Raw genomic sequence first — 57,671 nt, 5'->3', positions numbered from 1 at the left:
GCCAGACGCAAAGCATTTTGAATAATTACGTTCGTATTAAATGATTCTTCCAATACTACAATAGCGTTCAAAATGGTGACACCGCTTCGCAAAAGGGTAGAAAGCGTGGTCAACATACGCGAATAGTAAATATTCCGCACAAACCCGCCGAAAATAGGCATCGTAATCATAAACGTATGCCAGCGTTTTTTGCCCTGCGGTGTTTTGATATAGAAACGGAAACCCAGCGCTAGCATAATCAGCACCACGATAATTAAAATACCGTGATTAATCAAAAAGCTGGATACCGCCAGCACCGTCACTGTCAACATAGGCAAATCAATATTAAAATCTTTAAAGATTTGCGCAAACGTCGGAACGATACCCAAAATAAAGTAAATTAATACGCCCACGGAGGCCACACACAGAATGGCCGGATACGTAATAGCGGTAATAATTTTACTTTTCATCGTTTCTTGCGTCTTAATATATTGGGAAATTTGATACAAAGTATCTGCCAAATTTCCGCCTACTTCCCCGGCTTCCACCAACGACAACCAAATGTTGTTAAATGTTTTCGGGTGTCGTGATAAAGCTGTATGCAAAGAGTTTCCGCCCACGATGTCTTTGGCCACTTGATTTAATACCATTCCCAGTTTCGGACTGGAAGAATATTCACTCAGTAGTGCAATGGCACGAGCCAACGGCACACCGCCGGCAATCAGGGTAGACAACTGCTCTGCAAAGAAGGCTAATACGTGCCCGGATACTTTTCCACCGACTTTCTTGGCACCCGCCGTTTTGCCGAATAAAGGAGCAGATCCTTCTTTAACTTCCAAAATAATAAAACCTTTGTTTTGCAAGGCGAAGATGACACGGTCCCGGCTCTCTGCATTGATGCTCCCTTTGCGAGTTTTACCAGTACTGTCCTTCACCACGTAACTATACTTTTGCATACGGCTTATTCCTCCGTAGTGATATTCAAAATTTCTTCTACTGTGGTTAGTCCTCTTACCACTTTGCGCCAACCGTTTCCGCGCAAGTTTAACACACCGCTTTCTTTTATTACTTTACGCATTTCAATTAAATCTTGCGTCTTGTAAATAATGTTGCGTAACTGTTCCGTGATACGGTACACTTCGTAAATAGCACGTCGACCCAGATACCCGGTGCCAACGCATTTGGGGCATCCGACTGCTTTATAAAAAGTCCACGTATTTACTTCCGTCGGATTAAAATGTCCTTCATTAATAATCTTGGCAATGGTAGATGGATCCGGTTGATACTGCATTTTACAATGTGGGCACAACATACGCACCAAGCGCTGAGCAGCCACCAATTCCAAAGAACTTGACAATAAGAATGGTTCCATTCCCATATCAATCAAACGGGGAATAGCTCCCAAAGCATCATTGGTGTGCAAAGTAGACAGCACCAAGTGACCTGTCAAAGCGGCTTTCAGACAAGCCTCAGCCGTTTCATTATCGCGGACCTCCCCTACCAGAATTACGTCCGGGTCCTGACGCAAGAAAGAACGCAGCCCCGCGGCAAATGTTAATCCGATTTGCGGCTTTACCTGCACCTGGCTGATACCGGCCAGTTTATATTCCACCGGGTCTTCCAACGTCATAAAGTTTAGTTCCGGCGTACGAATGGTCGTCAATACTGCATTTAACGTGGTAGATTTACCAGAACCGGTAGGACCGGTCAAGAAAATTAGTCCGTGTGGCAAGTTAGCAGCTTCCAAGAAGGCTTTTTTCTGCTCCGGTTCAAAGCCCAAGCGATCTACGTTCATCTCACTCGTACCACGGTCTAAGATACGAAGCACGAGTTTTTCTCCATACACTGCCGGACACACAGAGACACGGACCTCAATGGTACGGTTCTGAAATCTTATTCCGAAACTACCGTCCTGAGGCAAACGTTTTTCCGCGATATCCAGTTTAGATAAAATTTTAATACGGGAAATAATAGCTGCTACAGAATCTTTGGTTGGCGGCGTACGTTCGTACAAGGAACCGTCAATACGGAAACGCAAACTAACCCGTTCATCAAACAATTCCAAATGAATATCTGAAGTGCGTTCCGTGATGGCTTGTTTGAGCATCGCGTTTACTAATTTAATGTACTGAGAGGAATTTGCCGAATCTTTATCCAAATCCAAGTATCCGGCATCGATTTGCACGTCTTCGTCAGAGGCCGTAGAGGCAGTGCCTCCTTCGGACTCATTAACCACTTCTTCTAATAAATTTTTATGTCCGTAAAAAGAATCGATGACTGCTAAAATCTGGCTTTTACTGGCAATAAAAGGCTGTACTTCTTTTCCCGCCATCATGCGGATATTGTCTACTAAGAACAAGTTAGAAGGATCAAAAAACGCAGCTGCCAACTCATTATCTTCGATAAATAAAGGAACTACTAAGTTTTCCCGGGCGAACTTTTCGGGAATCAATTTTTGCAAATCTTGATCCCGTTCCGGAATTAAAATACCATTCTCTTTGCTTGCATAGGGAAGAGAAAAATGTTTGGCCAGCGCAGCGGTCACCTGTTCCTCGGTAGCAAATCCGAAACGGATAATCGCTTCCTGTACGGTCGTATTATTCTGCTTGGCATACAACTGGGAACGTTTGAGCTGTTCGGCGTCAATCAATCCTTGTCCAATTAAAATATCACTTAATTCATTTGCCATTTTATCTTCCCTTTATCAAAAAATCACCCTACTTATGGTAACCGCTTGCCCCCTTTGCAAGCAACAGAGGGCAAGCGAATGAAATAGACCGATTACTCGCTTATTCAGCCAAAATAGTCGGAGTAATAAAGATGACCAAATCAGTAGTGCTCTTAGAAGTACTGCGACTGGTGAACAACCATCCCAATATGGGAATATCACCGAGCAAGGGCACTTTGCGGGTTTGATCCGTTTCACGGGATGTTAACAACCCACCGATTACTACCGTCTGACCATTCTTTACACGCACCAGCGTAGAAGCTGCGCGGGTAGTGGTATCCTTCGTTCCGTCAAATCCAGAGCTGACTAAATCGGAATAAGAAGGTTGTACGTATAAGGTTACATAGCCTTCGCGGTTCACTTGCGGTGTAACTTGTAAAGTCAAACCGACCCGTTTTCTTTCGGCAGAGGATGTGGTCGCCACATCGGATTGATAACCACCCGTTGTGGTAAAACCAACCGTCGCATCGGTAGAAGTGGTAATGGTAGCTGTTTTATTGTTCAAGGTTACCACTTTCGGTTTTCCTAAATATTTTGCTTCACCGCGGGTCAGCAATGTTCTCAACACAATTTGGAAGGAGGAGAAATCTAATACACCACCTTGGCTTTCACTACCCGTACCGGATCCGCTACTACTGCTACTGGAACTGCCACCGGAGGAAGAGTTGTTGTTCGTAAGCGGGAAAATCCAGTCCCATCCGTGCATTTTAACTAAGTTTCCGTCTTTGTCTTCCATTTTACCGCGCATGTAATTGGAGTCAACAGTGCGTTTAGGACCTTTGAAGGAAACTAAGGTACCATCGGAACCACCATATTCGAAACCTAAGGTTAAACCGCTGGTTTTGCTTACTTCTACAATTTGCGCTTCAATTAAAATTTGGGGCGGTTTAATATCCAATTCAGCCAAAATGTTTTCCACTTGCGGGAATACTTCGGCCACGTCCGTAATAATTAATTTATTGGTGCGGGCATCAATGGCAATACGTCCCACCGGAGAAAGCATACTCTTAACAATACCAATAATCTCAGCAGAACCGCTATAAGCGTCTCCTCCTTGGGAGCTCCCGCCTCCTACAGACATTCCGCCTCCCATGTCACCGGAAGAGGTGGAAGATCCATAAATGCTTGAGCTGGACACATCCTGCGGCATAATGCTAGACAATTCGCTAGACGGAGAGCCGATAGACTGTAAAGAAATATAGCTCAGAGTATAAATCTTGGTAATTGTATCCGGGGCATCACTGGAACGTTTGGTAACTACGTAGCTATCACTTTTTCCAATACGTTGATAGGTTAACCCATGAACACGCAACAAAGTATCAAGCGCTTCACGCACCGTTACTTTTGTCAACGAAGCCGTTACTTTTTTATTAGCGAACTCTTCGCTCATGATAAAGTTAATCTGGGCTTGGGTGGTAATACTATTAAGAAATGCTGAAATAGGTACATTAGACACCCGAATAGAGACCTTGCGGTCTAACGGAGATCCGACTTCTGCTTCTTTATACAAATCAGATTCTCCGGATAACTTTACCGTTTCCTCAGCGGATACAGCGGTGGCTTCATCGGCAGCGGTTTGTGCTGCAACGCTAACCGGATACATACCGGCTGCAAACAATAAAGCCAAAAGAACTCCTAAGCGATTTTTCATCTATCCTCCTATAATTTTTTACAAATAATTTTACTTCAACTGCACTTTCTTAGTAAATTTTTGTCCTTTATACAAGAACACTACTCCATCAGGCTGTACGCTGATAATTTTAGCACCTAACACCGTACCACCTACCGAGTACACCTTATTACCAATAAAAACTTCTTCTCCGATAATACCATTAATTCGGATTTTTCCGCGAATTTCCTTAGAAGGATCTCGCAACCGTTCCAATTCCAGTTGGCGCAATCTTTCTATTTCCGCTAAGCGTTGTCTCTCTGCTTCCGACTTACGTTGTTTTTCCATTTCGATAGCACGCAAGCGATCTGCTTCGCGGCGTTTAATAGTGGCGATATCGGCAGGAGAGAGCGTCGGATCTCTGTCTGTAGACGGAGCATACGTCACTTTCACGGCCTTTTTGGCAACTGCAGGCGTTGTGGTTTCAGGTGCAGGTACCAAATCTTCTTTTGCAGTTTCCGGTACTACAGCGTCTGCTCCTTCCGCAACCGGTGCTGCTTCTTCCTTTGGTGCAACCACTTTCGCAGGGGCCTCAATGGGCTTTGCAGGAGCATTTTCTTTCAGTTTGTCAGCAAAAGTTTTCTTTGCTGCTTGAGACGGACGAGCCGCTTTTTTAGCCGGTGCTTTTTTAGGCGCAGCAACCGGAGGCGGCGCAGGAATTTCTTCCACCGCTACGGGCTCTTCTGGCGGCAGAGGAGCAGCAGTCTCCTCGCTGGGTAAATTTAAATCAGGTACTGCTGGGGCGAAATCGGCCGCCCAGCCCATAACCGCTCCACTCAAACAAAGACTTAAAATCACATAAAATCGGCGGTATATCATTTTTTACCCTCCGCTTTTTTGGTCTCTTCCTTAAACATGGTCTTAGCAATCTTTTCCTTTGGGAAAATGGTGTTAATTTGCATTTTAATATTATTAGAACCCAACGAATTTTCTTGCTTGTCAATGAAAAATTCAGAGACACGTAACATTTCATCTTTATTTTCAATACTGGCTAACAACTTGCCAAAATCGTGATAAGAAGCCTCAATGCTCACCGGCAAAGAAACAACCGTATATCCATTGTTACTGGTATTTTCCGATTGGGAAGAGCCAATAGACGGCTGAATAGGAGAGTCCTTAAAAATAGCCACCACTTGGCGCAATAACCAATCGTTTTTTGTTTCCAAATCCGGAAAGCGAGGTTCCAATTCCAACAATTTTTTCTTGTTTGTCAAATAAGCTTGTTCATTATTTTGTTGGGCATGGACTGCTTCAATTTGGCTGGCAATTCCGTTCTGCTGTTCGTGAAACATTGTATTCACGTAACGATAGGCAAAAATTAGCACAATAATCACAACCAGCTGTTTGAGGAATAACTTATAATTTCCTTCCTCTAATACCAGCTTAATATCTTTTAACCCTTTTTTTACAGAGTCCAGTAGTTTTACTGATTTTTTACCCTTTTTCATCTGGAAGCTCCTTTTTTATCACAGGTAAATATATAGGAGGTTTCTTTTTTAGCAGATTCAACATGCTTTCCGGCCGGTTTATCACCTGTCAATGCTAAATCACGATACTTGATCTCTCCCTGCGTTCCGCAGATATCTTTAATGGAAGATTTCTGCATCAAACGATCATAAAACTGTTTTCCTACCGTTAAATCTTGTTCCGAATTTCCGGTCTGGATACCGCCTTCTATTACAAGAGAACGGCCATCTCCCTTTTTGGCTGGAAATTCTTCTTTATAGGTCAATTTGGTAATCCATACCGCATTAGGAATGGACGAGGCGACATCAGACAAAATCGGCGTTAAATACTTCTGAGGAAGCACGCCTTCCAAGTTGGAATTTTGTGTCTTGATGCGAGACAAATTGCTTTGAATTTGTTGCGCCGTTAATCCTTGGAAATCCGCAATGGCTACTTTATTCTGTTTTTTCAAATCAGCCAATTTATTGTTTTCGGAATGCACTTCCCACCAGGTTTTTCCCAACAACCCCAATAAAACCAAGGCCACAAGTACTGTAATTTTCCAAAAAGTCAAGGATGCGCTGAATTCATAGTCACTCAAACGATTGCGTTTGATGAAATCCAAATCAGGCTCTTTGGAGTAGTAAAACTTGGTACTGGCCCCGATTGCAGCCATCTCTCCGGCAGATTTTGTTTCTACGCCATATACTTCACGCAAATCCCACCGCCGAACCGGTTTTTTAGAATCCGCCTCCAACAAAGCCACCCAGTTATCAATATCCGCCCCCATGATAACTGCTTCGTCAAAGGGATCCTTCTCTAGTTGCTTGCTAATAAATTCTGTACAGTTAGTAATTTCAAAACGACGCCGTTCTACCGGTGACATTCCTCCTATTTCCACTTCACGGAATAGGACGGGTGCATGTTGGTTGGTAAAGACAAAACTGGCCATATCGGTGCCGAAAAACGAATAAATACGACCTGAATCATCCACCGCTTCCTTATCATTCTCTGCAAAAGCACGACTCAATGACAAAGGAGCCGGTTCGATAGCAATAGGATCCAGTCCCACACTGCGCAAACCTTTCTCCAATTTTTCAATGGTAGATTTCGGAGTCATTGTAAAAATAACTCCTAAACGTTTTTGTTTACTAGCTGCGGTTTCCAGCTCATAAACATGGTAAGAATATAAGGTTTTTTCAAACGGAAAATGGATGTACTTACGAGCTTGCAAGGGAATTGCTTCTTTCCAATGTTTTCGCTCAATCACGGCGGGAACCACAAAGTGCCGCAACAAAGCAAAAGAAGCTGATAACGAGACCACTACTTTTGTATTATTCCATCGTTTTTTGGCAGCCACTTTAGTCAGTGGTTCTAACCAATTTTTTTCAGCAAAGAATCCGTCATTAAGTTCCAACGGTTTCAATTTGCTACGGTCTACTTCCGGTATAGGAATACGCAACAACGACTCCAGCACAGCTCCTCCCTCTTTCTGAGCGGTCTGTGCCAGATACATTTCATCCAAGCCTATGTACAATCCCAAGGCTTCGGGATGAGCCTTCATATTTTTTCCTATCAGCATTTCTGCAAAATTCATAAGCAAAATCCTTACTTATTTAGTTGCCATATTCATCATACGGCATATCATATGGGTTAGCGACCCCTTGAGCAGGAACATTTGCCTGCGTGTTGGCAGGCGCCGGTTGAGCCGCGTTATTAGTTCCACCATAGTTATTATAATCCACAGCAGCAGGAGCGGCTTGCGCATTATCGGTTGCAAACGGATCTACCGCTTCCGGTTCTGCGGCCGGTTCAGCTTCCGGTTCTGCAACTGCCGCACCCTTCATTACACGGTTAGGTTTGGTCCACAAACGAGCCGTTTTGTAATCCAACTTTGCAGCATCTGCGTTTTCCGTATCCTTTGCGGCTGCTTTAGCTTTGTCAGCAGCAGCTCCTTTGCAAGCTACTTCCACTTGGCGGCGTATCGTACGCTTGCCACCTTGCACGTCAGCGGCAGTTAAAGCCAAAGTGTAGGTACCGCAGGCCAGCTCAGGACCGATAATTCCTTTGCGTCCATTCCATACTATTTGATGGTAGACAGGTGAAAAACCTTCTAATTGGCGCACTACATAATAGGAACCGTCTGCCGCATGTTGTACCACTTGGAACACCCAATTATCCAACGGATTTTGGGTTTCAATTACAGAGAAATCTATAGCAAATGCTTCTCCGGCAGAAGGATCAATTTTATTGCTCACCGGCACAACAGCCATGCTGAGCATCGGCAATTTGCTTACAGAAGTGGCATCAGGCAATGCGGAAGGCAAATCTGCATCAAAATCAAATACGATAGAAACGCCTTCTAAATTGGCAAATTTGGCCGGAGGTTCTTGGTCAAATAGTCCCATATTGTAGCTGATTTTTCCGGAAGACAAACCTTTATGTACCAAGAAAGAATTTAAGGCCATGGCCTGGCGGATGCCCGAGAGCGTGATGTTATCCGTATAAGATCCCGGCGGTAAAATAATGTATCCGGCACCTTGTGTTAAGGCCATCAACGTATATACTTGATCCAGTACTGGCAAGGCTTCCGGACGGAATTTGTATCCGTTGAATAAGATTTCACTGTCTATATCAATGGCATCCGGCAATCCGTTGCGGAAATACACGCGTACGCCTTTTGTTTTTTCCAACTTAGCGATAGCGGCCGCTTTCATATTTTCTAATTTCTGGCTGGTATAAATTTGACGCGCTTTTAAGGCAGCCGGCGTGGTTAAATCTACAAAGGTAGAATTGGTTTGTTGTTGTTCCAATTTGGCTTCTTCTGTTTCTTGATCAGCCACCCCTTGCATTTTGAGTGCTTGCTCACGGGCTTGCTCTTTTAATAATTCTTGTTCCTTTTGGGCCAAAGCAGCTTGTGCGGCGGCTTCTTCTTGTGCTTTTTGAGCAGCCAAAGCAGCTTGTGCGGCGGCTTCTTCTTGTGCTTTTTGAGCAGCCAAAGCAGCGGCATCAGCTTGAGCGGTTGCCGGTGCTGCGGCTTCTTTTACTTCTTCCTCTATGGCAGCAGTTTCTGCATTTAACTGCTCTTCTAACACTGCAGGATCTTTGGCAGCTTCCAAGCGTTTTGCTTCCCCTTCTTTAAAATTCACATCTACTTCGATCGGGTCTTGAATACCGCCGATTCGGCTATGAATCAAATTCACGTACTTGTTTGCTTCTTCCACTTCAGCGCGGGAACCGTTCACCAAAACATCGATGAAAGCATCCATAGCTTCGTCATCTTTATTTTGAGCATAAAGCTGTTTCCCTTTTTCAAGTTGTTTCGCCGGGGAAACTGCCGCAAACACAGAGCCGCCGGCCAAAGCAAAAGCCAACAGCGTAACCAAAATTTTTTCTTTTGTAATAGTAATTATTTTCATAAGATTTTTATTTACTCTTCCTATCAAGCAAACACTCCTTCTACCATTATAGCAATTTCATTTCGTTTGTAAAGCATTTTTCAAAACTTTTTATCTATTTTAATTCATTCAAGCAAAAAATATCCTCGTTAGCAACCCCTCATTGCAGTTGCTCTAACCGCCGTAAAGCAATTTGATTTCGCGGATAATAAAACAGCACGTTGTTCAAGTAACGGCGGGCATCTGGGATGTCTTCTGCTTTTTGTAACAGAGATGCCAAAGCCAAATTAGCCGACAAATTATCCGGGTGTACGGCCAGTACTTGTTCTAATAATTCTTTTGACTTAATATCATTTCCTGTCAAACTAAAAAACCGCGCCAACAAAATAACTCCGTTAGCATCTTGCGGATAGTCTTCTATATATTTTTCCAGTTGTTCACGCAGTTTCTTAAAATTATTTTTCGAAGTACCGCGCAAGTTTTGGACTTTATCATAATATCCCTGCAACTGTGTAGCTTGCTCCAAAACAGCAGGTAATTCCTCTTTCGAGTCGTATAATTTTTTCAAACTGCTCAGCAAAGATTTATCTAATGTGTCTGTTTCTAACGCGTTTTTATAAATCGTTTTAGCATATTCTTTTTCGCCGCGTTTGAGATAAATAAATCCCACATCGTGCCACAATTGCGTATCGTACGGAAATAATTTTAATCCGCGCTCTAAGATAGTCAATGTATCGGCATCGGCGTAAATAATATCTTCCTGCACCAGTGCGGCCAGCATATCATATCCCATTAAATTAAACGGCGACAAACGCAAGGACTCTCGCAAATAACGCACTGTTTTGGCACGATCGTTTTGCCCAAGAGCCGCCAAAGCCGCCTGAAAATATACTTCGTCATGGTATGCTGCCGCAGAGATTGTTTTTTCAAAGGCTTCCAAGGCTTGCGCATATTTTCCTTCTTTCAAAAATAATTGCCCCAGTAGGTAACCCGCTTCACTATTCGCCCGATACAATCCAAGGGCTGTCGCCAAATCTTGTTGGGCGGCGGGTATATTTTGCATCGCTAAAGATTTTTGACCGCGGAAAGACACAAACTCACTGCGCAAGATTAAGCTCTGCCATATGACGATTAAAATAGTCCCTGCTAAAATAGCAAAGGCCACTGTTTTGGTTACCGGGTTAGACGAAATTTCTACATTTTTTTCGGCCCGACCGACACCGCTCACTTCCGCTCCGACCAACCACCAAAAGATAAACGCCGGCACAACCGCATGTAAAGAAATGTTGAGCATATTATCCACCAGCATCGCCAAGATGCCGCAGAACAAGGCCTGCAATAATTGCTTTTTATCTCCTTCTTTTTTATGCGCCGCAAAATCATGCACTTCCAAAAACAGTACCATAAACATAAACACAAATAACCCTAGCCCCACAATGCCGCCTTGAGCTAATTGAAAAAATAATTCGTTATGAGGAGATTGGGTGGTTGTTTTTAATTCACGCAAATTCGGATATATCAAAAGGGTATGCGGTTGTGTGCGAGCAAAAGCCGTCTGAAAATTTCCCAGCCCCGCACCCATGACCGGACGGTGCAGAAAAATATCTTTCGATACATTCCACATGTATAACCGTTGATGTAAGGAAGGAAAAATATTTTCCCGCGCTACATTGAGAGTGAAAGAAGCCGGCGTTACTTGCGCCACTTCGGATACACGATTGACCACCGCTTCACGCGTACTTTGTACAAAGACAGGCAAATAGGTAACTGCTATGCCTAACACAACTAACCAAAACACGCGTCCTTTCCGTTGCCAAATGAGCGTACGCAGTGTGCCAAACATCCACATCATCAGTAGCCCCGCTCCGGCGGCTATCCAGCAGGAACGGCATAATCCGAAAGATAAATAAAACAAATACACCAACACCAAAAAACCATACACGCAAATATCTTTGCGACTTTCGGTGCGCATGTAATACACCAGTAGCGCCGGCAGTAACATCACCACAAAAGAAGATAAAAAGTTAGGATTTCCGAACGTGGAAAATGCTTTGCTGGCAAACTGTTGCATATCAAACGGCCATAAAATATCGAGTCCAAATCCTTGAAAAACACCGTACATGCACGCAAGAGCACAAGCAATAAAACTCAGCACCAGTACATTTTCTTGAGTGAGTTTGCGCAAAATACGACTACCCAACCAAATGCCAGTCGCCCATAACACAAGCCCATACACATCAAACATGTGCGACCACAAACCACTTCCGGCAGGAGTAGACTTCAACCACGGCAGTAATAACCACATCGCGCCCCACACAATAAACAACATGATGTAGTTAGTTTTGCTTTCAATCACTCCGCTGAATATAATATTTTTACTCAGCATGTACGCACCCAAAGCCACCACCAAAAGCAAAGTACCAAAATTTAACAAATTAAAAAATAATGTCTGGCGCATATATTGCGGCGCAGCTGACACGGCAGAAAGCCAGCTGACAATGCACGCCAACACGTAGAGCAAAAAAGCTAAATCAAAAAAAGTATGGGTAAAATGTAGCACGCCTTCCCGCAAAAAACGTACCGCAGAGATTCCGTACATGGCGGCCAGCAAAACATATAATAACACACTTTGAATGGTAAAAGGATTGGTAGTTAAATCCGTAAAAAACAATAAAGGGACCATCAAAAAACAAGCAGATAATAAAAAGCGCAGTGTTTTAAAATACCATGTTTCAGATGCAGCATTCACTAAAGGCAACATATTTTCCCCCTGCGAGAATTTTCTACACTGTACAGATTTTTGATTGTATATATTGTAGTTTTTTAAGAAAAAAAGAACAAGACGGAAATAAAGAGGAGATCCTAGGTTACTACCCCTCTGGATGACGTGGAGAAAAGACAATGAGAAATAACGCAAGAAGAGGGGCGGAGCGATACTAGCAAGTAGGTCGGGTTCACACCCGACCTACTCTGCCTACTTTTCAACAACATTCTGATATAAAAAGTTAGTTGCAATACGTAGGCCCTGAATATGGTATTTCATCACTACAGACACCGTCTGCCACACAAAAATGTCTTATGCTCCATGGATTTAACGTCTGACATTGCCATATTGTGTAACGCTTTTTTCCTTGTATGCAGTCTCCATATTCTACCTTCACAGTCGTTCCATTTTGTGCCTGTTCATAAGTACAGTAAGCAGCAAGACGAATGTCTTCTCCGAGTGAACCACATGGAACTTTTTCTGACGACGGTCCCTGAATTTGAACCCAATGCTGGTTCGTGGTGCTACAACGGAGTGATCTGTAGGAACAACTCTCGTTGTCAAACATACAGCTTGCGCTACCACCGTAGGTCGCAATTGTTCCTTCAGAATCAAAATAGTACTTTTGACCTGCGAGACTTCCTGACGTTATCGTAAAATAATCCTGCCCATAACAGCGTTGCCCGATATAAAATGTTCCCTTGTTCGGACATTCAGTTGTTGATTCCGGACATCCCTGAGCCGCCAGTACTTGATATGTAGAACCGCCTGCTTCCTTCCGGCTTACCCAAGCCAAGCTACCCGTACAATCGGATGGAGCTAACGGAATATCATTGCCCCCCAACACCAACCCGTTGGCACTATCTTCAGCGTTAAACAGTATGCTTGGTCCACCTGTAATCGTCAGTGTACCCAAATTAATCTTAGGGGATCGAATCCAAGTATGGGTTGGCAAACTACCGATTTTAGAATCGTTTAAGAACAAAGCATAGCCGCCTGTTACCTCTAACGAAGGACTACCCCCACTATTAATCTGTAAATCCGTAGCAGGGATATTCACACGACCTGTTCGGGCATCAATATCCTGAGTAACACTTAGCCCATCTGTCGTTGTAAGCGTGGAACTTTGGCGCACCGTAAACACATCGCTTACGTTTACGTTTCCGCGAGAAGTTATCCCCTCCGTAAGGCGCAACTGTTCAAACAACCCCAAACGGGACGGATTGAACGAAATACTACTAATTTGTTCTTCTGCCTGCACAACTGCGGCACAGAATAACAAAATCGCTAAAAATGCAATTTGTTTTTTCATATAGGCTCCTTGGGTTAAATAAGTCCTTATATTAGAAATTTACTAAAACAAGTAAAAAAAATCAAGTGTATTTTTTGTTTTCCTTCTAATATGCTACAATAATCCGGTATGTATTAGGTAGCGTATGTGCCAAGAAATCACTTTACAGGCTCCGGCCAAAATTAATTTGTTTTTAGAAGTCACCGGCAAACGTCCGGACGGATACCACGAGCTGGCCACTTTATTTGCCAAAGTATCGCTGGCCGATACTGTTCGTTTATCCGTGCGGGAAGCGGAGACCTCTTCTTTTACGCTTGCTTTAACGGGCCCGCTGGCACCGGTACTGGAAAATCAGCCCAATAATTTAGCCGTGCGTGCGGCCCAATTATTTACCCAACACTTTCATCTTCCTTTACAAATTAATATCTCTTTAGAAAAAAACAGTCCCATGGGAGCCGGACTGGGCGGAGGCTCTTCCGATGCGGGAACGGTCTTGCTAGGACTGTGCCGCTTATTTGACCAAGACCCTCAAGAACTCATTTTACCGGCCGCCCAACTAGGCGCTGATGTACCGCTGTTTTTATACGCAGATACATTTCTAAAAGGAGAGGGTATCGGAGAAAAATTAACTCCCGTTTCGCACAGCCACCCATTACCTTGGGCCGTGCTGGTGTATCCTGATACAGCAGTACCTACCTCCTCTGTTTTCCGTCGATTAACACTCCCTTCGCAAGAAGAGGTGTTGACAAACCTTTCTAAGTTAGATACAATAATAGAGTACTTGCGGCAAGCAAGGCCGGTCGAACAATGGCAACCCCATTTGTTCAATCGTTTAGAAAGTGCAGTGCTGCCGTATGTGCAGTCCGTACGAGATGTAAAAGAAGACTTTTCGGCCCTGGGCGCATGCCCATTGATGTCAGGATCCGGCTCTACCGTTTTTGCTTTAGCACCGGACCGGAAATGTGCTGATGATTTAGCAGGGAAAATATACAAAAAGGGACGAAAAGTATTTGTGGTACATTTCGGAGGGACTAAGGATGAAAATAACTGAAATTCGGATACACTTGATGGGTGAAGAAAGATTGAAAGCTTTCGCTAGTGTAACATTTGATGACTGTTTTGTCGTGCGCAACATGAAAGTAGTATCCGGTGCAAAAGGCGTATTTTTGTGTATGCCGTCTCGTAAATTACCCGATGGAACTCACAAAGATATGGTGCATCCGATCCATCAAGAGTTTCGGCAGTATCTAGAAGAAAATGTATTAAAAGCCTATGCTGATGAGTTGGCCAAACATCCGGCCTCCGAGAATTTACAATCAGCCCCACAGCAAGAGGCACAAGAGTAAGAGTTTTAATTCCGGATGGTGAAATGGTATCACTACTGGTTTTGGTCCAGTCATTCTAGGTTCGAGTCCTAGTCCGGAAACCATATAAAGAGACATTCGCAAGAATGCCTCTTTATTTTTTTAGGGTTTTCGGAAAATGCACCCTCTGCTGGGTGCGTGTTAGGACGAGAAAGCCGGAGCGATGTTTTTGTTTGAGCGACCGTTGTACCGGGTCGCGAAAGACAAAAACCGCGAGGCCGGACTGCAGGCATTTTCTGTCAGGAAAATGACCGGAAGGAGAGTCCTAGTCCGGAAACCATATAAAGAGACATTCGCAAGAATGCCTCTTTATTTTTTTGTCCTTAGATACTCTTTTTATTCTCCTCATTTCTCGTTGCATACCTAGGACTAAAGACCCACCCCCATCTAGAGCCAAAGACTCTTGCTATTCTTACCACAACCTTCTTATAATATACTCAGCACACAGGAGGAACTCATGCATTTTGCTACCAAAACCATTGCCATTACACTCGTCGTCGCCTTGCTAGGCCAAACTAGTTTATACGCGCAGATTCAAGGCCCTGCTGTTTCTTTAGAAGCCTTACAAGAACAGGCTGCAAAAAGCTCTCTCTCTTTGAGAGAAAAAGGACTGATTATAGGCGGAGTTGCTACCTCTGTTGCTTTACTGGTTTCTGTACAACGCATCGCGCGATATAAAATCATTTTGAAAAATCAAAATGCCATAATTAATGCTTTCCAAACAGTAATGGCTCAGGGAGGGAACGCCACTAGCGCCGAAGTGCGAATCGCCGAAGCCGAAGCCAAGGCCGTTGAGGCACAAGCCGCCGCCGAACAAGCCCAGAAGTCTCTTACTTCTGCCGAAAAAACAATTAAGTCTTTCAAAAGCCAGCGTGAATATTATGAGTACCTCATTGAAAGAAAAGAAAATGCCTTGGGAGAAGCAAACACATTATTAGCCAAACGAAACACCGCCGCGCAACAATATCTTGCCGGGAGCGTATCCCTGAGCGAAAGAGAATCAAAATTTATAGAAAAATGCGCAGATTTATTATTAGAAACTTCTCCTAAAGAGCAGGCCATCTACAAAGACGCTATTTTTAGCGACAGAGTATTTACACGTATGTCCCCGGCGGACCAAGCTCGCTTTCGCGCTAATTTGGACGAGCTACTCCGCGCCGTACGTGCACATCAACCTTTAGGAGCGGAAACCTATAAAACGTTAGGGCGGATGATTTTGTTGGATCACAATATCCCTACTACACAACGTTTCCTGCGCGGAATCGGAGAAGCAATGGTTCAAAAAAGTTCCAAGGCCGCATTACCTATTGCTTTACTAGTGTTTATTATGATACCTACACAAAACGCCCGCGCACAACAGCACGACGCAGAACAAGCCAACCGTATTTTGAACGACGTTAATTTCTTGATAAATGCCACGCCGGAACAACTACAGCAAATGCAAGAAAATCCGAAAGCATTGCAAGCAGCCATCATGGCGGCCAGTGTCTTACAAACTTTGGACGATGCCTCCGAAGAAACACTTCCCCTTATTCAAGAAGAGCTTACCCGTCAACGAATTCGCGCCAGTTTACAGGTAAAACAAAAGCCAGCGCGTTAAACTAAATATAAAATCACTTACCCCGCTTTCAAAGCGGGGTTTTTTTATGTTTGAACGTGAGGGCCAAAAGACCTAATGCTTGCTGGGTCTAAAGACTCTTGTGACAAATCTAACAGCTTTCTACAATATAAGTATCTTAAATCCAAGAGGTGTATATGCGTAAACTAATTAAAGTCGTAGCTCTTATCGTAACCGTCGGTTTACTCAGTCAACCGATGGCTTTCGCCCAAGCTGACTCTTTTGTCTCTTTGGTTGATGTACAACGGCAAGCCCGCCAAGATGCTTCCTTTTTGAACGACCATTATGGCCTATTGACCGTGGCAGGAGTGACCAGTGTGGGAGCCATGTTCTTTACTCTCTATGCTACTGCTATGAATGAAAGAACCAAAAGAGCAGAGCAAAAACTGGCAAAATCTTTAGAAGAGAATGAATCCTTAAAAGCTCAAAATAAAGCGTTGAGAACCCAAAATAAAACCTTGAAAGGTGGACATCATGTTAGCAAACAACGCACCCAAACTGTAAAAACAGAACTGAAAAATACACAAGTGGCCAGTAAAGAGTTAAAAGAAGCGTATGAAAAAGAAATTGCCGAGTTGAATGCAAAACTGGCCAAAATGCAACATCAGTTCAATGTCAGACCGGCTAATATAATGTTAAAAACGGGTAGCAAAGAATTTGATATGCAGGCCTATCGTCCTTTGCTCGAAAGAAGCACCAACCCCGAAGCACGCGAGGCATTGCTCAAGCAAATCAAAACGGAACCGTGGTATAAGAGTTTATCTGCCGAAGAAAAGAAATTTTTTGACACGGAATTGCATTATTTAATGGAAGTGTTCCGTCATAAGGGCATTGAAAAAGAAATAGAGTCTACGGCTGTCTATACTTTTGAGCAGACTCTTGTCACCCCAAAAGCCGTTCGCCCGGGCTTAAAGCCGCTCCACCAGCTCTTGCATGAAATAGCTTATAAAGGAGCCGCCAAGCCGATGGCCTTCGCATTAGTGTTATTCACCGGCTTAGATGTTGCACACGCCGCCAAATCCAGCAATATGAAAAGCATGCTAATGGCCGCGCGCATTGATACCGATTTCAATTCATTCTTGAGCGCGAGTTCGCAACAATTGGAGAAAATACAAGACGACAAGCTCGTACGTGAAACTATTATGCGCAATGCGGCTGCCTTGTACAATATGGCACATTTGCATTATCTGTCAGAAGACACTAAAGAGAAAGACATGATGCACATAGAAGATCTGCAAGTCATGTGCCAGAACCTGAAAAATGCCGGTGCGACTCGTCCGACCGTGCCGCAGAAAAAAGTAGCCAGATAAGTCGTAAAACCGATTGGATTTAAGCATTGCACCCCGCCTACAAAATAGGCGGGGTGCTTGTTGATAGGCATAACTTTTATGATTCTATACGCAAGCGCGAAGATAACGGAGCATAGCTTTTTTCATCGGCGGGAGCAGTGGGCCGACCAAACGGCATTTGCGCAATTAATTTCCATTCCGACGCGACCTGAAATAACGCGGCCACGGTAGTGTCAATCAGCGGATTATAATGTTGCAAAGATGCTCCAATTTTTAATTACTGTTTGGAGCCAACGTATAAACTTGGTAAAATAAAGATACGCCCCCGTAACTCAATTGGATAGAGTAGCTCCGTCCTAAGGAGAAAGTTGCGAGTTCGACTCCCGCCGGGGGCACTTTCTACAAATTTCTTCTACAAAAAACTCCGGCCTGATTAGACCGGAGTTTATGAATCTATTTAGCACTTAAAAAGCATTCCCTTCCATCTGCTTTAGAAAGTCTTTATTAGATTTCGTGGAAGATAACTTATCCAGTAGCAAGGTCATGGCATCCACACTGCTTAACGGAGCTAATACCTTACGGATAATCCACATCTTATTGAGTTCATCTTCCGTAAGCAATAAATTTTCTTTACGTGTAGAACTGCGGTTAATATCTACCGCTGGGAAAATACGCCGCTCGGATAACTTGCGGTCCAAGCACAATTCGCTGTTACCGGTTCCCTTAAATTCTTCGAAAATTACTTCGTCCATTCGGCTTCCCGTTTCTACCAGCGCACTGGCAATAATGGTCAAGGAACCTCCCTCTTCCAATTTGCGGGCCGCTCCTAAGAAACGTTTGGGTTTGTGTAAAGAAGTTGCCTCTAAACCACCGGTTAACACACGCCCGGAAGAAGGTGCTACCGTATTATATGCACGGGCCAAACGAGTGATAGAATCCAATAAAATCACTACATCTTTCCCCATTTCCGCCAAGCGTTTGGCTTTTTCAATCACCATTTCGGCCACTTGCACATGGCGTTCGGCCGGTTCATCAAAGGTAGAAGCCACTACTTCTCCCTTAACGCTACGCGCCATGTCGGTTACTTCTTCAGGTCGCTCATCTATGAGCAGTACCATCAACACAACATCTTTGTGATTGGCTTCTAACGAATGGGCGATTGCTTGCATAACCATCGTTTTACCGGTCTTTGGCGCCGCCACAATTAAGGCACGCTGTCCCTTTCCGATAGGCGACATCAAATCAATTACACGCTGAGTCAGTGAATTTTTGTCAATTTCCAAAGTAAAACGTTCGTTAGGATGTAAAGGAGTCAAATTTTCAAACAACGGACGATTATATACATTGGCCGATTCTAAACCATTTACTTTTTGCACTTGCAACATAGCAAAAAACCGTTCCCCTTCTTTGGGTGGGCGAATTAGTCCTTCAATGGTGTCCCCTTTGCGCAAACCAAAACGTTTAATTTGAGAAGGAGATACATAAATATCTTCCGGGCCCGCTAAATAATTATTTTCAACCGAGCGCAAAAACCCAAACCCGTCCGGCAAGATTTCCAATACCCCCCCGCCGTATACGGAGCCATTTTGTTTGGCCTGAATGGCGACAATTTTTCCAATCAAAGCGGCTTTGCGCAATCCTGAAATATCTTCGATATTGTAATTGACGGCCAGTTTAGTCAGTTCAGCAATACTCAACTTATTGAGTTCGCGCGCGTCCATGGGTTTAGCACCGTTAGGTTGGCGCGTAGCCGGTTGCGGTGCATAGGGAGCAGAAGAATTGCCCGTTTTTTGCATCACACGACGTTGCGGACGGTATCCTGTGCGCCCCTTTTCTTGCGAAGAGGCCGCTTTTGTTTCCTCTTTCCCTTCAGATTTAGTTTCTACCTTAGTGGCAGCGGTTTTGGCCGCCTTTTCCTGCGTATTTTCTGACATGCTGACTCCTTACTATAAAATAAATTTTTTTAAGGCATTATTTAAGGCACATACTTTCTGTTCCAACTCTTTTACAGAGCCGTCATTGATAATACAAACATCCGCCTGTGCCGCTTTTTTCAACTGCGGCCACTGGGCTTTATTTCTCTTTACAAAATCGCTTTTGCTTAACCCGCGTTGACAGGCACACTTGGTACGTAATTTTTCCGGCATGATCACGGCTACCGTCATATCAAAAAGATTTTCCCATCCGGCTTCAAACAATAAGGGAACTTCTACCACTCGCACCGGCGCAGATGCTTTTTTCAAACGGGCAGTCATTTCTTTTTTGACCAAAGGATGTATCAAACGTTCTAATTTTTCCCGTTGGGTAGGTTGCTGAAAAATCATTTTTGCCAAAGCTGTTTTGTCTAACCGGCCCCACCAAGTCTGCAACTGACGTCGCACAATGGGACGGGCTGATATTTCCCGTACAAGTTCATCACAACTCAGCACGAAAGCGCCCGCTTTCTTCCATACTTGCAACGCAGTACTTTTGCCGCCGGCAATACCGCCGGTTAGTCCTATCGTTAAATAAGGGATTGGTTTTACTTGCATGAAGTTATGATATCTTTTTAAGTTCGTACCAATTGGCTCCTGCCTTCGCACTCACTACCAATGGTACACGCAGCGTTACTGCTTGCTGCATATGTGTTTTCAAAACGGAAACGTATGCGTCTAATTCTTTTTCCGGCACTTCAAAAATTAACTCATCGTGCACCTGCATAATCATTTTGACCGGGGTATTACGCAATACTTCAAAAATATTTACCATGGCCTTTTTAATGATATCGGCCGATCCGCCTTGTACGATGGTGTTAATGGCGGCGCGTTGTGCAAAAGAAGCCATACTTGCCACGCCCATATTAAACTCCGGTAAATATCGAATATGGCCAAACATCGTTTTAACAAAACCATTTTGCCTTGCTAATGCCACATTTTCATCTATCCAACGACGCACTCCTTGAAAATGGTGGAAATATTGATCGATATATTCTTTGGCTTGCCGCATGGGGATATGCAAGGCTTGAGAGAGACCTAAAGGTCCCTGCCCATAAATGATACCAAAATTAACCGCTTTCGCGCTAGAGCGCATTTGATCTGTTACCATCAGCGGCATCACATTAAAAATTTGGGCAGCCGTTTGTGTATGGATATCCCCCCCATCTAAGAACGCCTGCACTAAAACAGGATCTTTACTTTCATGGGCCAGTACACGCAAATCAATCTGAGAGTAGTCAATACTAAGCAGTACATTCCCTGGGCTGGCACAAAAAGCCCGGCGCAATTGCCGTCCTTTTTCCGTTCGTACCGGAATGTTCTGCAAATTAGGGGCAGAACTGGAAAGCCGTCCCGTCACCGTACCTGTTTGGTCTAAATAGGAATGCACCCGCTCTTGCTCATCGGCCATCAATAATAAATTATCCACGTACGTCCCTTTCAATTTTGCATCGGTCCGATATTCTAAAATCTGTTGCACTACCGGATGTAGAGAAGCGATTTGCTGTAACACTTCTTCATCGGTAGAATATCCTGTTTTTGTTTTCTTTACGGGAGGAAGAGCTAACTGTTCAAACAAAAGCTGTCCTAATTGGCGCGTGGAGTGAATGTTAATGGGAGTGCCGGCTGTTTTGTTAATACTGTCTTGTAACTGCCCCATTTCCTGTTCTAACAGAATTTTGAAACTTTCCAGCCAAGAGCAATCTACCTTCATACCGGTATGTTCCATCTCGGCCAGCACCGTCATCAGAGGCAGCTCTAAGGTTTGGTATAGATCCCACATTTGCTTTGCTTTTAGTTCTGCTTCCAATTTTTCGTGTAAAGCAAATAAATAGGCATTATATCCAGCCAAACGTACCGTGGGATCTTCTTGATTGACTAAAGCTGAAAAATAATGGGCAATAGTACCGGCCGGGCTTAAATCTCCCGACGGGTCCAACATATAACGCGCCAAACGCTCATCAAAACAATGAATCCTTCGTCCCTCTAATGAAAGTTGCAATTCCCGCAGCGTAAACTTTAAGTCATATCCTACTTTTAAGATAGCATCATTAAATACTAAGCGTTGCAAGTCATTTAGTTCCCACGGTTGTATCTCAGCCACCGGAAGTACCGTATATTGACTAGCAGAAATAGAGAGCAAGAGATGTTCATCTTCTACATACAAACCTATTTTGGTCGAAGTCTGCGCCAATTCCAAGATTTCTTTAAGCGAAAGAGAAGAAGGATGTTTCTCCGCAAACAAGTCTGTCGGCATTTGTGAAACCGCAACATCGGAAGACTTAAAAGCCGGCAATAAATTTTTGAATTCATAGCGCGCACACATGGCTTCCAGGCGGGCCGGATCGGGCGGTTGTACTTGGTAGTCAGCCAAGTTAAAGGGCATTTGTAACGAAGGATCCAACACCACTAATTGTTTAGACAACAAGGCATTGCCTTCTTGTTCGCGCAGTTTTTTGGCCAAAGCCGGTTTGATACGAGGGTCATCGTTTTGAGCGGCTCTTAAAATATCTTCCAGATGGCCAAATGTTCGAATTAACTCCACGGTGGTCTTAGGCCCTACCCCTGCCACACCGGGCACATTATCGGCGCTATCTCCTACAATGGAAAAATAATCGGGCAAAAATGTTTGTGCCACGCCAAATCTTTCTTCGGCCGCTTCCGGTCCTTTAATTCCTTCTTTCCCGCCGGAAGGCCAAACCGAAATCAGCGGACTTAAAAATTGATAAACATCTTTATCGGAAGTAACCAATACACTCGGAATATGTTGTTGTTGGGCTTGTAAAGCCAAGAAAGCCATTAAATCATCGGCCTCAATTCCTTCTTGTGCCACCACCGCAAGCCCCATATCACGCACCATGTCACGAGCTAGACTTAGTTGGCTGAGCAGTGCATCTTCCGGTTTTTTACGATTTGCTTTATAGGTAGGGAGTAACATTTTTCTACGAGCACAACCGCCTTTTGAATCAAAGCAAACGGCTACGTAAGCCGGTTTTTTTTCCTGTAGTAATTTAGCCAGCCACCGCGCAAAACCATACAACGCCCCCACCTCTTGGCCGGTGGACGTAGACAATTTAGGCAACGCATGGTAATTACGATGTAAAAAACCATGTGCATCAATCAGAAAGAATGTATGAGAGCTTTCCGAGGACATAAAACAGTTTACAATGATTATCTAGTCCGTGCAATTTGCTCTTTTAGGACCTGCACGACCTCATCCGATTTGCTTTTAAGACTCACACGTCGTGTAAACAACTAATACTACCTTTACTGCTTTGTTTCTTGCCGATATTTCTGTAACGCTTCCTGCTGGTCTTCTGTTAAACCAAAACCGCGCGTCTTGAGTGGCTTGTGTTCCTGCGACCCATAAGGAAGGTGCGTTTTATAAAATCTTCCGTCTTATAACAAAGAGTTCAGTTTTTCTTGCAATGCTGCCTTAGCTTGTAAACCGGATAATTGCGCTACCACTTCGCCTTTTTTGAAGAAAATTAACGTAGGGATAGAGGTAATGCGGTATCTGGAACTGGTGGTAGCTCCATCGTCAGTATTTAACTTACAAACTTTTACTTTTCCTTCATACTCTTTGGCCAATTCTTCCACGACCGGCCCCAACATTTTACACGGACCGCACCACGGTGCCCAAAAATCCACCAAAACGACCCCTTCGTCTTTTAATACTTCTTGCTCAAAATTTGCATCAGTCAATACTACTTCGCTCATACAGCCCCCTTGTAAACAACATATATACTTACAGATTACCAACCAAAAAGCTCTCTGTCAAGCGTTTTTTCCGTGTACAGTAAAGAAAAAGTATAGTACAATAAAGCAAGGAGACGTCTATGCACGATAAACTCATTTGTATTGTTACACCGGAAGGACGCTTTTATTACTGGGCCCAACCGGTAGCAAAAGAATTTTTGGATAAAGATCAAAATATCATCAACTCTGTTGGAGAAGTGCCCGACGGAGAAATAGATGAATTCAAGGTCTCTACCAAGACTACAAAACACTATAAGGACGGAAAGTTGGACGGAAGTTTGGAGATTATTGATCTAAACAGCGGAGAAGTCACCTTCTCCGAACAATACAAAAATGGGGTGCTTATTGACCTGTCCGATCATACACTGCACGGTACTCCCATTTCAGTTATTTCAGCCTCGGCCAATGCTTATAAGGGAACTACTTTGAAAACCACTAAAGGAACCCTATCCTTCTACCTGAACGGCAAAGAAATCGCCGAGCAGACTCTATCCCCCCAAGGATCCGTACTGGAACAATTAGGAGAAATTCCTAACGGCCCTGTCAAAGAATTTGATGAAAACGGTACGCTGCGTTTAGAAACAACGTACCTAAATAATCAAATTGAAGGGTCGCTGTTACGTTACAATGAGAAAGGAGATTTAATCTCTAATGAAACGTATGTGAAAGGGCAATTGCACGGTCCAGCCATGTATTACAGTTACCACATGCATGGCAAAAACACGATCTCTGCCAACTATACACATGGCCAGCTCAACGGAAAATGGGTTGCCTCTTCCCCTAATGGGCAGGCGTATATATCAGCTTCTTATCAACAAGGCCAACTACAGGGAGAACGCACGCTGTTTTTCCAAGATGGGACCATTCACATACAAGAATCTTTTCTCAACGGAAGACTCCAGGGCCAACGCTTGATTTATTTTCCACAGGGACAATTATGGTACCAAGAGAATTACAACAATGGTCGTTTAGAAGGGAACCGTTTTTGCTTTTTCCCAAACGGGCAAAAATATCTGGAAGAATTTTATGCAGAAGGCCTGTTAGAGGGACCGCGTAAAGTATATGCAGAAAACGGGAATTTGCTCCTCAGTGAAGAATATCACTGGGGTAGCTTGTTACAAAATACAGAGCGCAAACGCAAATCGTAATTTTCAGCTGTACCCATTAAAAACCCCGCTCATTACGAGCGGGGTTTTGTAAATAAAAAGTTCTATCAAGCAGTTACTTTTCTTCTGTGGTAACGACTGCTGTTACAGGTTCTTGCGATACGGTGACAGCCGTTACTTCTTCCACTTGTGTTTGTACCATCTGCTTTTCTCCTTCCGTCACCGTTTCAGTAACAGAACTCGTTGTTACATGAATTTCTTCCACGGCAGCGGGTGCATTATCTGCAACCGTTTGGGAGGGCAGATCTGCCTGGGTCGTAGCCGGTGCGGGTTGAGCCGGGGCAACTGCTTCCGCGGTAGCGGGTGTAGCCGTTTTTTGAACCGGTTTATCGGCCGGGCGAGGACGCAACGTTACTTTACGCCATTGTCCTTCCCCTTCAGACACAGTGATAGCAAATTCATTATTTTCCGCTGCCCGGTGAATATAACGACGCAGTTGCGCGCTCATAGGGCGGAAGCGGTACACGCTGTATCCATTTTTAATTTTTTCAATTCCCGTTTGCAGTTCGGCATTGATTTTATCTTCTGCTTTGCGCCAATAATTCTGCGTATCGGCAATCACGGAAATAGGTTTATCAAAATGGCGGCTAATACTTAACGTAGCTAAATACTGCAAGGCCTCCAAAGTTTTCCCGTCTTTGCCAATTACGATTGCCGGATGATCACAATCAAAAGTCAGTAAGATACGATTTTGTTTTTCATCCCACCAGGCGTTTAAGTTTTCTACTTTTACTCCCATGTGTGTCAGTACATCTTCTAAATAGTTTTTGGCTTGTTGCAAGGGCTCTTTTAAGAAGTCCGGAATGACCGCTTGTTGGATCTCTAAAGAGGGCAACAATTGAGCTTCATTTTCACGCGGAGCTTTTTCGGTAGTATGCCGGGCGCTATAAGAACGTCGACCCCCATGCTTAAATTCCGCCACTCCTTCATGGCGACGGCCCCTGCGGTTATTTCCTTTTTTACCAGACGAACGTTTTTTCTTTGGCACGTCCATATAAATTTGCGCGTCCAAATTACCGGATGCCCATCGTTTTTTTTGCAATTCCACAACAGCCGGTTTCGAGCCGATACCCAAAAAACCCTTACGCGGATTTTCCAGCACCTTGATTTCCACTTGATCACGGCGTAAACCCAAATCTTTTAGTCCTTTTTCAATAGCTAAGGATACTTCTTTGGCTTCTACTCTAATTTTGTGAGGCATAAAATCTCTTCTCCTTAATTTGCGTTAGCAATTTTTTTATTTACCCAGGTTTGAATACCAAAGGTAATCAGGCTGTTGGTTAACCAATACAAAACCAGCCCGGACGGGAAATTCATAAACAGCAGTGTAAAAATAAGCGGCATATACTTAAACATGGCCGCCTGTGCCGGATCCATTCCTCCAGGCATGGTGGAACGTTGTTGAAAGAACATGACTCCACCCATCAAAACCGGCAAGATATAATACGGATCCTTGGATGACAAATCGGTAATCCACCAAATAAATTTGGCACCATGCAAGGACCAGGAGGTCCGCAACGCATTAAATAATGCTAAGAAAATAGGCAACTGAATCAAAAGCGGCAAACAACCGGCCAACGGATTAATTTTATGTTTTTGATACAGAGCCAACATTTCACGGTTCAACATCTCCGGATTACCTTTATACTTTTCCTGCAAACGTTTCATTTCCGGTTGCACTTTTTTCATTTGTGCACTGGATTTGAGCGACATTTGGGTAAATTTGAACAGAATCAACTGCAACAACACCGTCAGCATGATAATGGCTACCCCATAATTGCCCGTCCAACTATAGAATAGTTCCAACACATTGCGTGCCAGACGCCCCAGGGCCCCAAAAAAGCCAAACTCAATACTGCGGCTCAAGTGATACGGCAACGTTTCGAATAACTGATAATCCTTCGGCCCAAAATAGAAATCGGATTTCAAATCCTGCGTAGTATGGGCGGCCAATGTGATAGAGGGCACTTGAATAGACAATTGAGGGCCTTCCACCACCGATTCTCCAAAGAGTCCCCACATTCTTTTTCGTGTGGTAACCGGTTCTTTATGCGTTTCCAAAGAGCCGGCCGTCCAATTTTGAGGAATAAGAACACTTAAAAAATAACGGTTTTCTAAACCGGCCCATATCCAGTCTTTGCCAGAAACCGGAGATTTATCTTTTTGTGTAAATTTCACTAAAGTAGGATTACGCTTGCCCGATTCTTGAATCAAATAAACCGCCTTTGATTCCCGTTCATTATCGTTTAATTCACTTTTTACCGTAGCTAAGCCCGGACCAAAATTTACCGCAAAGTCCGGCAAAGTCACTTCTTTACTGGTTTGATTTTCTAATACCAATGTTAGTTGGCTAAGGGAATTTTCCAGAAACTGATAAGTCTTTCTCAGTTCCACCCCGGGTACCACAGAAGCAACAAATGTAATAGATTGCTGGGTTCTTTCTACTTCCTGGAAATCCAACTGTGGCAGAGTGGCAAAATATCCTTCCCCGGCATAGGGAGTTAAATCTACCTCTCCTAAAGTATCTTGATATAAGAAGTGCTTAATACCCGCTCCTTTGGAAGAGAAGGTAATTTGAGCGGTGGGAGCCTGGAAGGAAATGAATTCTTCCGGGCGGGCCGTTTCTTGTACCTTAGACACCGGTAACGAAGCGGCCATTTCTTTCTTGGTTTCCGCCAATTGCTGCTCGGCGGCTTGTTTCTGTTTTTGAGCGCGGGGCAACAAAACAAACTGATTATACCCCGTCAACAGCAGCATAAAACATAAGGCTGCCATTAGGAACTTTCTGTCCATAAAAACCTCTGCTTAGACGGCCGTTCTAAAACGGCAGGCCTCTAATCAGAGAAGTTTCAGTCCGGAAATTAAGGAACTGGGTCATATCCACCCGCATGCAACGGATGGCATTTACTTACACGCCGTACAGCAAGCCACGTGCCTTTACACACGCCATGTTTGGCAATTGCCTCATAAGCATATTGGCTGCAAGTAGGGGTAAAACGACACACCCCGCGCGGACCCAATAAAGGACGAATCAGCGCTATTGCAAAACGCAGCATATACAAAACAGACTTTCGAAACGACAATGAAATCTTATGCATTTCTGGCTTATAGCGGCAGCGGAGAACTATTTAGGTTGCCACAATCCACCGCGGTAACACACTTCTTGTAATGCTTGTTGTACCTGCGGCAGGGAAACTAATTGTTCGCCACAACGGGGACTAAAGATATAGTCCACTCCTCTTGCTAAATTTTCCCGGTTTAATCTGAATGCTTCCCGAAGAAGCCGTTTGATGCGGTTACGTACGACCGCATTACCTATCTTTTTGGATACTACTAAACCCATCCGCCGGTCTGCACCGGTAAAGGGAGCGGGCTTGTACCATAAAACAAGGCCTTTGCCTTGCACACGAACGCCGCCGTGAATAATTTGTTGAAAATCATTTTTCAAATGCAAGCGGCGGTCTCTGGGCAAGCCCTGAGCAGTCATATTAGGCCCGGATTAATTCGTGACGGCCTTTTGCTCTTCTGGAACTGAGCACTTTGCGGCCGCCGGCAGTAGCCATGCGGGCACGGAATCCAATGTGTTTAGCTCTTTTTGCTTTGTTTGGTCTATATGTCGGTAACATGTTGCTTCTATTTATACGGGCGGAGAAAACTCAGGCCCGTATCTCCTATTATTAAGTTAAATTTTCCTGTGTTGGGTATTACACCCCAAAGGGACTTATATATTATAGCTTAATCTAGAAAGTTCTGTCCAAAAAAATATTCTTTTTCTATCAAAAAGTCTTCAAATTTGCTACATTGATATATATGATATTTTCCGATACCGGTATTGTACTTTTCCGCCAAGATTTTCGGGAAGCGGACCGTGTCGTGGCGCTTTATACGCTGCAGCACGGTCGTTTGCATGTGCGCATACCGGGAGTCAATCGTGCCAAAGGAAAATTAAAAGCTTTTAGCGAACCCTTTGCTTGTGCCGATTACCGCATTTATCAGCGCAGTATGAATGCGTTGGGTACTATTACCGGTGGGCAAATCCAGCATATTTTCCCTTCCATACGGCAAAACATTAAACGTCAAATCTTGGCTCTGCATTGTTGTGAACTAATGATGCGCTTAACGCCTTTACGACAGCCCAGTGAGGAAAAATACCACTTACTATTGCAAGCCTTGTTATCTTTAGAAACGGCCGATCCGCTCCCTGCTTTTGCACCGGCTTTTACACTGCGCTTGATGACAGCGGCCGGCTTTGGACTGGATCATCCTGTTTTGAAAATTACTTCCACTTTCTGGCAACGCATACATGAAGAGCCTTTTAATCAGTTGGAATTTACAGAACCGGAAGATTTGCTGTCTCTTGCCAAATGCCAAGAAGTGTGCCGCCGCTTTTTAAATCAGTATTTAACTTATCCGTTGCAAACCGTCAAACCGTTCGGCCTAGCCGAAGAAACTTTTGCTTTTCACTCAACAAATCTCGAGACCACAGAAGAGAACGCGGCTACGCAGACAGAGCTGGTACCTGCACCGGCACATTAACCGGTTAAGACAATAATTCTTCTAATTCCTCGTACGCTTGAGGCATAGCGTCATAAATACGAAAAGCATGTTGGCGCACAAATGAATCCGGTTGTTTCAAATCCGGAATCACTACGGTTCGCATACCAGCCGAAATAGCTGCCGTAGCTCCGGCTACCGAATCATCAAAAGCCAAACATTCCCTCACCCCACTGTTTAGCTGAGCAGCGGCACGCAAATATACTTCCGGGTCCGGCTTAGGTTTAGAAACATCCTGCGCCGTTACAATGGATTTAAAATACTGGAATAAATTTGCTTGTCTAAGCAGGCGCTCCGCCCACGCTCTGCCATTGGAAGTAGCCATGCCTATTTTCAGTCCGCGTTTATGCAAGGCTTCCAACATTTCTACCACCCCCGCCCTCGGAGCAATCAAATGACTGTCCATATATTGTTCAAACTTACGGCCACATGCTTCGTACAAATACGGCACATCTACTTCTTTGCCGTAGTAATTTCTAATGATTTTAGAAGCTTCTTCTAGACTTATTCCCACACAACGCACAAACAACTCAAACGGAAAATCCAACCCCATTTCCCGTGCGGCCGCCTGATAGCACTGGAAATACAAGGGCTCTGTGCTAAACAAAGTACCGTCCATATCAAAAATAGCCGTTGTAATCATATTTGTATTTTACCAAATACAGCCACCCACTGGGTTTTGTATAATACTTATATGAAACAAGGTATGAATTTTCAAGATATTATTTCTTCTTTAAATGACTATTGGAAGAAACAAGGTTGTATTTTAGTGCAACCTTATGATATGGAAAAAGGAGCGGGTACTTTTAACCCCGCTACTGTACTGGGCGCTCTGACCAAGACACCGGTGAACCGCGCTTACGTGGAACCTTGCCGCCGGCCTGCCGATGGCCGCTACGGCGAAAACCCCAATCGCTTGGGCAAATACTATCAATATCAGGTCATCATGAAACCTGCCCCGGCCAACATTCAGGAAATTTATCTCAATTCTTTAAAAGCTATTGGTTTGGACCCCAAACAGCACGACGTGCGCTTTATTGAAGATGACTGGCAATCCCCCACCTTGGGTGCATCCGGCGTCGGCTGGGAAATTTGGTTAGACGGCATGGAAATCACGCAATTTACATACTTTCAAAACATGGCCGGTTATAGTCTAAATCCCATTACCGTAGAAATTACCTACGGATTGGAACGTATTGCCATGTATTGCCAGAAAGTAGATAATGTATTTGATTTGCGATGGAATGACGATGTTACCTATCGCGATGTACATTGGGAACAAGAACGGCAGTTTTCCCATTATTATTTTGAAGAGTCCAGCGTAGAACGTCTGCGCCGTGATATTGAGGAAAATGAAGCCGAGTGTCATGCCTTGTGCAAAAAAGGGCTTTACTTGCCCGCCTATGAATGCGCCATGCGTGTATCTCACTTCTTTAATATGTTGGAAGCACGCGGCGCCATTTCTGTATCGGACCGCACCAATATCATTACCAAAATCCGCAATTTAGCCAAAGCCTGCGCTAAAGTATATGTGGAAAGTGTAGAGTCCAAAGAAGAAAAGAAAGAGGAGACCGCCCAATGAACGCTTTTTTAGAAATCGGATGTGAACATTTGCCGTCCCGCTTTGTTAAACCGGCCATGCAACAAATGGAAACGTTGGCCAAAAATTTACTCGACGAACATCGCATTACTTATCAATCGGTCAGCGCATTTGGTACCTACCGCCGTCTGTGCTTGATCATTGAAGGAATTGCCGAAAAGTCTGCCGATATTCAAAAAGAAGTCAAAGGACCTCCGGCCAAACTATTAAAAGATGCCAACGGTAACTTTACACCGCAAAGTGCCGGGTTTGCCCAAAAAAATGGCCTTAAACCGGAAAAACTGGTGATTAAAGAAACCGACAAAGGCCCCTTCATTTTTGCGGATGTTAAAATCAAAGGAGAACAAACCGCCAAGCTCTTACCGGAAATTTTTACCCATATTATTACCGGTATGGAATTTGCAAAAAATATGGTGTGGGAAGAAAGCGGACTGAAATGGGGCCGTCCGATACGCAGTTTAATCGGTTTATACGGCACAAAGGTAGTTCCGTTCACTGTAGCAGGCGTGAAGTCTAACCGCTACACCTATCCGCTGACTGCCTTTGGGCGCAAACCTATCCGTGTGGAAAAAGCAGATAAAGATTATTATGTAGAACTGCTTAGAAATCAACCGCAGCCCATTTTTGCTTTACCCGAAGATCGCCGCGAAGCACTGGTACGCGGAGTAATGGCAGAAGCTAAAGCCCGCGGCTATCATGCGGACTTAGACCCGGAATTGGTGGAAGAAATTGTCTATTTTACCGAGCATCCGGTAGCAGTAGCCGGTGATTTTGATTTGCAATTTTTAACGTTGCCCAAACTTTTGATCACTACCGTGTTCAAAACGCAGCTCAAGATGTTTCCGGTAGTTGACGGGCACAATGATATTCAGCCGTATTTTATTGCGGTACGCGATGGCATTTCCGTCAATCAGCCTGAAGTACGCGATGGATTTAAAAAGGTAATGTCTGCTCGTTTGTCCGATGCGGTTTTCTTTTATGAGAATGATAAAAAAGAGAGCTTGGACTATTTCAAAAACAAATTGGCAGACCGCACTTTCTTAGAAGGATGCGGCACTTTGCTGGACAAATCCGAACGCACGCGAGAACTGGCCATGTGGCTATGCGACCGCTTGCATGAAGATTCCATTAAAGATTCCGTAACTTATGCGGCCGGCTACGTCTATGCAGATTTAGCCAGCAGCGTGGTTTATGAATTTCCGGAATTGCAGGGGTATATGGGCGGGCGCTATGCTGAACTGGAAGGCCACGCCGAAGAAGGCCACGCCATGGCACAAGCCTATTGGCCGCTATCCGCCTCGTCGGAACTGCCCGAAACTTTGACCGGAGCCTTTGTATCTTTAGCCGGCAAAATAGATACGCTGGCCGGCAATTTTATCATCGGTCAAATCCCCACCGGTAGTGAGGACCCCTATGCTTTGCGCCGTCAAGCGTTTGGCGCAGTACGCATTTTATTGGAAAAGGGATTGGATCTTTCCTTAGAACAATTGCTCCAAAAAGCATTTTCTCTTTATAAAGGTAAAGAAACCAAACAAGCAGAAGCTGCTTTGAAAGACTTTTTATTTCAACGTCTGGCATTGCTCATGCAACAACGCGGTCACGAAGCCGGTTTGTTGGAAGCGGTCAATCCGTGGTACAAAATGCCGTTACCGAACATTGAGTTACTGCTTGGCGTACTGCAAAAAGAACGCAATAGCGAGGCTTTTTTGGCCGCGGCCAATTCTGCCAAACGTGTATGCAATATCTTGAAAAAGGCCGAACCTTCCGACGGACAAGTCAAAGAAGATTTGCTCAAAATGGATGCGGAAAAAGAATTATTCTCCGTGATTACCATGACCGAAAACAGGATTGCCGCTCTGTCAGCCGGTTGCCAAAGCGAGCAGGATTGCTTATGGACACTGAGCGCGTTTGGCAAATTTGCCAGACCGCTGGAAAAATTCTTTGCTGACGTCATGGTCAATGTGGAAGATAAAGCCGTGCGCAACAACCGCCTCGCGCTATTATGGCGCGTACGCCAACTACTCACGCAAGGCTTAGTAGATATCAGTAAGATATAGGAAATAAATTGCAATAAAAAACCTCCGGCCCAACCGGAGGTTTTTTATTCTATTCTAATATACAAAAAACACCCCGCTCGAAAGAGCGGGGTGTTTCACTAACTAAATAGTTATTTGGCTTTGGCCGTTTTTTTGACGGCCGGTTTTTTCGCAACCGTTTTTTTGGCCGGGGCTTTTGTCCCTTTATTTACAGCTTTAGCCAAGCGGGATTTTTTGCGAGCAGCCGTTTTCCAGTGGATAGTTTTCTTTTTGGCAGCTTTATCAATGCTAGAAGCTGCTTTTTTCAAATCTTCAGCCACGGTGGCGGCTTCGGCCTTTACAGCGGCGAGCACTTTTTTAGTAGCCACGCGTACTTTTTTCATCAGGCCTTTATTTTGAGAAGTTCTCTTCTCAGCTTGTCTTTGCGCTTTCAAAGCGCCGGTATGTCTACCAGTTTTCAATTTTGCCATATTAATTATTTTTCCTCACGAGAAATCTCTCTTGCTATATATTTTACTCTATTTGAAAGCCAAGGGTCAACTTTCTTTTTCCTACGCGCTACCCAGAAATGCTACAATAGCGCCATGGATCCGCGTATTGAATTATTGCCTAAGAAACCCGGTGTGTATATCATGCGTTCCCGCGAGGGAGCGGTGATTTACGTCGGAAAAGCGAAAAATTTGTCGGACCGTGTCAAACAATACTTTCAAGACAGCAACCTCTATTCGCGCGGGTGGAAATTGCCCAGCCTTCTGCCGCTAATATGGAAAATAGACTATGTCACCGCCGCTTCGGAAAGAGATGCGCTGGTGCTGGAAGAAAAATTAATTAAAAAATACCAGCCCTTTTTTAACTCCTTGGGTAAAGACGGCAAACAGTATCCTTACTTAAAATTGTCTCTTTCAGAAGACTTTCCGCGGCTTTCGATTGCACGCAAGAAACTACCGGGAAAGGATTTATATTTTGGGCCTTATCCCAAGTCTAGTATCGTGCGCAGTTTAATGCGCTTTTTATGGAAAAGCAAATACGCGCCGCTACGTCCGTGCAAGTGGAGTTTCTCCCGCCAAAAACCCTTAGATCCGAAACGTTTTAAATCGTGCATTTATTATCATACCGGTTTATGCCCGGCTCCGTGTGCCGGAAAAATTTCCTACGAGGACTATCAAGCTATTGTTCGACGTATGACTTTGTTTTTAGAAGGGGATTTTACGGAAATTACCCAACAAATCACCACCCAAATGAAGGCTTGCTCTGATAAATTGCAATACGAACAAGCCGCCGTATTTCGCAATTTTTTACGCGCGCTGGATCACATGCGCGAGCGCGTGATTGTGGCCGAATATAAGGACGAAAAAATTACCGACGCCATTGCCAATTCCGATAAACTCAAACGCTTGGCCCACATTGTGGGCTTGACGCGCTTACCGGCACATATCGAAGCTTTTGATAATTCCCATTTATTTGGGCGTGAGGCGGTGGGTTGTATGGTGTGCTATATCAACGGAGAGAAAAATCACGAACATTACAGACGATTCAAAATTAAATCTAAATTGCCCGCGCGCGGCGGCAGTGATTTTACCATGATGCAAGAGAGCGTATTCCGCCGGCTACGCCAAATCAAGAAAGACCCCAGTCAAAAGCCGGATTTATTTTTGTTAGACGGCGGCAAAGCGCAAATTACCGCCGCGCTAAACGCTTGTGATAAGGCCGGGCTATATATCCCCATGATTTCGCTAGCGGAAACGCACGAAGGAATTTATGTACCCGGCCAAGAAGAGAGTATTAAACTGCCGCTGGGAGATCCGGCGCTTAATTTACTCATGGAAATACGCGACGAAGTGCACCGCTTTGCCATCACCTATCACCGCAAACTGCGCAACAAAGCCGCGCTGTCTAATGAAGGGCATAAGAACTAATTTTGCGGACATTTGTGGTCGGAGGGACAATTCTGTCCTTCACAACAACCCGTTCCAACATACGTCACATCATAACAACCATAATATGCGTTTGAAATACACTTTCCACCACTATTTACCGTCATATGAGAACACCCTGCCATTACACTGGCCTCGCAGATGCCGCCGGCATTAACTGTGATATAATTACACCCGTCTTGATGATTACCAACACACTTTCCTCCCTGATTAATTTCAGCATGATGACATCCGCCAAACGCATCTGCAATACATTCTCCGCCATTACTAACGATACTACTATTGCACCCCACATCATAATTATTAGCATATCCACCAGAAGTAGCTCTACAAACGGATTCTGCTCCGATTTCTTTACCATGTTGATTGGTATAACCGCATTGTTTATTACCTAAATCATCACTACCTAATGCCTCACACCGGGCCGCATTAGTCCGGTAGCATTTTGTTTTACTAGAACTCCAACTTTGCTCTGCATGTTTACAGGTACCTTCGTCTATTTCTTGGTCTAATAAATAGGCGGTATAACCACCGTCTACTGACATCACATATTGCCCGCCCAGTAGTTTTTCACATAGACGGGTGCCGCGGCCTTCCGGGCCGTCGTTTGCTTCACAATGTAACTGTCCTGCAAAATTTACATTTTCATCTAAATAACTAGATAATCGCACATTAGGTAGTTTGCTGTTTGTCGCTCGAACAACATTGACACTGCCGTCGTCATTAATGGTTTCTATGGTATATTGCACGTCACCGTCTGGCATACGAACATCTAAATTTTCCATATTAGCAGTATATAGTCCATTGCTCATTTTGATAGCTTCTTCCGCATCTTTTATCGCTTTAGCTCCCGGGAGCATTGTGCTCCAATGGCTCTTATCCACTGCCCCTTGATACATAGGGATAGCAATGGCTGATAAAATACCAATAATCAGTACAACAACTAGCAATTCAACTAGGGTAAAACCTCTTTTCATAATTCCTCCCAACTAAAAATAAACAACTGTTTTTTCCTTCAAAAACACAGTTAGAAACAACGTAAACGACAAAAGTGTCACAAACACTTCAGCGCATAAGAAAATCGTAGCAAAAAAAAAAAACAAGTCAAGCCTTTTTTATTTCCCGACGAGAAAACGACCAAAAAAACATCCTCCTTGGTAGAGGAGGATGTTTGCAAGTTGGGGTTATGTAAATTTATTTCAGCAACTTATTTAATCTGCCTTGCGCGCGCGAGGCCCATTTATCGGTAGGATAATGGATAATTAAACGTTGGTATATTTCGGCGGCTTGGCTAGGTCTGCCTTGTTGCTCATAGGCATAGGCCGCTTCATACATAAGTTCGGGGGCCTGTTGGGTTTGCGGATAGGTCAGCAAGGCTTTGTCCAAAGCAGCCGTTTCCAAAGCCGGATTTTTCAAACGGCGTTGCGCCACTTGCGCCGCTTCCGTCCACAGAGCCACCTGCTTTTTTTCATCTCCCGCAAAAGCATTTGCTCCCTGCATCAGCGTTTCGTAAGCGGCTTGATATGATTTGGTTTTAATTAACACATCGGCTTTACCGCGCCAAGCGTCGTAAGCGCTCGGTTTGCCTCCCAAGTCCGCAATGGCTTTGTCATAATACACCAAGGCCTCGTCGTAATTTTTTCGGTTTTCTTCCATGACGGCCAAATGTTTGTATACAATCCCGATTTCGGCCGAGTCCGGATATTGCTTTAATACTTGGTCATACAGAGCCGCGGCAGTGTCATATTCTCTTAAATCAGCCGCGTACACATCTGCAATCATACGCAAGCTGGCGGCTTTATACGCCGTGTTGGGGAATAATTTATACACTTTGTTATATTCGAGGATGGCCGCATAGTAGTTTTTATTTTGGCGGTGCCAATCCCCATATAAGAGCGTCATTTTGTCCAATTGTTCGTCTTTCGGATTTTGGGTAAAATATTCTTCAAACAGCACATTGACCGGTTGATACACTTTCTCCAAATTCGTTTGCACCAACTGGGTCAACAAGGCCGCTTGTCGGGCTTGCAAGGTCTTTAGAGCAGAAGTATCTTGCGTCAAAAGCTGCAAGGCTTGGCCTTTTTGGCGGTGGTTTAATTCATCCATTGCTTGTTCTACGTTAGCAGACAGTAACGCCACTTCTTGCGGTGAAGGAAAATAAAAACGCACCTGATACCATGTGATCAACGCCATATCCAACCAATTTGCCCGCTGGGCATAATCGGCTTTCATCATCATGGCCTGTTTGGTTTCTTGATGCCCCGGATGGGCCTGTAGCCACTGGTCCAAATCCTGCGCTAAGGCTCCGGCATACGCACGGTCCTGACGAGTCGTTTTCCCTTTGGTTAGCGCTTCCTGCTGATAAAACGACAATGCCGCATCCTGCGCGGACAACAACGGTACGCATCCCAAACAGCACACACAGGCTAAAAGAACTTTTTTCATGTCTGCTCCTATCTGTAATTGGTGAATTGTAAGTCTAATCCGAAATCTTTTTCCCGCAATAAAGCCTGCGTGGCCTGTAATTCATCTTTGGATTTAGAAGACACCCTCAGTTGATCTCCCTGAATAGAGGCCGCCACCTTTAATTTGGCATCTTTGATGGTTTTGGAGATCTCTTTGGCTTTATCGGACGGAATCCCTTGTTGGATTTTAATGCTTTGTTTGGCCGTACCGCCCAAAGCCGCTTCCACTTTGCCTTGGGTTAAGTTTTTCAAAGCTACGCCGCGTTTGGCCAAACGCGTGAACAAAACGTCCCGTAACGCGCCTACCTTATATTCGTCACTGGAACGCAAATTTAACTCATTGTCTTTTTGATTGAGTTCAATGCTCGAATTAGTACCTTTAAAATCGTATCGGTTGGCAATTTCTTTATCGGCGGCACTAACGGCTTCCGCGATTACGTTCAAATCTACTTTACTGACCACATCAAAGCTATAATCTGCCATGATTACCTCCTACGGGTTATCGAAAAATCAATGGATTACATATATTATATATTTTTTGTACAATGAGGTTAGCAGCGGGTGTGTGCCTCCGCTGAAATCTAAACAGGAGAAATACTAGTCGTATGGGCAGCCGTACCGCCCGATAAATGCTTATGTATATCAAAACTCGTCTGACTGTGATGAACTTTCTCCAGTTTGCCGTTTGGGGTGCCTACCTAACCTCTATGGGCATCTTTTTGGCGGGAGCTGGACTCGGTGATAAGATTGGTTGGTTTTATGCGACACAAGGTTTTGTGTCTCTTTTTATGCCGGCCGTGATCGGCATCGTGGCGGACCGCTGGGTACCGGCTCAAAAATTATTGGGCTTGTGCCATTTACTGGCCGCTATATTTATGGCCGGAGCCGCTTATTTCGGTGCGCAAAGCACGATTAATTTCACCGCTTTATTTACTTGCTACACCATCAGCGTGGCCTTTTATATGCCCACTATTGCGTTGTCCAACTCTGTAGCTTATACGGTACTTCGCCAACAAAATTTAGATACTGTAAAAGTATTTCCTCCCATCCGCGTATTTGGTACGGTCGGTTTTATCGCCGCCATGTGGATTACCAACTTTGCCCAGTTCCAACTCAGCTACGCGCAATGGTATTTCTCCGCAATTTTAGGCGTAGTATTGGCACTCTATTGTTTTACCATGCCGAACTGCCCCACCTGTGCTACCGCTGCCAAATCTTTGGCAGAAGCCTTGGGTCTCAAAGCATTTGCTCTGTTCAAAGAAAAAAAGATGGCAATTTTCTTCATCTTTTCTATGTTACTGGGAATGTCTTTGCAAGTGACCAACGGTTTTGCCGGCCCCTTTATTACCGGATTTAACGAACTGGCCGGTTTTACGGGCTCTTGGGGAGCCAACAATGCCACGGCTTTGGTCTCTTTATCACAGATTTCCGAAACCTTGTGTATTTTGCTCATTCCGTTCTTCCTCCAACGCTACGGTATTAAAAAAGTAATGCTGATCAGTATGTTTGCTTGGGTACTGCGCTTTGGCTTTTTGGGTTTAGGGAATCCGACCACCGCGGTAGGTATGTTGTTATTAATCGCCTCTATGATTGTGTACGGCGTGGCGTTTGACTTCTTCAACATTTCCGGCTCTTTGTATGTGGACCAAGAAACTGATGCTTCCATCCGCTCTAGCGCACAGGGTGTATTTATGCTGATGACCAACGGTTTTGGCGCGGCTATCGGCTCTTTAGCGGCCCAAAAGGTTATCAACAACTTGGTCTATGTGCACGCCAATCCCGCTCTTAAGGTTGACGGTGTTTATCCGATGTACTTGTCTCAAATGATTAAAGACGGGTGGAGTGAATCCTGGTTCATTTTTGCGGGATTTGCTTTAGTGGTAGCTATTTTGTTTGCGTTTATGTTTAAGTACGAACACAAACCGCAACAAAATTAAGGTTTAAGCTCTGTAAAAACACCCCGCAGATTTCTGCGGGGTGTTTTGTTAGATAATTCAATTATAAATCGCCATCGATATATTTTGTTTGCAGAAGTCAAACTAGTTTAATACACACTGATCGCCACCACAAATACTTTCACAGACACTTTCATCATTGTTTCCACAGGTTATCTCTCCCGATGAAAGTTGTAAAAGCAACCAATACGGAATACTTTCGCTTTTGATACGTTCCGCAAATATATAACTATGGTCATCATCAAGTCCAAAACTCCAATCTTTTGTGTTATAACATATAACATCTTCATCCAACATACAATTTGTAGTTATAGGTCCGGGAAAACCAATGTCCATTTGAGTAAATAAATTTGTTGTTTCATCTTCATACGTACAAGAATTATCATCCATTCCGTTTTGTAATACACACAATTGATAGTTTTTATATAGAGAATTAAGCATAATACGAGCTTCGGAAATGCGTGATTTTTCTACTGCTTTCTGATACTGCGGCAACGCAATAGCCGATAAAATACCGATAATTAATACAACTACTAATAACTCAATAAGCGTGAATCCTTTTTTCATACAACCTCCTTTTTCCCTGCCGTCACCCCGCAAGGTTTCTGTGCGGGGTATAATGTTGTTGCAAAACTACTTATATCCCGCATTACAACACTGCAAGATGACGTGTGTGTTTTCTGCAAAATAACGCACGGCCGGGAATTAATTTTTTAAATTATACTAAAAAAAAAAACGATGTCAAGTCTTTTTTATTTCTCGACGACAAAACAGCCAAAGGAAATAGATCCCCGACTACAAATCTCGGGGATGACGGAGGGCAGGGATGACGAAAAAACGGCCAAAAAGAAAACAAAAAAATCCCCCGGCCTCAATAGCTGGGGGATCGTGTTTTCTATCCAAACGTTAAATTACTTTGTTTTCATGCAACATTTCTTTTACATTGTTAAATACGTTATCTACCGTAATTAAACGCATGCATTTGAAATGACCTTGCGGACATTTGTTGCCGCCATGTAAGGCGCAAGGCCGGCAATCCAAACCTTTCACCTCTAGCACGCGATGCCCATGCCCATACGGGAAAAAGCCTAATTCCTTAGTGGTCGGGCCGAAAATAGCCAGCGTGGGCACATTAAAAGCAGTAGCAATATGCATCGGACCGGAATCATTGGTAATAAATAATTTGAAATGGCCCATCAGTGCCATCAAATCGGCCAAGCTGGTCTTACCGCACAGGTTAGCGGCATGACCTTGGGAAAGCTGGCATAACTTTTCGCCCAAGTCCGCATCTTTTTGGCCACCGCCGATAATAACCGTTTGCAAGTGCAATTCCGTTTCAATACGGCTAATCAGTTCGACAAAATTTTCAAACGGCCAGCATTTGGTAGCCCAAGCAGACCCCGGGTGAATACCAATTAATGTTTTGCCTTCCAAATTAAAATCTTTCATCAAACGCGCCACGTTCTCTTCGGCACTGGGCGCATATTGCATGTTTAATTTTTCAGCTTTGAAATTCTCTTTCACAATTCCATGCAACAAAGATAAATTGCGCTCCGCATCGTGAATCATCCAGCTAAACGGAACTGTTTTTGTGTACAGGAACCATCCTTCGCTGGAGGTAAAACCAATCCGGATAGGCACTTCACTCAGCCACGCAATAAACGCACTTCTAAAACTGCGATGCGGTACCAGCAAAATATCAATACCGCTAGCTTTAATGGCTTGAGCCGTTTTCCATACACCGAAGATTTTATTAAGTCCCTTTTTATCATTTAGGATAATTTCGTCCACTTCCGGCATCGGACGGAAAATATCTTCCGTTTGCGGACGAGTGATGACCACAATTTTAGCTTCCGGGAATAATTTGGCCGTTTTTTGGATCAGCGGAGTGGTAAGTACGCTATCGCCAATAAAGGAAGTTTGGAAAATACCGATTTTATTTACTTTCTTTCCTTCCAGCTCCACATTTTTATAAGCCCAGTCTCCCAGTTCCGGCGCCGTGTATTTTATAGGTACATCCCACCCTGCTAACACCTCTAAGTAGCGTTGCAAGGTATGTTTTTCCAGTACCGGCGAATTTTTGCGAAATTTCACATATAGACGACGAGCAATTGGGTTTTTGCTGTAACGCAAACGGTTCGGAATTTGGCTAAACGCTCCGATTAACATGGTTTTGAACGTAGAGTGCAAATCCAAAAAGTGGGTAAAATGGCCGGCCCGCACCTGACGGACATTACCCCATAAACCCTTCTTGGCGACCATAATTTCGTCAATATCGGGGTGCCCCGCCAGCACTTGAGCAAACTGGGGTTTGACTAACAATGTGATATGGCTCTTAGGCCATTTGGCTTTCAAGTTTTTGAACACAGCAGAAGATAAAACAATATCTCCTAACGAAGACAAACGAACTACTAAAATTTTAGGCTGATTTTCGCTCATAATTTTTTACTGCCTCCATAATTTTTTGCGTCGCTCCCTTAAAATCGAGGGCCGTCTGACGAGCTTTGGTAGCCATATTGTCCAAAGCGGCCGGATCTTTGAGCAAACGCAGTACGGTATCTTTCAAATTCTCTTTATCTACTAAAATTCCCCCGCCACAAGACAGCAAGGCATGTGCTGTATCGGGCGTATTATAAAAGCTCTTCCCAAATAATACCACTTTTTTCAAAATGGCCGGTTCTAACAAATTATGCGCACCGCGCGGAGCAATACTTCCCCCCACAAAGGTCAGGGTCGCACAAGCATACAAAGATTGCAAAAACCCCATTGTATCCGCGCACACGATGGCACAATTAGCGGGGAAATTACCCTCGCTGACAAATCCAAAAGCAAACGGCCTTGCCTGTAAAGCGGCTTTAATTTCTTCTTTCCGCTCTAAATGACGCGGAGCAAAAATCACTTTTACGCCTTGTTTATTCCAGTCCGGCAAAGATTGCAAGATAATTTCTTCTTCTAGCGGATGCGTACTGCCACACACTAAAACAGGGCTATTTTGCCAACCTAACTGTTCGATAAGCGCGCGGGCTTCTTTTAACTTAGCCGGCTGATCATGTAAGGTGTCGTACTTTACATTTCCGCACACGACAATTCTGTCGGCAGGCAATCCTAAACTACTGTAACGCTCAGCGGCATCCTGCTCTTGCATAGTAGCCAGCACCACTTGTCCAAAGAGCTTAGCAAACAAGGGCCGCACCCATCGGTATGCCCGCGTACTTTTACGGGAAATACGGGCATTCAACAACATCACCGGCACCTGTGCCCGATGAGCCGCCGCCAACATATTGGGCCAAATCTCCCGCTCTACTACAAATAACCGATACGGTTGAGCATGGGCAATAAAACGCCGAACAAAAGGATAAAAATCAAGGGGTGCCAGCAATGCTTTGGTAATAGCCGGATTTTTGGCCGCTTCTGCTCGCCCAGCGGCCGTACTGGTGGTGACCATTACTTCCTTTTGGTAAAAATTTTTCAATTCATCAATCAAGCCGGCTACCGAACGCACCTCTCCCACGCTAGCGCAATGAATCCACAAGGCGCCTTGCGGAATCATATCTACCGGCTCCAATGCAAAACGTTCCCGAAGCTCTTGCTTTAAGGTCTTAAGCACGCGGCGCCGAGGTGAAAAAACAAACCCGAGTAGTACCCATAACGCCGCAAACGGAAACGCCAAATTGGTTAACAGCAATAAAAACTGTCCCATAAGAGTATTATATAATTTTGTCTTGCCTACACGCATCCTTTTAGGGCCTTTTTATACTTCTCGCGCCAAGGTGTAGGCGATTACTTTTTTCGCGCCGGCCGCCTTTAAGGCTTCCGCACACCCTTCCAAAGTAGCCCCTGTGGTGGCCACATCATCTATCAGCAGTACTATTTTCCCTTTTATATTAGCGGGCTGCTCACAACGAAAGGCACCCCGCATATTTTCCAAACGCCCCGCGCGGCCAAATTGTGTCTGGCTGGGAGTATTACGCACCCTTATCAAACAAGCGCTATCCACCGGCAAGCCTTGCAAATGTGCCAAGGCACGCGCTAACAGTTCCGATTGATTATACCGACGCTGTTTTTGCTTTTTAGGATGTAGCGGCACCGGGACCAACACCTGCACCTGTGCTAAATCCGGATATTTTTGCCAAGATACATTCATCCATTGCGCTAAATAATCCGCCAGGTAGGGTCTATCGGCATATTTGAAAGCATGCACCAACGGCCGAAGCACCGGATTAAATACTAAGGCCGAGCGGATGACCTTACAGGCATACTGTTTCCCTTTTGTTCCGCGGCAATCATAACAATGAGCCCCTCCATCCGGCAAAGGTTTTCCACAACGCAAACAATACAAAGGGCCCACGGGTTGTAATTGTTGTTCACAATCCTTACATAACGGATGCGTATTGTTCCATGACAAATCACAAGCGCAATGATAACAAGTATTAGGCAGCAGAATATGCAAACAGAAAGCCCGCACACGCTGCCATGGCTTAGAACTGAATAGTGAGGTTGGCCGCCAAGTTATAAGCGATGTAATCTTCTGTTTCCACATAATCATGATTGAGCCAGGTAATACCACCGGCCACGTTGAAACGTAAATTTTGAGATAATTCGTAATCCAAAGAAGATAACACGTCAAAAGAGTGATAATTGTCTTTTACTTCTACTGGAGAGGTCTTTTCTTTATAGGAAAAGGTAGTGTTCCAGATTACCCGGTTTGTGGCATTATAAATACGATTGATAAGGGGTAATTTTATTCCGCGCGGCAAATTAAAATCTAAACGAACGGTTAAACTGGGTGTTAATTCTTTACTGCTTTGACTGAGCTGATTAGCTACGAGTCGTTTTTCATAAGTACTATATACAAATTTGGGAGTAAAACGCCAATTTCCTAGATAAAAAGAAGTTTGGGCAGAGAAATCTTCTCCGTCAGATTTCTCCAAACTTCTATTCCATTGCAAATCATCTTGCCAGGAAGTCTTTTTATCATAAATAAACACGGTATCGAACATATTAAACAACATAAAACGCAAATCTCCGCCGTATTTACGTTCCATTCCTTTAGAACTGTCTATGGTATTAGTGGCGATTGCACTATAACGCAACTTGATATTAGTGGAACTCAGCCAGCTCCCGGCATAAAAGGCCTTCTCCAAATCAGAAATAGAAAATACCATATCCGGTAAAGTGAGGCTTTTGGTTTCAGACTGCGTACCGGTGCGGTTATTGCGCTGGCGGCTTTGTGTAAAGTTGTTGATGAAGGAAACGGTGCTCAAAGGAGCTAACACCCCGGTTAGTTCATACTCTGCCAGCGGCATCCAGCGTTGGGAAGAGGTAACCGTATCACGCAGTACCATATTCTGGCGTTGAGCGTAACGGCCGGTGCCGCTTAAAGAAGAACGAATCCACAACTCTGTACGGCTATCAAAGTCTGCGTCCATATCATTCCAAGAGTCCGCATCTTGCAAACGATAACTGGAAGAAATGACGAAGTTCTTAAACAGCTTGCTATTAGGCAAAATTTCATTTCCGTTTAATGTTAAGGATACGCCGCCGTCGGCATTACGGTTTACACTTTTTAATTCGCCGATATCAAAAGTTTTCTCGTCAGCCTTACCCTTGTTGAAAGTCTTGGCCGTCAGATTATTGGTTTCCGTGGTGGCTATAGTATAGCTGACAGATGGGGCCAGCCATTTGGTAATTCGCCAAGTACTGTTAAAACCGGCACTTTGATTCATGGCTTTGGGATAACGATGGAAATTGTCCGTATGTTCCAAATGTTGGCGACGCTCTTCCTTGCTTTGTTTCAAACTATAACTGGGGGTAATGTTAAAATTCTGATGTGGCTCATAACTAAACTTCACGTTCATACGCTGGGTTTCTTCTTGCGTGTTATAATTATTTTCGGAAACCAAATGCTGCTCTCTGTCGTAATGAATTTGTGTATCTGTGTAAGAATAACCGGCAGTTAAATTTTTGACGGTACGTGTGTTATGTTGCACTGTTACGGCATAGGTTTGGGCTCGGTCTTTACGCCGGCGTGCCTCATAATCTACTTGCTCCAAAGAATATTCCAATCCCACTTGCGGCAACTTGTCTTTAATGAAATCACCGCGCACGTTGGCCTGTTGGCGCTCCACTTTTCCTTTGTCTAAAGAACTCACCGTATTATAGGAACTGGTATCTGTTACATTGGGTGTTACTATTTTGCTGCGGTTTAAGTTTGCCTGCATGGGGAAGTATTTAATACGATTCATCTTTAAGAAATACTCTTCTTCCGTGCTTTCTTGGTTTTTTGCTACGGTCAGAGGAGTTTCAAAGTTTTTGTCCATATATTTATACTTTGCTCCGACACTACCCCATTGGTCCAGTTTTACTACCCCGTCTACTTTGTAGGCTTCTCCGCGGGTTGTGACAGACTCGGCCAAGTGAATCATATTCAGCCACACTTCGCCACTTGCATTACCACCAATATAGGCTGTAGGATCTGTTGTATCAGTAATTGCCGGATCAGTAATAACTTCAACACCAGCCATAACCATACTAACTTTCTTAAAATTCATCAGCCCCCCTGCACTGCGTTGGTGGCTTACCCGCACGCCGTACGACGCATCTGACATATTTTCAAATGAATCCGGAACGCCGTCTCCGTCACTATCTTTCATTTTAAGTGAGATTAAACGCCACATTCCGCGCGTACCGCCATATCCTAAAGGCACTATAATCTTGTCATAATTGTCATCCGTACCCACCTTCATAAAAAACTCGCCTGTATCCGTATTTTTACTATATAACAAAAACCGAAATTCTTTATGTTGCGTAAAATCCATGGAGCTAAAATTACGATTTGCAAACATTTGATCTGTCTGGCTGGCTGTTATATCTTTATAAGTCAAACTCAACGCTTGGTCCATTACATTAGCCGTGTCATACTTTTCCCGGTAATTAGACATGGAACCGTATAAATAGTTAAATACGCGCACCCCATCTCCGCTACCCGGGGAGAAGATAGGAATATAATTGGTATTTTCTACGTTATTAATGCCCGACACAGCAAATTGTGACGGCTCTATCCCTTCTTGCGGATGCCACGCCGTACCTGCCAAAGACACATTGGCAATTTTTACCGTACCTTTCATCTTGCCATTGTATTTCAAGGTAATACGCAAATGCCGCACCGCCGTCCATCGGCCATTGTTTTTATCTTCTTTGGAAATAATCAGCGGTGTGGTAAAAGTTTGCCAACCGTTATAAGCTAATGTATTATTTACACCGGTAATATCAGTAGAAGGATTATAGTAGCCGAAATGCCCACCGATACCGGCTTCTTCCTCATCATATTTACCGTTTCCGTTCAAATCTTGGCTGTCAATACGTCCGTTGGGCTGGCGCTGCGGGTTAAATGGATTGTGTACAAACGGATTAAAACGCTGTAAGGTTCCATCGGGGTTAGAAAACCACCATCCTACGTCCTCATTCGGAGCTAAGGTAGACAAACAATTGACATCTTCCGTTTTAGGGGATGGAGTCCTGGGGTTACACGCAGTGTACATACCGTAACCGTTTGGCACCAAACCTTGCGGAACTTGACTCGGATTGACGCTATCGGAACGCTCGCTGATGTTACCAAAAGTGATATCAATTTTAGGAGCACCAGTATTTTCCGCCCCTTCCCCTAACATGGTGAGGGCAAAAGAGGTTTTATCAGACAAGTCCACCCCGCTGGTGCTTAAGGGATAGACAAGTGAAATTTCATCATGATCAGCAAAGCCGCCATTGATTGCCTTACTAAAGTCATAGTTAATCACCAATACTTGTTGTTTTTCATTATAAGTACCGATAGCATTGGGATTGATTTCCAAAGAGGGCAAGTCTTGTGTGTCCCATTGTAAGGAATCTAAAAAGGCAGGTTTGTCATTGGGGTTGGCGGCCACCGTCCAATCATAGAAAATCATACTGCCGCCGGTTTGGATATTGGTTTCATTCATACTATCTACCATGGCATATCCAAATGCGTTTTCCTTTTTCTCACTTTTAGCGATTTCCGCTCCGAAATCAACGGACAAATCTTGCGTAAGACGCACGTCCTTTGCGTTCACATCCGCCCCGTAAACTAACAAATCCTTTCCATAATTGCCTACTTGGGGCACCGTATCGGGCTTATCTCCCATTTCTTTCAGTACGGTAGTACCCAAACGGATTTTATCAAACAGTTTGTAATCTAAACGTCCCCCCATAATGGAATTATTAGAACTGGAACCGTCTGTTGTATCATACGTAATATCAATAACGGAACTATCTGTGATTTCTTCCCCTTTGTAGAAAGTGATATAACCCGAAGTATAATCTATGTAGTAGTCGTTATTGCGTTGCAATCGCCGGCCGTTTAATTTGACTGTCTCAGACTCCACTACAATCCCGGCCTCAATAAAATACGTCTTCACATTAGAAGTATATTCCACTTGGAAGGTGCGGTTTTTAGAGGAGGTAGGCGTAGGATTATAAAGTCCCATATTATCCTTCATAATATCGTGTAGCTCAAAAATACCTTTCTCAAAATCCATATCAATCGTAGTTGGATAGACTTGAGGGGGAGTGCTATAAGAGCCAACTTCCTGCCCGTTGGCATCTAACAACTGTAAAATAAAGTTTCCTTTTCCGTTATCATGAGTAATTTGTTGAGCGCCCACACTATAAAATCTTTTGATTTCCATTCGATATCCTAATTCGGTATCTGAATAAACAGAACGGTCATTAGGTGTTTTAATAACATAGGGTTGGTTTTGGTCTGGGCTGAGCCAAGTACCATTCATATTACGGTAGTTGACGGCAATCATGCTGGCTGCTTGTTGCGGGCGGGCAAATTCAATAATTCCGCGGCTGTAATCTACCGTATAGTCTGTTCCGCGGGATAATAATTTGAATTTAGAGGTTGGGAATGAGGTGCCGGTACCATAATCGCGAGGCGTCAAAGTAACCGGGATATAATCCCCACCGGTAGTGTTTGTATCCACATAAATTTCTTCAGAGCCCGGAGCAATATTACCCATATCGCTCTGCCACTGTGGATTGGACCCCGGCGGGGTGTTGGAGCCAAATGTCAAATCATAATAAGTACGGCGTATGTAATTTATATCCTTAATGGACACCCTTTCGAAAACACTGCTCCCTACAAATTGCTTTTGCTTACTGGAACCTTTTGTTTGACTGCCGATAATATGTAAATCTAAATTTTTATGTTGCAAATGCATTTTGGCCCCGAATAATTGCTTTTCATAAGCAATAAATTCCGTTTGGGGTAACGACAAATTAATATCTCCAAATTCCGCCAGTTGCACTAGTTCACCGGGTTTACCGCGATAGGCCACTGAAATTGTTTTTTCTTCCTTTCTCTTATCGTCATAGTCAATATCTACAAAAATGCGGTCCAAAATTTTCCCCTGCATTTTCAGTTTCATCTCTTGCTGCATTTCAACGTTACGCACATTGCGTTCTTCAATATCATTATTGGCATCTTGGGAATAGCGTTTGGCATCGAGCTTAAAGCCCACCATATATCGACCGGTCAAAGCTACATTGGTACCGTATAACGGCAAGGAAAGGGTAGGATTTAATAAGGTCAAATCCGGAATGGGTTCGGGTTCTTTATCCAACGCATAATCCCCGTCAACGGCAGTTACGGCCTGTCGCCAGAATTCGTTGGTATATTTAAGCAGCTGGGCATCATCGGGAGCTTCTTCTATCTTTAGGGCTTGTTCCCGCTTGGCCCGTTGTTCTTCTTCAAAAATATCATACTTATCGGTATCAACCAACCGATACGGAAGTGCTTCGGCCTGCAAATACGGGCCGAAGAGCAACTGACAAGCTAAAACCAAGCACAAAACAGATCGTGCGGTTTTCATAGGCAACGATGAAACCTCATAATTTCATTTTATAATATTTCTGTCTATATGCACTGGCTTACAAAACCGCACCCGCCCGCCTTTTGAACGGTTTTTGCGGTCGGACGGGCCGGATATTTGTTAGAATAACCATAATGATACACCTAAAGCGTCCGGCCATTTTTACGGTATATATTGCTAAAAGCCTGCTGACTTTTTTTGTAGGGGTGGTGGGTATTTTGACTTTTGTTATATTCATGAAGCAATTCATTTCTATCATGAATATGGCCATGACTTACGGTACCAGCTGGACTTGGATTATTTCTTCTTTACTCAATATTTTGCCGGATGTGTTCACCTTGGCAGCGCCTATGGCATTTCAAATTGCCATTTTACTTACGCTCACTAATATGAGCGAACATGGAGAATTGATTGCGCTGCGTGCCGCCGGATTTTCTTTTCGGGAAATCGTACGTCCCATGTTGTTTTGCGCTATTGGGCTGAGCATATTACTTTTCTTTTTAGGGAACTGGTTAAGCCCGCGCAGTTACAAACGCTTTTTAGACCGGCGCGATGAGGCCCGCCAAAAAATTACCAAGGTTACCCTGGAACCCAAAACATTTTTAGATTTAGGCGAATGGGATTTATACCTCGAAGAACTGGATGATTTGACGAAACTTGCCAAACAGATCCACCTTATCAGGAAAAAAGATGCCGCTTCCCTAAGCACTAAAGTAAATGCCAGCACCGGTAAAATTATTCTCACAGACCGTGCGATTGGTCTGCAACTCAAAGACGGACAGATGCAACGCATCAATGCAAAAGATCCCACCTCCATCATTGCGGCAGACTTTGATTCCTACACCATGAGCATTTCGCTAATACGAGATCATCGCCGACGTATGCGGGTAGGAGAATTGACCACTACCAAAATGCTGCGCATACTAAGACGGGGGTTATTGACACCGGAACAAAAAGCGGAATATCGCTCGGAAATCAGCATGCGCAATGTGTTGGCGTGGGCGCCTATTTTGCTATTATTTGTCAGCTGTCCGCTGGGGTTTTCTTTAGGAAAACGCTCTAATAAAGGATGGGGAATGTTGTTTAGTGTCATTATCATTTTTGCCTTTTACTTACTGATGACTTTAGGGCTCAGCTTAGGCAAAAAATATGGGGTACTGGCTTATATTGCCCCGTGGATACCCTACGCAGTGGGCATAGCGGCGGCACGATATTTGTGGAAAAAGAGGTTAAATATATGAGCCGCTTATTTGCCTATATTGCCAAGAAATTTTGGGGGCCTTTTTTCTTCGCTCTAGGTGTATTTGCCACCTTGGTGGTATTGGGCGATACATTTGAAAAATTAAAAACTTTAAGTAACGGCTCGGCCACTTTGGGTTCTATTTTAACTTACTCTTTACTTAGTTTCCCTAACTGGCTCACCACCATTATGCCGGTGGCGTGTTTACTGGCCTCTATTTCAGTGGTGTCTGAAATGGTGGCTAGCGGGGAATGGACGGCTTGCGTGGCGGGCGGTTTTGCTCCGCGTCAGTTGTTCAAACCGGTTATTGTGTGTATTATATTAGTAGCCGCAACCACCATGTTTGTGCAAGAATTTATCGTACCGCCGCTTAATCTGAAGGCAGACATTTTGTACTACACCAAAATTAAACCGGACGCCGATTTTAAACTCAACACGGAAGCGGATGTGGCAATCAAATTATCCACCGATCAAATGCTTTTTGCCAAATGGGTAGACTTGGGAAAAGGTCTTATGGTTCAAGTATCCATTGATACGTATGACCAAAATTGGGACATCGCTTCCCAATTAGTTGCCCAACGCATGGTATGGGATAAAGATCAAAAACGCTGGATTTTATACGACGGTACGCAACGCACTTTTTCCAAGCAAACTACCACGCAGGATGAGCACTTTGAGCAATTGCCTTCCCCTATTACTTTACCGCCGCAAGATATGTCCGTGAGCAAAACGGAAGGAAAATTATTAAGCATTCGGGAACTAACTAAACGGATCGCCTTCTTTAAGAGAACTGGCCTTGCCCATACACCGCAGAAACGGAGCGCCAGTCTAAACTGGCTACTCCGTTTGTCACCCTACTAATGTGTCTGCTGGGGATGCCCTTTGCCATTAGTACCCGACGCAAAAGCAAAATCCTCAACATTATTGCCTCTATGGTGATTGCATTTACCTTCTGGTGGTTAATCAGCATGATCACATCAGTAGGCGAAAACGGCTATATTAATCCGTTCCTAGCCGGTTGGGGACCGGTGTTTGTGTTCGGCGCCGTCGTCTTTTTTGAATTTAAGTGGCTGAAGTTGTAAGAAGAAACAAATTACATTTCGTACCAATCTCCGATACAATTTCCCTTTTTCAAAGACAGTCCTTTACAATAAGTGGCCTTTGTACTATTTGTAGCTGTTCTACAATATATTTTATTAGCAGATCCTTTTCCAGCAGAAGCCCAGTCTTCTAGCAAATATTCTACACCCCCGTATTGAGCATCATCGCCTGTCAGACCATATCCTTGCGCCTTTGCTCCGAAAGAAACCGCCACGGTATGAGTTGCCGAGCCATAGGTTAACGTAAGTAGTTGCAAACAAAATCCCTCCGGGCCGATTTTATAACCGTTACCAGTCGACCATAGATGCGCGCTACAGGTACCGGTAACCGGCAAATCTAAACCCAATTCGTCTAACGTGGTGGCATAACTACCATTCTCTAAATAATACGCTTGTTGTGCGGTAACGACAGATTTAAGTAATACTTGCATTTTAGCTAAATCAGCTTTTTGTACTGCTTTGGTATATTGCGGCAGGGCAATGGCGGATAAAATGCCAATGATAAGGACGACGACGAGTAGTTCAATGAGGGTAAAACCGACACAATGTGTCGCCCTGAAAGTGTCTTTGTTCAGGGCCTCAGCCTTATTAAGTTGTTGAGATGCTGAGCAAAAACATCTCAGCATGACGTGTTTTTTGTGGTAATTACAATGCTGTCGTCCTGAGATGTTGTTGCTCAGGACCTTGGCCTCTTTCGTGTTGTTTAATAAGGTTGAGATTCCCGATAAAAACATTCGGGAATGACTGGGAACGTGACATTGGCCATGACATATACTATGTTTGTTGTGTTTCATAACTGGCTCCTTTTTTCTGTTTTGAAACCCAACAAAAACGGCTGCTATACTCGAGTCTCCGAAACGTTACCCTTGTACAAACAGCCGTGGTTTGCCACCCAAAGGTGACAAACACTCGGCACCTCACATCCAAGGGATCAGCTCGGATATGCGGTGCCTAAAACGACTGCTTTTGGCGTTTCGGAGTGCTTAATTAAGCAAACCCGCATTCTGCATGCGGTTCCAAAAACAGATGAAATTGTATACTACCCTATTAGTATAACAAATTTATGACAAAAAACCCTGCCTTCTATATCAGGCAGGGTTTTTACATATCTTATTATTTATACGCCGAAATACTGGCGGCCGGCTTCAATAATTTCCAGCAAATGCTTTTCGGCCACAAAGGTCTCTGCATAGAACTTTAAAATATTTTCCGTTCCGCTGGGGCGCACCAAGAACCACGAATTTTCCAAATATACTTTAATCCCGTCGGTATCGCGTACGCGCAACACTTTCTCGCCGGCGACCTCTTTTAAGTCTGCCAAATCTGCCGCTTTGAAAGACTGCACTTTTTTCTTGGCTTCTTCATTGGTGGGTACGTCCACACGCGTATAATAAGGCAAGCCGTACTTTTGCGTTAATTGCTCATACAGCGCGGCAATATCGCCACATTTAGACGCAATTTCCAGTAGTAAACAGACTGCCAAAATGCCGTCTTTTTCAGGCGTCCATCCGCTCAAACTCATCCCGGCACTTTCTTCTCCGGCCAAAATATAGCGTCCGTTCACAATGCCGTCCACGAAATATTTAAATCCGACATTTACCTCATCTATTGTGTATCCTTTGTCTGCCGCAATGCGGTCTAGCAAAGAGGTGGTGCCTAACGTACGGCCGATTTGCATACCGGCTTTCGGACTGCGCGTTTGAATCAAGTAATTAGCCAACACGCACAAAGCATGATTGGGTGGCACTAATCCGCCGGATTTGGTGGCACAACCAAAGCGGTCGGCGTCCGGGTCGCTGGCGCCGGCAAAATCATACGCTCCATTCTTTACCAGTTCAATCAGCGGTTTCATGGGATAGACAGAAGACGGGTCCATCCGGATTTTACCGTCGTGATCAATGGGAATAAAATAGAAAGTCGGGTCTTGGATCTCATTGACAATGTGCAAATTGTCCAGTTGATATTTTTCCTTAATGGCGCGGTAATAAGCCAAACTGGCGCCGCCTAACGGGTGAATCGCCGCCTTCAAACCTGCTTTTTTAATCGCGGCAAAATCTACCATTTTCCCCAATGCTTCTATGTAGGCGGTTACTAAATCCGGTGTGCTTACCAACCCTTGTTGGCGGGCTTGTTCTAAAGGCAAGCGTTTAATTAAGGTTGGATTTTTGAGATATTCATTGGCGTACTTGGCAATGCGACTAGTCAGTTCCGCTCCGGCAGGGCCGCCATTAGAAGGATTATATTTCAGTCCCATATCCTGCGGCGGATTATGGCTGGCCGTTCCGTTTAAACAGGCACTGGCGCGGCCATGGATAATTTCAAACGAAAAAACAGGCGTGGGCAACGGTCCTTCGGCCAGTAACACAGGCAACCCATTTCCGGCCAGCACCTCTGCACACAATTTCGCAGTATCGGCCGACATTAAACGACTGTCCCCTCCACATAAAATGGGGCCTTGTATTTTATCTTCCACATGAATTTGCGCGACTGCCTGTGCAATAGCTAATGCATGGGCGGCACAAAATCCTTTTCCTAATTGTCCCCGATGCCCCGAAGTGCCGAATTTAACAGGGGCCACTTCCCCTTCCGGCTTCCAAAACAACTGACGCATTTTTTCTACATCCATACGTTCTTTACATAATGTTCCTGCCAACGGACTGACCATACTTGCCTCCCAAAAATTATTTTTCACTTGCACAAAACGTCCTCTTTTTCTATGATATGATATGTAAGAAAATTAATCAAGAAGGAATTTTATGAAAAAAATAATAATCGCTTGTGTACTAATGTTGTCTTTCGCGTTGCCCGCCAGCGCCAGTATGAGTAGTGACTTTAAAGATCACTTTCACGGGAAAGGATTATCGGCTTACAACCGTGATATTGCCACCTTGCTCGGTCAGGCCGATTTCCATACCGGAAAAGCGGCCACGTTCCCCGGTTTTGATGTGGGGGCTACCATGACCGCCGTCAAAACTTCCGGCAGCAATTTTTCTAAAAAAGATTATTTCTATGCTCCTTTTATTATGGCAGAAACGGAATTGCCCTTTTTGGGATTAGGCGTGGCGGCCCGCGGCACCAGTTATGATGGGTTTGAATCGATCGGTGGCGGACTGAAATGGCATCAAACCGTAGCCGTGGTGAATTTATCGGCCGCCGCTTTCTATGACCATTATAAAACCGATTACTACGATGGGAACCATTATTCCGCCTCTGCTTCTGCTTCTGTCAATGTATTATTTGCCACGCCGTATGTGGGCATTGGATATGATTACAGCAGTCTAAAAGTAAAAGATATACATAAAAAGTCAGATGATGATGTAATCCGTTATACAGCCGGAGTTAACTTGCATCCGTTACCGTTATTCTATGTGTACGGAGCATACACCTATACGAAGTATAACCACGGCTTTCAAGGCGGCGTCGGGATTAACTTTTAAAGAATATGGATTTTAAAAAAGAACTTTCCGCTTATTTCGGAACGAATTGTTTGTTGAATGAATCCATGGCCTCACACACTACTTACCGTACCGGGGGGCCTGCGGAAGTGTATGTCTATCCAACCTCAAGGGAAGAATGGAGTTTTGTTCTTAAATTAGCCCGTACAGAAAACATCCCTCTTCGGATTATCGGTTTTGGTTCTAACATTTTGGTAGGAAGCCAAGGATTGCCGGGTATTACGTGTTCTACTAAACACATGAATCAATCCGCCGTAAAGGGCAACCGCATCACCGCACAAGCCGGTGTAGCATTAGATAAAGTGTGCGAACTGGCTGTATCCTCGGGGTTGGCCGGCATGGAAAAATTGTCCGGGATACCGGGTAGTGTCGGCGGAGCGGTTTATATGAATGCAGGGGCCTTTGGCCAAGAGACATTTGATTGTCTGGAATATGTGGAAGTAATTGATATGGAAGGCAAACCGGCCATGCTACTTAAACAAGATCTCCCTCATGCTTACCGCCACGTGGAAGGCATTGAAAATTATATTGTACTTAGTGCCGGGTTTTTACTGGAACAAAAAGATTTTTCTTCTCTGACCGAAACACGCAATTTAATTTTGCATAAACGCATTGAAAAACAACCGCTGGATTTACCGTCTGCCGGCAGTGTTTTTAAGCGGCCGGTAGGAGATTATGCCTCCCGTCTGATTGATGAAACAGGTTTGAGAGGTTTAAGTATCGGCGGGGCAAAGGTATCTGAAAAGCATGCCGGTTTTATTGTCAATTTTAATCATGCCACGCCGGAAGATATTAAAAATTTGATGGATGAAGTGCGCCGCCAAGTCAAAGATAAAAGCGGCATTGAGTTGGAACTAGAGCAAATTCTGTGGGGAAAGTTTGGCGCATAAAAATAAAATTGACGCGCCGCGCAGAATAAGCTACAATATAAGTACGGAAGAATTTAAGTCGTTGGAGTCGTGGTGTAGCCTGGTCTAACACGCTGCCCTGTCAAGGCAGAGACCGCGGGTTCGAATCCCGTCGACTCCGTATTTTAGTTTTAAGTTTATAGCATAAATCCCCGTTAGAGTTTAACTCCGACGGGGATTTTTTTGTAAACCACTCATAGCATGCAAATTTTGTCGGGTTTTTCTGCTTTTCTGTAAATATTCTCATTTTATGCTGACAAGGGTAGGTGGAAAGTCGTTCACTGCATATAGATTTGGAAAAATTGCTACAATATAAAAAATTTTCAAGAGAGAAAATTGTATGCATAATATTGCGGAAGAAATAACCGGCGAATGGCTACGACATATCAAAAAATGTGAATTTGTAGAATACAATGTCAAAGGACCTCATCAAACTGAAATCGATGTAATTGGGTTGAACATCATCAATAAAGAAATCTATGTTTGTGAAGTCGCCGCCCATATTCATGGATTGCAGTATGTGGATCCACAAAAACGCCGTCCCGATACAGAAAACCGTTTTATTCACAAATTTACAAAAGACCAAGAATATATTCAACAGCATTTTGACAATTTTACCAAGCATTATATGCTTTGGAGTCCCATTGTTAAATCTTCCAAAGAAGGCGCAAAATATGATGCTCTGAAATCTGTCTTAAGTGCCAAAGAAGTCCTGAAAAAGTCAGGCATTGACTTGGAACTCGTTATTAATGAACGATATTATGCTGCTATTCAGGATTTACGAAAAGAAGCTCTAAAGCAGACCCATGATTTGAGCAACTCTTCTGTGTTGCGGTACCTACAAATAGAAGAGTATCTCAATAAATATTTATCTATCAAAAAATAATTGTTAGCATAACCTTACAGAAGGTCGTTCTCTTATGGGTTATTCTCCAAGGATTTGTTCTTGCTCGTGCCAATCCGGTGTGCGAATAGAGAGCAATTTTTTGAGCGTACAATCGACAGGTTGCGTGCCGTTTAGGATAGAGCGTACGATTTTGGGCGATAAAAAACTCAAATTGAGGATCCGGCGCACATATTGCACACATATTTTTTCTCCATTGGCTATTTCTTGGGTAGTTTTTCCGTCTAATATTTCTTGATGCCAAGTATAGGCCTGGTGTAAGATTTTGATGAGTTCCTTGTTGGGTTGTTTTGTAGGTTGGACAAATTGCCCCACAATAACCTTGGCCCCATTGGCTACCGTTCCTATACGATATGTTTCCGTATAGGTGTTTTCATTTTTTAGTTTCTCTGGTTTAAGTGGAATCATATCTCTGTTCTCATAAATTGAGTTTAATAGTTCGGTCACTTGTTCTTGATATAGCGTGATTCCTATCTTGTTGAGATTTAACTTAATACGTTTAATTAGTTCTTTTTCTACATCCCGCGTTATCGGATATGATGGTAGCCGTTTGATAATTTCTTTTTGTTTGCTTACTCCAAACTGTTGGATATACGGATAAATTTTTGTTTTGTCTTTCAAAAACTCACTAAACCAATTATCTATAAACTGCTCCAATTTTTGGAGTGACACCTTACTGACTTTTCCCACTTTGCCCGGCTCTTTGCGGATAAGTGCTTGGCTCACATAATAGCGGTATATTTTACCGCTACTACCCGTACTCCAACTGGGGCTCATAGCGTTGCCTTTGTCATCATATAGTTTGCCAGACAAAAGGCTCTTTTTAGGATCATAATGTTGGCGATTAATGCGGTTATCAGCCATTACGGTTTGGACTTGCCCAAATAACTCTTGGGAGATTATCCCTTGGTGTTCGCCCGGGTACCATGTCCCCTTATGTCCAACTAGACCAATATATGCTTTATTACGTAAAATGCAGTTCAAGTTACCTACTGATAACTTCGTTCCTTGCTCTTCAAGCCACCCTTTTAGGAGTGTAGTGCTTTTCAGTTCTACATACTTTTGGAATATGTTAGTAACAAGTTTTGCTTTGTCTTCATCCGGGTATATCTTCTTATCCTTGCGGTAATATCCTAACGGCGGTTTGCCACCCATCCACATACCCTTTTTCTTACTCGCGCTAATC

47 protein-coding genes, 2 tRNA genes and 1 pseudogene (2 of these 50 cut by a window edge) are annotated in these 57,671 nt (G+C 44.0%); 18 read left to right on the top strand and 32 right to left on the bottom strand.

Annotated elements, in window-relative coordinates:
* The 9 genes from IKN49_01570 to IKN49_01530 form a co-directional block, all read right to left on the bottom strand.
* Positions 1-935 carry the 5' portion of a type II secretion system F family protein gene (locus IKN49_01570; GenBank protein ID MBR3631745.1) on the bottom strand. Its footprint begins 289 nt before the window's first position, so the window shows 935 of its 1,224 coding nt (coding positions 1-935); its start codon is at positions 933-935; the stop codon falls past the left edge of the window.
* A 5-nt stretch (positions 936-940) separates the two neighbouring features.
* Entirely contained in the window at positions 941-2,668 is a 1,728-nt protein-coding gene (gene tadA, locus IKN49_01565) for a Flp pilus assembly complex ATPase component TadA (protein ID MBR3631744.1), read from the bottom strand.
* Positions 2,669-2,768: 100 nt separating this feature from the next.
* Complete coding sequence (locus IKN49_01560) at positions 2,769-4,358, bottom strand: hypothetical protein (GenBank protein MBR3631743.1); 1,590 nt, start codon at positions 4,356-4,358, stop codon at positions 2,769-2,771.
* Between the two features lie 30 nt (positions 4,359-4,388).
* Positions 4,389-5,141: a hypothetical protein gene (locus IKN49_01555; GenBank protein MBR3631742.1), complete on the bottom strand. Its 753-nt coding sequence runs from the start codon at positions 5,139-5,141 to the stop codon at positions 4,389-4,391.
* A gap of 50 nt (positions 5,142-5,191) precedes the next feature.
* A complete protein-coding gene (locus IKN49_01550) occupies positions 5,192-5,824 on the bottom strand; it encodes a hypothetical protein (protein MBR3631741.1) in 633 nt (210 codons plus the stop codon).
* On the bottom strand, positions 5,821-7,419 hold the full coding sequence (locus tag IKN49_01545) for a hypothetical protein (protein MBR3631740.1): 1,599 nt from the start codon (positions 7,417-7,419) through the stop codon (positions 5,821-5,823). Before IKN49_01545 ends, IKN49_01550 begins: the two co-directional genes overlap by 4 nt.
* Before the next feature lie 19 nt (positions 7,420-7,438).
* Positions 7,439-9,241, bottom strand: a complete 1,803-nt coding sequence (locus IKN49_01540) for a hypothetical protein (GenBank protein MBR3631739.1) — start codon at positions 9,239-9,241, stop codon at positions 7,439-7,441.
* A gap of 139 nt (positions 9,242-9,380) precedes the next feature.
* Positions 9,381-11,981, bottom strand: coding sequence for an O-antigen ligase family protein (locus tag IKN49_01535; GenBank protein MBR3631738.1), 2,601 nt, complete (start codon positions 11,979-11,981; stop codon positions 9,381-9,383).
* 244 nt (positions 11,982-12,225) lie between these two features.
* Entirely contained in the window at positions 12,226-13,296 is a 1,071-nt protein-coding gene (locus tag IKN49_01530; GenBank protein MBR3631737.1) for a hypothetical protein, read from the bottom strand.
* 124 nt (positions 13,297-13,420) lie between these two features.
* Between IKN49_01530 and ispE the strand changes: the two genes are divergently transcribed.
* The 4 genes from ispE (at position 13,421) to IKN49_01510 (ending at position 17,567) form a co-directional block, all read left to right on the top strand.
* On the top strand, positions 13,421-14,326 hold the full coding sequence (ispE, locus tag IKN49_01525; GenBank protein MBR3631736.1) for a 4-(cytidine 5'-diphospho)-2-C-methyl-D-erythritol kinase: 906 nt from the start codon (positions 13,421-13,423) through the stop codon (positions 14,324-14,326).
* On the top strand, positions 14,313-14,621 hold the full coding sequence (locus tag IKN49_01520) for a SpoVG family protein (protein MBR3631735.1): 309 nt from the start codon (positions 14,313-14,315) through the stop codon (positions 14,619-14,621). The genes ispE and IKN49_01520 overlap by 14 nt, the downstream gene beginning before the upstream one ends.
* A 475-nt stretch (positions 14,622-15,096) precedes the next feature.
* Positions 15,097-16,239 (top strand): hypothetical protein, encoded by a 1,143-nt coding sequence (locus tag IKN49_01515; protein ID MBR3631734.1) that lies wholly within the window; start codon positions 15,097-15,099, stop codon positions 16,237-16,239.
* A 155-nt stretch (positions 16,240-16,394) separates the two neighbouring features.
* Complete coding sequence (locus IKN49_01510) at positions 16,395-17,567, top strand: hypothetical protein (GenBank protein MBR3631733.1); 1,173 nt, start codon at positions 16,395-16,397, stop codon at positions 17,565-17,567.
* A gap of 76 nt (positions 17,568-17,643) precedes the next feature.
* Here the strand turns inward: IKN49_01510 and IKN49_01505 are convergent, their stop codons facing one another.
* The gene (locus IKN49_01505; GenBank protein ID MBR3631732.1) at positions 17,644-17,805 is read right to left on the bottom strand and encodes a hypothetical protein; all 162 of its coding nucleotides are present in this window, start codon (positions 17,803-17,805) and stop codon (positions 17,644-17,646) included.
* 62 nt (positions 17,806-17,867) lie between these two features.
* Between IKN49_01505 and IKN49_01500 the strand changes: the two genes are divergently transcribed.
* Positions 17,868-17,941: transfer RNA gene (locus IKN49_01500), tRNA-Arg, on the top strand.
* 69 nt (positions 17,942-18,010) lie between these two features.
* Here the strand turns inward: IKN49_01500 and rho are convergent.
* From rho to trxA, 4 genes are all read right to left on the bottom strand, one after another.
* Positions 18,011-19,267, bottom strand: a complete 1,257-nt coding sequence (gene rho / locus IKN49_01495; protein ID MBR3631731.1) for a transcription termination factor Rho — start codon at positions 19,265-19,267, stop codon at positions 18,011-18,013.
* Positions 19,268-19,492: 225 nt separating this feature from the next.
* Positions 19,493-20,077, bottom strand: a complete 585-nt coding sequence (gene coaE, locus IKN49_01490) for a dephospho-CoA kinase (GenBank protein ID MBR3631730.1) — start codon at positions 20,075-20,077, stop codon at positions 19,493-19,495.
* Positions 20,078-20,081: 4 nt separating this feature from the next.
* A complete protein-coding gene (gene polA, locus IKN49_01485) occupies positions 20,082-22,673 on the bottom strand; it encodes a DNA polymerase I (GenBank protein ID MBR3631729.1) in 2,592 nt (863 codons plus the stop codon).
* Between the two features lie 245 nt (positions 22,674-22,918).
* On the bottom strand, positions 22,919-23,239 hold the full coding sequence (gene trxA, locus IKN49_01480; protein MBR3631728.1) for a thioredoxin: 321 nt from the start codon (positions 23,237-23,239) through the stop codon (positions 22,919-22,921).
* A gap of 119 nt (positions 23,240-23,358) precedes the next feature.
* On the opposite strand from trxA, the gene IKN49_01475 reads away from it, so the two are divergent.
* Positions 23,359-24,426, top strand: coding sequence for a toxin-antitoxin system YwqK family antitoxin (locus tag IKN49_01475; GenBank protein ID MBR3631727.1), 1,068 nt, complete (start codon positions 23,359-23,361; stop codon positions 24,424-24,426).
* 73 nt (positions 24,427-24,499) lie between these two features.
* Here IKN49_01475 and IKN49_01470 read toward each other — a convergent pair whose 3' ends face one another.
* From IKN49_01470 to rpmH, 5 genes are all read right to left on the bottom strand, one after another.
* Positions 24,500-25,645 (bottom strand): Jag N-terminal domain-containing protein, encoded by a 1,146-nt coding sequence (locus IKN49_01470; protein ID MBR3631726.1) that lies wholly within the window; start codon positions 25,643-25,645, stop codon positions 24,500-24,502.
* Between the two features lie 14 nt (positions 25,646-25,659).
* Positions 25,660-27,237, bottom strand: a complete 1,578-nt coding sequence (gene yidC / locus IKN49_01465) for a membrane protein insertase YidC (GenBank protein ID MBR3631725.1) — start codon at positions 27,235-27,237, stop codon at positions 25,660-25,662.
* A 68-nt stretch (positions 27,238-27,305) separates the two neighbouring features.
* On the bottom strand, positions 27,306-27,542 hold the full coding sequence (yidD, locus tag IKN49_01460) for a membrane protein insertion efficiency factor YidD (protein MBR3631724.1): 237 nt from the start codon (positions 27,540-27,542) through the stop codon (positions 27,306-27,308).
* Between the two features lie 26 nt (positions 27,543-27,568).
* A complete protein-coding gene (gene rnpA / locus IKN49_01455) occupies positions 27,569-27,931 on the bottom strand; it encodes a ribonuclease P protein component (protein MBR3631723.1) in 363 nt (120 codons plus the stop codon).
* A 1-nt stretch (position 27,932) separates the two neighbouring features.
* Positions 27,933-28,070, bottom strand: coding sequence for a 50S ribosomal protein L34 (gene rpmH / locus IKN49_01450; GenBank protein ID MBR3631722.1), 138 nt, complete (start codon positions 28,068-28,070; stop codon positions 27,933-27,935).
* A 184-nt stretch (positions 28,071-28,254) separates the two neighbouring features.
* Here rpmH and recO point away from each other — a divergent pair, with 184 nt between their 5' ends.
* A complete protein-coding gene (recO, locus tag IKN49_01445; protein ID MBR3631721.1) occupies positions 28,255-28,980 on the top strand; it encodes a DNA repair protein RecO in 726 nt (241 codons plus the stop codon).
* 4 nt (positions 28,981-28,984) lie between these two features.
* Here recO and IKN49_01440 read toward each other — a convergent pair whose 3' ends face one another.
* Positions 28,985-29,641, bottom strand: coding sequence for an HAD family phosphatase (locus IKN49_01440; GenBank protein ID MBR3631720.1), 657 nt, complete (start codon positions 29,639-29,641; stop codon positions 28,985-28,987).
* Between the two features lie 63 nt (positions 29,642-29,704).
* Between IKN49_01440 and IKN49_01435 the strand changes: the two genes are divergently transcribed.
* Positions 29,705-30,580: a glycine--tRNA ligase subunit alpha gene (locus IKN49_01435; protein ID MBR3631719.1), complete on the top strand. Its 876-nt coding sequence runs from the start codon at positions 29,705-29,707 to the stop codon at positions 30,578-30,580.
* Complete coding sequence (locus tag IKN49_01430) at positions 30,577-32,655, top strand: glycine--tRNA ligase subunit beta (GenBank protein MBR3631718.1); 2,079 nt, start codon at positions 30,577-30,579, stop codon at positions 32,653-32,655. The genes IKN49_01435 and IKN49_01430 overlap by 4 nt, the downstream gene beginning before the upstream one ends.
* A 110-nt stretch (positions 32,656-32,765) precedes the next feature.
* On the opposite strand, the gene rpsT is transcribed toward IKN49_01430, so the two are convergent.
* Positions 32,766-33,104 carry a 30S ribosomal protein S20 gene (gene rpsT / locus IKN49_01425; GenBank protein MBR3631717.1) on the bottom strand — a complete coding sequence of 113 codons (339 nt, stop codon included), beginning with the start codon at positions 33,102-33,104 and terminating at the stop codon, positions 32,766-32,768.
* A 114-nt stretch (positions 33,105-33,218) separates the two neighbouring features.
* On the opposite strand from rpsT, the gene IKN49_01420 reads away from it, so the two are divergent.
* On the top strand, positions 33,219-34,550 hold the full coding sequence (locus IKN49_01420; protein ID MBR3631716.1) for an excinuclease ABC subunit UvrC: 1,332 nt from the start codon (positions 33,219-33,221) through the stop codon (positions 34,548-34,550).
* On the opposite strand, the gene IKN49_01415 is transcribed toward IKN49_01420, so the two are convergent.
* The 3 genes from IKN49_01415 to IKN49_01405 all read right to left on the bottom strand — a co-directional run bounded on the left by IKN49_01415 (position 34,547) and on the right by IKN49_01405 (position 37,516).
* Positions 34,547-35,545: a prepilin-type N-terminal cleavage/methylation domain-containing protein gene (locus tag IKN49_01415; protein MBR3631715.1), complete on the bottom strand. Its 999-nt coding sequence runs from the start codon at positions 35,543-35,545 to the stop codon at positions 34,547-34,549. The two genes, IKN49_01420 and IKN49_01415, sit on opposite strands and share 4 nt — an antisense overlap.
* 217 nt (positions 35,546-35,762) lie before the next feature.
* Positions 35,763-37,013 carry a tetratricopeptide repeat protein gene (locus IKN49_01410; protein ID MBR3631714.1) on the bottom strand — a complete coding sequence of 417 codons (1,251 nt, stop codon included), beginning with the start codon at positions 37,011-37,013 and terminating at the stop codon, positions 35,763-35,765.
* Positions 37,014-37,021: 8 nt separating this feature from the next.
* Positions 37,022-37,516: a YajQ family cyclic di-GMP-binding protein gene (locus IKN49_01405; GenBank protein ID MBR3631713.1), complete on the bottom strand. Its 495-nt coding sequence runs from the start codon at positions 37,514-37,516 to the stop codon at positions 37,022-37,024.
* A gap of 152 nt (positions 37,517-37,668) precedes the next feature.
* On the opposite strand from IKN49_01405, the gene IKN49_01400 reads away from it, so the two are divergent.
* Positions 37,669-38,970, top strand: a complete 1,302-nt coding sequence (locus tag IKN49_01400) for an MFS transporter (GenBank protein ID MBR3631712.1) — start codon at positions 37,669-37,671, stop codon at positions 38,968-38,970.
* A 480-nt stretch (positions 38,971-39,450) separates the two neighbouring features.
* Here the strand turns inward: IKN49_01400 and IKN49_01395 are convergent.
* From IKN49_01395 to IKN49_01375, 5 genes and pseudogenes are all read right to left on the bottom strand, one after another.
* Positions 39,451-39,555, bottom strand: a pseudogene (locus tag IKN49_01395) (prepilin-type N-terminal cleavage/methylation domain-containing protein).
* Positions 39,556-39,894: 339 nt separating this feature from the next.
* Positions 39,895-41,427 (bottom strand): lipopolysaccharide heptosyltransferase II, encoded by a 1,533-nt coding sequence (gene waaF / locus IKN49_01390; GenBank protein ID MBR3631711.1) that lies wholly within the window; start codon positions 41,425-41,427, stop codon positions 39,895-39,897.
* A complete protein-coding gene (locus IKN49_01385; protein MBR3631710.1) occupies positions 41,408-42,688 on the bottom strand; it encodes a hypothetical protein in 1,281 nt (426 codons plus the stop codon). The genes waaF and IKN49_01385 overlap by 20 nt, the downstream gene beginning before the upstream one ends.
* Positions 42,689-42,739: 51 nt before the next feature.
* Complete coding sequence (locus tag IKN49_01380; GenBank protein ID MBR3631709.1) at positions 42,740-43,534, bottom strand: ComF family protein; 795 nt, start codon at positions 43,532-43,534, stop codon at positions 42,740-42,742.
* On the bottom strand, positions 43,467-48,878 hold the full coding sequence (locus IKN49_01375) for a hypothetical protein (protein ID MBR3631708.1): 5,412 nt from the start codon (positions 48,876-48,878) through the stop codon (positions 43,467-43,469). The genes IKN49_01380 and IKN49_01375 overlap by 68 nt, the downstream gene beginning before the upstream one ends.
* A 134-nt stretch (positions 48,879-49,012) precedes the next feature.
* Between IKN49_01375 and IKN49_01370 the strand changes: the two genes are divergently transcribed.
* The 3 genes from IKN49_01370 to IKN49_01360 are packed head-to-tail and all read left to right on the top strand — an operon-like array spanning position 49,013 to position 51,200.
* On the top strand, positions 49,013-50,119 hold the full coding sequence (locus IKN49_01370) for an LptF/LptG family permease (GenBank protein MBR3631707.1): 1,107 nt from the start codon (positions 49,013-49,015) through the stop codon (positions 50,117-50,119).
* Positions 50,116-50,979: an LptF/LptG family permease gene (locus tag IKN49_01365; GenBank protein ID MBR3631706.1), complete on the top strand. Its 864-nt coding sequence runs from the start codon at positions 50,116-50,118 to the stop codon at positions 50,977-50,979. The genes IKN49_01370 and IKN49_01365 overlap by 4 nt, the downstream gene beginning before the upstream one ends.
* Complete coding sequence (locus IKN49_01360; protein MBR3631705.1) at positions 50,952-51,200, top strand: LptF/LptG family permease; 249 nt, start codon at positions 50,952-50,954, stop codon at positions 51,198-51,200. Before IKN49_01365 ends, IKN49_01360 begins: the two co-directional genes overlap by 28 nt.
* Before the next feature lie 11 nt (positions 51,201-51,211).
* Here IKN49_01360 and IKN49_01355 read toward each other — a convergent pair whose 3' ends face one another.
* Both IKN49_01355 and IKN49_01350 read right to left on the bottom strand, forming a co-directional pair.
* Entirely contained in the window at positions 51,212-51,844 is a 633-nt protein-coding gene (locus IKN49_01355) for a prepilin-type N-terminal cleavage/methylation domain-containing protein (protein MBR3631704.1), read from the bottom strand.
* A 491-nt stretch (positions 51,845-52,335) separates the two neighbouring features.
* Positions 52,336-53,883: a hypothetical protein gene (locus tag IKN49_01350; protein MBR3631703.1), complete on the bottom strand. Its 1,548-nt coding sequence runs from the start codon at positions 53,881-53,883 to the stop codon at positions 52,336-52,338.
* 91 nt (positions 53,884-53,974) lie between these two features.
* Here IKN49_01350 and IKN49_01345 point away from each other — a divergent pair, with 91 nt between their 5' ends.
* The 4 genes from IKN49_01345 to IKN49_01330 all read left to right on the top strand — a co-directional run bounded on the left by IKN49_01345 (position 53,975) and on the right by IKN49_01330 (position 56,467).
* Complete coding sequence (locus IKN49_01345) at positions 53,975-54,655, top strand: hypothetical protein (GenBank protein MBR3631702.1); 681 nt, start codon at positions 53,975-53,977, stop codon at positions 54,653-54,655.
* A gap of 5 nt (positions 54,656-54,660) precedes the next feature.
* Positions 54,661-55,563 (top strand): UDP-N-acetylmuramate dehydrogenase, encoded by a 903-nt coding sequence (gene murB / locus IKN49_01340; GenBank protein ID MBR3631701.1) that lies wholly within the window; start codon positions 54,661-54,663, stop codon positions 55,561-55,563.
* A 63-nt stretch (positions 55,564-55,626) separates the two neighbouring features.
* Positions 55,627-55,702, top strand: a tRNA-Asp gene (locus tag IKN49_01335).
* A 219-nt stretch (positions 55,703-55,921) separates the two neighbouring features.
* Positions 55,922-56,467 (top strand): hypothetical protein, encoded by a 546-nt coding sequence (locus IKN49_01330; protein ID MBR3631700.1) that lies wholly within the window; start codon positions 55,922-55,924, stop codon positions 56,465-56,467.
* Between the two features lie 39 nt (positions 56,468-56,506).
* On the opposite strand, the gene IKN49_01325 is transcribed toward IKN49_01330, so the two are convergent.
* Positions 56,507-57,671, bottom strand: partial view of a recombinase family protein gene (locus IKN49_01325; GenBank protein MBR3631699.1) — the 3' portion only. 452 nt of this gene lie beyond the right edge of the window; the window shows 1,165 of its 1,617 coding nt (coding positions 453-1,617); the start codon falls outside the window, past its right edge; its stop codon occupies positions 56,507-56,509.

It is taken from the genome of Elusimicrobiaceae bacterium (assembly GCA_017528825.1).
Lineage (GTDB): Bacteria > Elusimicrobiota > Elusimicrobia > Elusimicrobiales > Elusimicrobiaceae > Avelusimicrobium.
Note: the sequence above shows the minus strand (reverse complement) of the source record. Positions and strands in the feature narration are given on the sequence as shown.

Bases quoted from the DNA above. Each gene is read 5' to 3' on its own strand.
- tadA (MBR3631744.1), bottom strand. From the start codon at position 2,668: ATGGCAAATGAATTAAGTGATATTTTAATTGGACAAGGATTGATTGAC.
- IKN49_01560 (MBR3631743.1), bottom strand. From the start codon at position 4,358: ATGAAAAATCGCTTAGGAGTTCTTTTGGCTTTATTGTTTGCAGCCGGT.
- IKN49_01555 (MBR3631742.1), bottom strand. From the start codon at position 5,141: ATGGGCTGGGCGGCCGATTTCGCCCCAGCAGTACCTGATTTAAATTTA.
- IKN49_01550 (MBR3631741.1), bottom strand. From the start codon at position 5,824: ATGAAAAAGGGTAAAAAATCAGTAAAACTACTGGACTCTGTAAAAAAA.
- IKN49_01545 (MBR3631740.1), bottom strand. From the start codon at position 7,419: ATGAATTTTGCAGAAATGCTGATAGGAAAAAATATGAAGGCTCATCCC.
- IKN49_01540 (MBR3631739.1), bottom strand. From the start codon at position 9,241: ATGAAAATAATTACTATTACAAAAGAAAAAATTTTGGTTACGCTGTTG.
- IKN49_01535 (MBR3631738.1), bottom strand. From the start codon at position 11,981: ATGTTGCCTTTAGTGAATGCTGCATCTGAAACATGGTATTTTAAAACA.
- IKN49_01530 (MBR3631737.1), bottom strand. From the start codon at position 13,296: ATGAAAAAACAAATTGCATTTTTAGCGATTTTGTTATTCTGTGCCGCA.
- ispE (MBR3631736.1), top strand. From the start codon at position 13,421: ATGTGCCAAGAAATCACTTTACAGGCTCCGGCCAAAATTAATTTGTTT.
- IKN49_01520 (MBR3631735.1), top strand. From the start codon at position 14,313: ATGAAAATAACTGAAATTCGGATACACTTGATGGGTGAAGAAAGATTG.
- IKN49_01515 (MBR3631734.1), top strand. From the start codon at position 15,097: ATGCATTTTGCTACCAAAACCATTGCCATTACACTCGTCGTCGCCTTG.
- IKN49_01510 (MBR3631733.1), top strand. From the start codon at position 16,395: ATGCGTAAACTAATTAAAGTCGTAGCTCTTATCGTAACCGTCGGTTTA.
- rho (MBR3631731.1), bottom strand. From the start codon at position 19,267: ATGGACGCGCGCGAACTCAATAAGTTGAGTATTGCTGAACTGACTAAA.
- coaE (MBR3631730.1), bottom strand. From the start codon at position 20,077: ATGCAAGTAAAACCAATCCCTTATTTAACGATAGGACTAACCGGCGGT.
- polA (MBR3631729.1), bottom strand. From the start codon at position 22,673: ATGTCCTCGGAAAGCTCTCATACATTCTTTCTGATTGATGCACATGGT.
- trxA (MBR3631728.1), bottom strand. From the start codon at position 23,239: ATGAGCGAAGTAGTATTGACTGATGCAAATTTTGAGCAAGAAGTATTA.
- IKN49_01475 (MBR3631727.1), top strand. From the start codon at position 23,359: ATGCACGATAAACTCATTTGTATTGTTACACCGGAAGGACGCTTTTAT.
- IKN49_01470 (MBR3631726.1), bottom strand. From the start codon at position 25,645: ATGCCTCACAAAATTAGAGTAGAAGCCAAAGAAGTATCCTTAGCTATT.
- yidC (MBR3631725.1), bottom strand. From the start codon at position 27,237: ATGGACAGAAAGTTCCTAATGGCAGCCTTATGTTTTATGCTGCTGTTG.
- yidD (MBR3631724.1), bottom strand. From the start codon at position 27,542: ATGCATAAGATTTCATTGTCGTTTCGAAAGTCTGTTTTGTATATGCTG.
- rnpA (MBR3631723.1), bottom strand. From the start codon at position 27,931: ATGACTGCTCAGGGCTTGCCCAGAGACCGCCGCTTGCATTTGAAAAAT.
- rpmH (MBR3631722.1), bottom strand. From the start codon at position 28,070: ATGTTACCGACATATAGACCAAACAAAGCAAAAAGAGCTAAACACATT.
- recO (MBR3631721.1), top strand. From the start codon at position 28,255: ATGATATTTTCCGATACCGGTATTGTACTTTTCCGCCAAGATTTTCGG.
- IKN49_01440 (MBR3631720.1), bottom strand. From the start codon at position 29,641: ATGATTACAACGGCTATTTTTGATATGGACGGTACTTTGTTTAGCACA.
- IKN49_01435 (MBR3631719.1), top strand. From the start codon at position 29,705: ATGAATTTTCAAGATATTATTTCTTCTTTAAATGACTATTGGAAGAAA.
- IKN49_01430 (MBR3631718.1), top strand. From the start codon at position 30,577: ATGAACGCTTTTTTAGAAATCGGATGTGAACATTTGCCGTCCCGCTTT.
- rpsT (MBR3631717.1), bottom strand. From the start codon at position 33,104: ATGGCAAAATTGAAAACTGGTAGACATACCGGCGCTTTGAAAGCGCAA.
- IKN49_01420 (MBR3631716.1), top strand. From the start codon at position 33,219: ATGGATCCGCGTATTGAATTATTGCCTAAGAAACCCGGTGTGTATATC.
- IKN49_01415 (MBR3631715.1), bottom strand. From the start codon at position 35,545: ATGAAAAGAGGTTTTACCCTAGTTGAATTGCTAGTTGTTGTACTGATT.
- IKN49_01410 (MBR3631714.1), bottom strand. From the start codon at position 37,013: ATGAAAAAAGTTCTTTTAGCCTGTGTGTGCTGTTTGGGATGCGTACCG.
- IKN49_01405 (MBR3631713.1), bottom strand. From the start codon at position 37,516: ATGGCAGATTATAGCTTTGATGTGGTCAGTAAAGTAGATTTGAACGTA.
- IKN49_01400 (MBR3631712.1), top strand. From the start codon at position 37,669: ATGTATATCAAAACTCGTCTGACTGTGATGAACTTTCTCCAGTTTGCC.
- waaF (MBR3631711.1), bottom strand. From the start codon at position 41,427: ATGAGCGAAAATCAGCCTAAAATTTTAGTAGTTCGTTTGTCTTCGTTA.
- IKN49_01385 (MBR3631710.1), bottom strand. From the start codon at position 42,688: ATGGGACAGTTTTTATTGCTGTTAACCAATTTGGCGTTTCCGTTTGCG.
- IKN49_01380 (MBR3631709.1), bottom strand. From the start codon at position 43,534: ATGATTATGTGGAAACAGAAGATTACATCGCTTATAACTTGGCGGCCA.
- IKN49_01375 (MBR3631708.1), bottom strand. From the start codon at position 48,878: ATGAAAACCGCACGATCTGTTTTGTGCTTGGTTTTAGCTTGTCAGTTG.
- IKN49_01370 (MBR3631707.1), top strand. From the start codon at position 49,013: ATGATACACCTAAAGCGTCCGGCCATTTTTACGGTATATATTGCTAAA.
- IKN49_01365 (MBR3631706.1), top strand. From the start codon at position 50,116: ATGAGCCGCTTATTTGCCTATATTGCCAAGAAATTTTGGGGGCCTTTT.
- IKN49_01355 (MBR3631704.1), bottom strand. From the start codon at position 51,844: ATGCTGAGATGTTTTTGCTCAGCATCTCAACAACTTAATAAGGCTGAG.
- IKN49_01350 (MBR3631703.1), bottom strand. From the start codon at position 53,883: ATGGTCAGTCCGTTGGCAGGAACATTATGTAAAGAACGTATGGATGTA.
- IKN49_01345 (MBR3631702.1), top strand. From the start codon at position 53,975: ATGAAAAAAATAATAATCGCTTGTGTACTAATGTTGTCTTTCGCGTTG.
- murB (MBR3631701.1), top strand. From the start codon at position 54,661: ATGGATTTTAAAAAAGAACTTTCCGCTTATTTCGGAACGAATTGTTTG.
- IKN49_01330 (MBR3631700.1), top strand. From the start codon at position 55,922: ATGCATAATATTGCGGAAGAAATAACCGGCGAATGGCTACGACATATC.